Genomic DNA, 57,671 nt, shown 5'->3' with positions numbered 1-57,671 from the left:
ATATTTATGTTTTTATCGGTTTTCCTCTATGCTTTTACAAAGCCCGATATGCTTCTGTTCTGTAAAAACTGGGTTTTGACCGGTTGCCTTTTTGCTATGGCATTGGTTGATCTTGAGATACTTGAAATACCGAATGGTCTTCTTATAACAGCTTTTTTTAACTGGGTATTTTTTTCTCTGCTCGAGGTTGTAACAGGAGACTGGAGCATAAAGGATTTGGGTTTCGGGTTATTGGCAGGAGTTATTGCAGGGGCAGTAATGCTTACACTCAGCCTTATAATGGACAGAATCCTCAAAAGGGATAGTCTTGGAGGCGGGGATATAAAACTATTTGCAATACTGGGATTGTATCTTGGATTTGCAGGAGCTTATGAACTTGTTATTTTGTCCTGTGTATTAGGACTAATGTTTGCAATGGCGAGAAAAATTATAGATCCAAAGGCGACAAAAGAGTTTCCTTTTGGACCTGCTATAGCAACAGCATCATACATATTACTTATAATTGGCAACGATATAACAGACTGGTATTTACGAATGCTATGAGAGGGGAGAACTAATGGCAAATAAGCAGGCTGTTTTAGGAATAAGCGTCACACATGGAAGACTGGCAATGACCTTGATGAGAGGCGGGGTAGTCCGCAAATCATATTGGGAAGAATTGCCGGATAATATAGTTGAGGGTAATAAAATTATTTCTCATCATCTTTTTGCTGAGTTTTTAAAAGAGCAGATAAAAGATAAGGAAATTAAGTGCAAAAATGCAGCTTATGTAATAGCAGACAGCGAAATATTTGTACGTAAGATTACAACCCCCAGGCTTTCTGATGAACAGATCAGATATAACATCCCCTTTGAGTTTAAGGACTTCATTCAGGGGGAATTGAATCAGTATGTTTATGACTATGTAAAGAGAATTGATGAAAAAGGCGGTGAGGAATCAAACAGTATAAGCCTTCTTGCATATGCAGTTCCGCTGGATCTTATTACGGGATTACGTGAGACCTTGAAGCTTGCCGGTTTGAAGCTTGTTAAAGCATTGCCGGAAACTTCCGTGTATGAGGCGCTTCTAAATGCTCTTGGAGTAGAGGAGGAAGTTAAAAAAGAGCGCTGCTTTATGGATATTGGTCGCCGTAATATCCGAATGATGGTTTTTAAAAATGGCGAATTCAAGTTGTCACAGATGCTGGATATAGGAGAGGACAACGTGATAAATGCCATAGCGGATGAGCTGAATGTTGATTCGCATCTGGCTGTAACATATCTCAGAAACAGATATAACGATTGTGACAAGCTTCCTGCTGCAGTAAATGCATACAAAGATATATCAATAGAAATTCTGAAAGGGCTGAATTTCTATGAGACATCAGATATGACAGCAAGGCTGAATGATGTGGTCCTTTGCGGTACGGGTGCGATGACAGAGCCATTGGTAGAAATGCTAAAGACTCGAATTGATAAAAATGTCCAGACAATGGATGAATTATTCCCCAAGTATAGCAAGCAGAAGGAAATAAATGTTACGTATGGTTCAGTCGGAATCATATTGAGCGATGCAGTTGGGGTTGAAACCAATAGTAATCTGGCTTCTGCCGGAGAAAAGGACAAAAAGAATATTTGGGTGATATTGGGAATTGTGGCTGCTTTAGTTGTCGCTTTTCTCATAGTAGGCAAATTTACATTTGTAGACAGAATGCGAGTCCTTGAAAATGAGAGACATAAGGCTGCACTTTTACAGGAACAGATTGATGCACAGTATGAGCAAATCAACAGTGCAGAGACTCTTACGGTAGAATATAGTCATTATACGTGGGATACAATGAATGAAGAAGAACGCACAAGGGTAAGCAGACTTGAAGCCGCAAGTATTGTCGATCTGATAGGCAGTCAGGGAATGAAGGTTACCTACATGGATACGGTAAAGGGGACAATGACAATAGACCTGACGGCGCGCACTTTGGAGGAGGTAAGCAAACTTACTAATTTCTTGAGGGAGCAGGACATTATTGAGAGCTGTTCAGTTGTGTCCGCAAAAACAATTATAGATGATATAACGACAGAAGCCATTGAATCAGGTGTAAATGCTGAGATTAAAGTGTATCTTATAACGAAGTCTTCTGATAAGGAGAAATAAAGTGAATATACTAAATAAGGCTTTTACGAAAAGTGAAAAAATACTGTTGGTAATACTGTTTATCATAATTCTTGGGGCATTATACTATCTTTTGGTATCAACTCCGATAGAGCAGGGAATACAGTCTGCGATACAGGAACAGAATGCTCTCACAACGGAGCTGGAGGTTGTTCAGAACAAGCTTAAAAGAATCAATGATATGTCAGAGGCTTTAAATGGAGATGAAGTTAAGTCACTTAGTTATCTTCCAAGCTACAATGCCGGAAAAGATGAACTGGATTTCCTTCATGCTCTTTTAAGCGATACAATTAATTATTCTGTGAAGTTTACAAAACTGACAAGAAATGGTGATCTCATAAGAAGAGAATTTGAGATGGGATTTACTGTAAAAAATTTTACAGAGGCAGAGGAAATAATTGAGAAGCTGGAATCAAGTGAGATACGCTGCCTTGTTAATAATGTTGTGGCTTCACCGGTTTTGTTCGGCACAAATATAAATGATGATGAAGTAACAGTTAGTCTTACCGGAGATTTTTATGAGACAATGCAGGGCGGAACTCCTGATAAGGAACTGCCGGAGGATGAGTCGGAGAAAAATAACAGCTCAAGTGATAGTGCGATATTTGGGTTTTAACTACGAGATGGGACATGAGAAGAAAAAAGTGTTTTCGGGAGAAATTTAATAATAAGGGAGCGTCTGTAATACTGGCACTTGTCGTATTTTTGATCGTGGCATTTGTGGCTATTGCTATAGTTAATGCAGCAATACTTAACGCAGAGAGGACTGCAGAGGAAAGAAAGGTCGAAATTGCATATTCTGCAACTACGGAAGCAATAAGACTTATTCAGAACTGCATGGAAGATAATGCTTCTTTTGTCTATGATAAAGAATATGAGGGACAGGAAAGTAACAGCGCCGGAACTACTGCGGTAGAAGGCATGAAGGATGAACTTGGAATAAGTGTTAAGGAAATGGCAAAAGCCGGCGGGGGGACAAAGAACATAACCTTTAGTTATTCCGGAACAGAATTGCTAAAAAATGCTGAGCTCAAGGGAAGAATAACCATGAGCAAGGACTATACCATAACAGTAGATGTCTGGATGGAGAATGCAGTAACCGATTATCCCCTTACACTGACTATACCGGGAACAGCGGTGACTGTTAAGGAGGATGACTATTTAAAACCCAAGGATTCAAACGGAAAGTTCCAGAAAAAAGAAGTAACCTACATATCCTGGTCAAAGGATGGTATGTATGTTACCTCAAGAGTAAAAGATAAAAACGGTAATTAAAATCAGAGGAATGAGTAATAATGAGGAGCAATATCAGGGAAAAGATTAGAAATAGTGTTGGGGAAACGCTTATTGAAACGCTTTTTGCTCTATTGATAGCGGCTGTTGCGCTGGTAATGCTACCGGGAGCAATTGTTGCCGCAACAAAAGCAAATAAGCAGTCAAAGGAGAAATCTGTATATTACAGTGCGGAAAATGGGAGTGGTGGCTTTGACAATCATGTTGAGGTGACCGGTTTTACCATCGAATAAAGATTTGGGGAATGAGAATTATAAAGAAATCAGGTAAACAATTACAAAAAAAAATAAGGAATTCAGGCAGTAAAGGCTTTTCCATTATTGAAATGCTTCTTGCTGTCCTGATTTTGTTGCTTGCAACTTTTCTTGTATCACAATCAATGAGACTGGCAGCTGACCAGTATAGAGAGAGTACAAACCGGTCAAAGTCACAGATGATAATGTCTACATTGATGGACTTTGTCAGAGCCGAACTCACTACGGCAAGTGGATTTGATGAGGATGGAAGCACATTTGTAGATGGAAGTGGCCTTATTGGAGGCAGATGTAAGCTTGTAACGGGAGATAATACTATTTATCTTGAAAGCATAGATGGGAATAAACAATATTATCCGATTTTGGGGGATGGATCAGAAAAATATGCTGAAGAATTAAGGGTAAATGCAGTTATTAATTCACCGGAGAAGACAAAGGAAGGTGATAATCCATATTGGAAGTTTAAAGTAGCTATTACGGTGTCTGATAAAAAGGGCAGGGAGTTGACAAAAGGGGAATATGTCATCGATGTGCCCAGAGAACAAAAAGAAGACAATTAATCTTATAGATTCGCTATAGAAATTTATTATGTTTGGGAGAACAGGGGTATGAAAAAAGTAAATAGTGTGAAAAACGTAATGGGCAGCAGAAAGAGAGCTGCACGGGGATTTAGTATTGTAGAACTGCTTGTGGTAGTAGCAATACTGCTTGTTTTGTCTGCAATAGGCTTTATTGTGGGCGATAAACTAATAAAGAATACGCGACAGTCTCACCTTGATAAAAGAGCTGAGGCTGTTTATTATGCTGCTCAAAGCAGGATGATGGAACTGTTTGTTGCACAGGAAAAGAGTGATGAGGTAAATGCCGAAGGACAGACAATAAGTGTAGTTAAGGAATTATACAATGCTAACAAATTCTCCATTGGGGGAAATACGCAGCTGGCTTACCTTACATCGGATGATGGTTCTGAAGCAGCAAGTCTGTTTTTTAAAGATAAGGCATTTAACGATAAATTTTTCAGCGCCGAGCGTGGAGGAACATCCATCGTTATTGAATATGATCCTGTAAGTCTTGATGTATATGCTGCTGTGGTTTGCGATGAGCCGGAAAAGGCAGGAACCAGTATAGCAGCTCTTGCAGGAACAGACCTGGGCTCTCCTCTCAGGGGAACAGCTGCGGACAGAATTGCGGCTTATAATGCATATGTCGGATATTATTCTGAAGGAGCAACCGGACTCCTTGGGGCTAATGTGAAAGGAGGTCTCTCAGCAGGAGCCTGGATAATTAACAGTCGTGATTTATTAGGTGTTGTAAAGATAACAATAGATGAGAATACAAGAAAACAGATTGAAGGCAAAACAAATATTGCATTCAAACTGACAGTAAAGGGAGAAAAGTCTTCGGGTGGAAACAGCTCCGAGGGAATAGATATTTCAGCTAATGAAATAAGATGGCAGAACTATAGCGGGGATACTGATAGTAATTATCTTGAAACAGATGGAACGACAGGAATTGTTTATACCACCGGTTCAGGACAGACAACTATTCCGGTATCAGCGTTTGGAACACAAAGGGATTCATCTGAAAAGTATGGACTTATAGGTTATATTAAGCTTGACTCACTTGATAAGGATATGCAGTTTAATCTGTTAAAAACAAAGAGCGGTGGTAATTTGGGAAGTCAGATTACACCGGGTGATGATATAAGCATTTCCTTTAAGGTATGGGATACGGACAATAGCAGCTCGGAGGTTTCAAAGCTTACACGTGGAGCCACGGCGGTATCAAATGTTGAAAACAGCCTGTATGCAGACTTTGATGTGGATAATGGCATTGGTGTTGCACAAATCATTTATCCCCGTCACTTACAGAATCTTGCAAAAGATTTTTCCAAGGTTGAGAGCAGAATGGCAGCAGGCGGAGAGGCTTCTTCGATGGCGGCAGTGTTACTGGATGATATCGATTGGGCTGAAGATGAGAATAAATATCCCAAAGGTAATGGTCAGGTTAGAAACTTTACTCCCATAACTAATTCCGAACTCAGATCCTTCAATGGCGACAGGACAGAGAACAACACTGTTAATGCAATAACTTCAGTGGCAGATGTTGAAACAGTTAATCCTGAAGAGAAAAATTCAAATTCAGATTACACTCAGAATGATTATCATGTAATAAGACGTCTGAAAGTAGATACTTCTGACAGTTATGCCATATTAGGAACCAATAGAAAAATCGGTTTATTTGGTGATCAGAATAACATAATAATTGCTAATCTTGTTATTACTGAGTTTAAGATAAATAATACGGTTGCAAATAATAGTGCAGGAATGCTTGCGGGAAGACTGACAGGTTCAACCGTTAAGAATGTTTTTGCATATAACAGCAATGAGAATATTCCGGAAGAAACAATTAACGGAAGTGGAAATACAGCCGGAATTATCGGAGAAGCAGACAGCTGTAATATAGACGGAGTTGTAATAAAGAACCTTTGTGTCAAATCATCAGGTGGGGCTGCAGGAGCACTGATTGGTAAGGGCACAGGAAGCAACGAAATAAAGAATGTGCTTGCCTATAATGGAACACTTGCTACTTCCGGCGAAGCAGTAGCAACTACCGTAGATTATCCTGATGAAGGGTTGGAAATCACCGGATCAGCAGGAACCGGGGGACTTATTGGTGAAATAGACGGTGGAAGAGTTACAGGATGCGCAGCAGCATTATATGTCAGATCAACGGGAGGAATGGCCGGTGGTCTGGTTGGTATGGCGTCAAATACATCAATTGATGAGAGCTTTTCAGGTGGACATACCATAACAGAAAATGATAAACCCGGAAAATACGGAAAAGAGACTTCAGAAGGTACAAAAGGAAGAATTAATGTTATAGGAAGCTCATCCGCAGGTGGTTTTGTCGGGACATCAGCAGGAGCAACAATTCAAAATAGTTATTCTACATGCTCTGCATCTGCTTCAACTGTAGGAGGTTTTGCAGGAACAGCCTCTGGTGGAAATATTACCAACTGCTATGCTGTTGGACAGGTATTATTTGAAACGGCTGCATCTACATCGAATACACCGATAAGTGTATCAGGTAAGGGTGGATTTATTGGAAGTGGTGGAGCATCACTTGCAGCAGACAGATATTTTGAATTAATCAATCAGATTGATAATGGCAATTATTTAAAGGGCATAGGCGGAACTGTCAAAGATGAAAATGGAATAAAAGCAATTGATGATTCAGAAATAAGTAATGATGAGGGGTACGAGTATAACAAGTTTATGCTTCCTGCTTCGGAGCTTACTATTTTGCGAGGTGAAAAAACTCACAGATACGATTCAAATCTTCAACCTGCAATTTATGGATTCCCCTTTGTTTCAAAATTAAGAGGAGGATCATTTTCAGAATTATTCTTTGTAGATGCACATTATGGTGATTGGCCGATAGTAGAAACATTTGTTAAGAATCCTGATGGAATAGTAAGAGATACCAGACATGAAATTGACCCGTTTGCGGTTATTAAGGCGGTAGCTTCCGACATTAGGAATTCAGATGTTGTAAGAGCTCTTGCTGAGGCAGTTATTACTGAGCCTATACCGGAAGAGGATTTGAATGATCAGGATGTGACTACAGAGAATCAGGACTCCTCGAATGGAGAGTCTGCTGCGCCTGAAGAGAATACAACTGAGCAGGAAGAACAACAGGAAAATAGCCAGAACGAAGGCTCCGGGGAAGATCAATCCCAAAATGAAGCTTCAGGAGAAAATCAATCTCAGGAGGAAGCTTCAGGAGAAAATCAGCCTCAGGAAGAAGCTACGGGAGAAGGTCAGTCTCAGGAAGAAGCTTCAGGAGAAGGTCAGTCTCAGAATGAAGCTTCAGGAGAAAACCAATCTCAGGAAGAAGCTTCAGGAGAAAGCCAGCCTCAGAATGCGGATAATGCATCGAATGAAGCAGCTTCATCCGAAGAGACAGCGAACAATTCAGGGGAGAGTGCAAATGATGCAAACGGAAGTGAGGCGCAGCAGGAGAATACTGCCACCAATTCTGAAGAAGTAAAAGAAGAGAACGAGAATAAAAAGGAAGAAACTGCAGAGGGAACAACAAATCAATCTACAGGTGAAAATGGGGAGGATACACTAAAAGATATATTATCCGGAAGTTCTAAGAATTCTGTTGAAACAACAGAAAAAGGTAATATAGATGAGAAAGAGTATGCGGAAGAAAAATTATATGAAGGCGTTCTGGAGGATAAGGATAGGGGAATAGCCGTATACTTTGGAACGGACGCAAATATTCCTGAAGGAGCTGAACTTTGTGTTACAGATATAGCTGAGGATAGTGAGGACTATGACTATGGACAGCTTGTTAGTGATGCTACAGAGGCAATGGAAATAGAAGCTGAGGATGTTGCAAGCTATAGGCTTTTTGATCTTTCTATTCAAAAGGATGGTGAGGAAATCCAGCCGGAAGCACCTGTATATGTTGAAATTCAAGCTGATGGTTTATATACGAATAATGAACTGTTTGCAGATGATGAACTGGCTGCAGTTCATATGAAAAATGAGGAACCACAGATAATTGAAGCAGATGTTACCAATGAAGATGAAGAAAACGGAGAAACAGATGACAATCCCGCTGCCAGAACACCTGCCGATAAGGTAAGTTTTGAAACAGATGGCTTTTCGGTATTTGTTCTTGTACAGCCTGTACAACAGAAGACAGTAATTGCGTCAGATGAAAGTGTTTATAGTATAACCGTTGATTATGATAATGCATCCGGCATACCTGCGAATGCAGAACTTACTGTATCTGAAGTGACGGTGGAAAATGAAGAATATGCAGGATATATTGAGGAAAGTGCCAAGGAGCTTGGAACTTATAGCGAATATGTGAGAATGGCCAGAATTTTTGATATATCCTTTGTTGACAAGGAAACGGGAGATATCTATCAACCGACTAAGGATGTAAAGGTATCAGTTCAGCTCATCCAAGATGAGATTGGCAAAGAAGACGAAGAGATCAAGGTTGTTCATTTTGGAGATTCGGTCGAAGCTGTAGAATCTGCTGTCAATGATGGAATAATAGAGTTTGCTGCAAATAGCTTTTCGAATTATACAATAGTTTCACTTCCTAATTTTGATGTCTTTGATACCGCTCTTGACGGTAGCGCATATTACATATCGTATGTTGACGATAGCGAAGAGCCTTCTGTTATCAGATATTTGAGCATAAAGGAGGAAGAAGGAGTAAAAACACTTTCCTCAACGGATGATAGTACAAAGGCAACCGCATGGTCATTTAAAACCGAAGGCGACGGATATCAGATATTTAACGGGACAGATTACTTAACGGTGACTCTGTCGGAAACAGATCCGATAACAATAACCGGATGGCATCCTGATACAGAAGAAAATTCAAGCCGGTTTACTGTAACTGATTGGGACAGCTATCATAGAATATGCCTTGCTAAATCAAATGAAATAAATAAATACCTGGGATATGGTGCTACAACAGATTATGTAAGTAGTCTTAATGTGTCTGCGGAAGGAACAAAGCTTGTTCTTTCGGAGGCAGTAGATTCTACGGATATCGGAGACAGATCACTTAACGGTCAGGATTTATATATTACAGCAGGTGGTCAGTTCTTAAAATATGACAGTACCGGTGCCAGAAATGGCACAACTGTGCCGTTTGAAGCAACTGCATGGACATTCACAGCTAGCAATAACGGATATAGGATTCACAATGGATCGAATTATATAGGATTTGATGCTGATACAGCAACCATGTCTGTCAAGACAAACTGTACACTGGATAGAGCTGCCAGATTCAGAATAATGGATATGGGAGACTATCATGTAATAGAGAGTCTTGATAAGCCGGGGTATTGCCTTGAATGTATTGTATTTAAGGAGTCAGATACTGCAGATAAGTTCAGGATTGTTGAAGAACCGGATATGCTTAATGTTTCAGAAAATTCCAGGATGTTACTGATTCAGGATGTAAATATCAGCGGTGAATACGTTATCTATTCTGCAGATAATAAATATGGAATGAGAAATGATATTATTCCGGTAAACAGAGATGGTGGAATTCAACAATGCATAAAGGGAGAAGTAATTACTGTTGCTAACGGTGAAATTACTTCGGGTAATGATCTTGGTATTTTTGAATTTATAAAGCAGGATGAGAAGTTTGGATATTATATAGTAATCAAAAACGGAGAGTATGCAGGAAAGTATCTGAATATAACTTATGGACATGCAAAGAGAGGAAATGTAAGTTATACAGATAATCCGCAGATGTTCTATATATCAACCAAACTGAACGGAAGAATAAGAATTACTACAAAAGACAGTCAGTATCAGTATTCTTTGAATTATAAGGCTAAAAGTTTCCAGGCACATACTGATGTCGTTAAAAATTATGATGATGACTGGTTTAATCTGGCTGCAGACAGTTCCAGCCAAAAAGTATTGACGATAAATTATGTTTATGGAAAGGCTACGGGAGATAAGGGGCTTAAGAATAATCTGCCTCTTGCAACAACGGAAGAAGTCTCGATTAAACAAAATGAAAGTGCATATGAATATACTTTAAAAGATCCGGTAGCTGACAAATATGTTTCCATGGATTCAGGTAAAAAGTATACTTATGAATTTGTTGGCTGGAAAATAAAAGGATATGCAGGAACTTTGACAGATGGCTCCTATATTCCGGGAGATATTGTTGATTTCGCAGCTGAACAGATGGGAACAACAATAACCATAAAGGCAGTATGGAAATTAGTTAAGGAGGAAGCGCTAAAATTCACAATAGAATATAACATTATTGATAGCGATCCGGGGTATAGCAGTCAAATAGATGGTGGAAGCTTACCTGTAATAGATACTGAATTTGGCGGAACCTATACAAAGATTGGTCAGGATAAATATGAAGAGATACGTGAGGGTGAAGCTGTAACATCATATAAATTCCCTAATGTGGGATATGAGTATAATGGCAGATATGTTTCCTATATGGAAACAGTTGATCCGGATGGATATTTCGGGAATAAATATATTCGTACTTATCAAAAGACTCCGGGCGAATATGGACGCACATATCTGTTTAGGGGATGGAGACTTGAGGATGGCTCAATAATAAGGCCATATGATTTGGAAAATGGAATATATGATCTGACTGATCTTGACAATGATCATGATGAAAAAATCACTCTTGTCTCAAGTTGGGCATGTGATTGGAAAAATACGACATCAGCAGCGAAATCTTCAACAAATCTCTCTATATTGTCAGACGCTGACCAGATAGATAACCCTATCAGTGCCGAAGATTATATTATAGAAACCTCAAGTAAATATGTACATCTGGGACCTGCGGCATTCTATAGTACTGATAATGATACAAACAAAATATTATTTTCTAATGAGATAAATTCACCTTCTAAAGGAAAATATAAATATTTTGTTACCTTTATTCAGGATATGGAAAATTATACTCAGAGAGCCCAGGAAGCTGCTAAGGTTGACAAAAAGATAAGAGAGGAGCTTGCAGGGGAATCCGGATATTTTGATGACGGAGTTATTGACAAGAATGTGCATGATAAGTTCCATGGGGCGCACGATGTTGATCCCTATGAAGAAAATGAGAAGAATAGAACATGGCATATTTCATACTTGCCAAGTGATGAATTTGTCTTCAAAAAGTTACAGGAATCTAACCTGAAGATAAAGTATTATGATGAGAGAACCGGAACCAAGGTGGAAATTCCTAAAGAGGAGCTTACGCCTGAAAATTATCTGATCAGATGGTTTGTTGTTAAATATCAGTCATCGGATGTAAAAGCAGGTTTTCACGTAAACGGTAAGATCACGAAAAAGGTAAGTAGTGTAACAATCACAAAGACATTCAAGGGTGATCCGGTTGCTGTTGAGGCTGCTACGGCAGATATTGATACAATTTCAGATACAGATTCGGAAGCTGATGTACAGGCAAAGATAGCAAAAGCCAAAAACAGATTCAATATCACACTAAAAAATGCTGCTACCGGCAATGGGGATAGCAACGCGAATGATACTACCAGTATCACGGATGATACGATAATGCTGACGATGCTTGACAGGGTTTCGGCAGGATCCTTCTATGCGGTGACAACCAGGGGTAAAGTTGATACCAATATATATGGTTTTATTAAAAAGACTGAGAAGGATGGAAATATAACATATACATGGGTTGTTCCCATTGAAGGAAATCAAAATTACATAGTCAAAGAAAATAATTACACAATACATCTGCAAGATAGTGAGAGCGAGAAGGAGATTGTATACGGAGCAGAAGTGACATTTAACCAGACAAATACAGGAGATCCGGATGATGAAGAGTATAAACCATGGAATCCGGAAAAGAGAGTAAAGACAAATGCAGAGCCTTTGGATGCGGTAGACATGGATGACAATGAGTCTACGAATTTCATCAATACCATGAAGAAGACGACTGTTCTGAATATTAAAAAGGTTACTGACACGAAGGAACCTATAAAGAACGTAGAATTCAGAATATTTAAAGCGGACAAGGCGGATTCGAATGACGATGCATTAAGACTCTATAACCTTCATGATGATGAGGATGGTGAATATTCCCTTTTATACGAGAATAAGGAATATGTTAATGTGGCTAAGACAAATGCCGAGGGACTACTTAAGATCAGTATTCCACAGGCAGAAGCAGAAAAAACAGATACCTATATAATCAAGGAGACAATTCCGGAAGAGTATCAGGGACATAATGATACAGAAAATATTCCGCAGTTCAAGATTACCATCGATGACCAGGGCGATATCAGAGTACAAAAGCAGGACGTGAAGATGAAGACAGCCTATGGCAGTATAAAGCCTTGCAATGATGATCAATTTGTTCCGAAGGAATATGATGAGCAGGGAGTTGCCAAAAGTGAGTATTTCCTTGTTACTAACAGTAATGGTGTGGATATTTCATTTAAAAAGATTGATGGATACGGAGAACCTCTTGCAGGAGCAGAGTTCACTTTCTATGATACGTCGGAGACCGGAGATGCGAATACTTTTGCCGGAGTTCTTGAGAATAATGGAACGCCGTTTAGTGGAGTGATCATAAAGGAAGGTGAAAATGAGGTCACTACAGAAAAGGTAGTATCAACCGCGCCGCAGGATGAAAAGGGAAATAATGTCGTATTTAAGATTCCTGCAGGTATCTATTTCATGAAAGAGACGAAGCTTCCTGATGATGCAAAATATGAGTATGACTATTTTGTAAAAGCCGGAGATGATCCTGATGTGGAGGAAAATCGTAAGCAGTATGTTTATAAGCTTTATGTCGGAGAGGATAATGTAAAGCAGGCTAAGGAGGATGTATCGAATGATACCGGACTCACTATAGATGTTAAATTAGAGTCTGATCTTGACGAAGACCACAAGGATGAAGCTACAAAATTTGTTCTTGTACGCATGGACAAGGACAATGAGAAGATTGATAAGGAATGCATAAAAAAAGGTAAGTCAGTTATAGAAAAGCTTGGAATTATCAATCTGTCAAAAGCAAAATGCAAGGTTGTTCTCAAGAAGACCGGTAGTGGAGACTTGCCGTATAGAGGACCAAAATTTGACATCCTGAGAGCGGATCTTATGAGTATTGCCAAGAACATCGACGGAAGCTGGATTTCAGGAGATGCAGGCGCGTTCTTTATCGGAAAGCTCGGTGTGGGCAAGTATTACCTTGTTGAATCGGCATCCGGTGGAGCAGGAGAAAATACAAAGTTTGAATTCGAGGTAAAAGAAGACTCTGATGGAATTGTAAGAGCAACGGAACCTAAAGCTCCGGATAAAGATCCTTTTACTGCACTAACTGAATAATGACGATATAAAAGCACTTTTCAGTTTTGAGAAGTGCTTTTATAATGGTTAAAGCTATATGAAATATTAGGTATGAGGTAGTCAAAATGATCTTATTACAGCAGATGTTTGTGTTGTTTGTGCTTATGACTGTGGGAATTATCTGCAGGAAAACAAAGCTGATGAATGACAGAATCAGTAAAGGTATGTCGGGTATTGTTGTTAATATTGCAAGTCCGGCCTTTATTATTTCCGCAGGGATAAACAAGGAAGAGGTTGTTTCAAACAAACAGCTCCTGGCCTGTGTCTTTGCTTCCATTATTATGTACCTTGGACTGATACTGATATCACTTTTTATGCCTAACATTCTTAAACTCGACAAGCATTATTTCGGAACCTATAGAGTAATGACGATTTTTTCCAATATCGGATTTATGGGATTTCCTATTGTGTCAGCTACCTACGGAAGTACGGGGCTGTTGTATGCGGCATTTTTTCAGTTTCCTTTTAATCTGCTCATTTATACTTATGGTATACGCGCCATGAGGAGTGGGAAGGATATAGATTTTGACAAGACCTTTTCATGGAAAAATATAATAAATGTCGGAGTAATATCAGTTTTTGTTTCCCTTGCTCTTTATCTTACACATGTACATGTTCCGGAGCCTGTTGAGGACGTGGTGACAAGTCTGAGCGGGCTGACAGTGCCGATGAGTATGATGGTTATAGGATATTCGATGGGTGGAATGAAGCTTAAGGAACTGTTTTCAGATTACAAGCTTATGATATTCTCTGCGCTGAAACTGATTGTTATACCTGTAATCAGTGTGTTTCTGATGAAGATGTTTATCAGGGATACGATTCTTCTCGGAGTGTGCTTTGTAATGATTGCGACTCCCGTAGGAAGTATGACTGCCATGCTTGCGCAGGTTTACGGAGGGGATGAGGAGACTGCCTCAAGGGGAGTTGCACTTACCACCCTTCTTTCTGTAATTACGATACCGCTTGTGGGGGCAATATGCCTTAAATAATAAGCGGTAATTTTATAATTTCTTTATGTTTTCTTGACATCTGCTTCATTGAGTGCCCTAAGGTGCGGTGATAGAATTAATGAGTAAAACTGTGGCATCACGGTGGTTTATGGCAATGCCATAAGGCTTGTGAGGGGATTCAATGAAAAAGCTTAAGAGCTGGCAGAGCTGGGTGTTACTGGCTGTATGCATACTCATTAATCTCATAGGCAGAAGGATAGCAGCTGTTTTTGAACTTCCTTTCTGGTTGGACGCGATAGGTACACTTATTGCGGCTATTCAGCTTGGCCCTTTAGGCGGAGCTATTTCTGGTGCTGCTCTCAATACTTTATTGGGAATATGGAGCCAGAATAGAATAGCTAATCTGACATATATAATAGTATCTGTAGGCATAGGTGTTTCTGTAGGATTTTTCTTTCCAAAAACAGGTTCCCATAGTTTATTCAGAGTGATCTCAACGGCAGTGTTTGCAGGCTTTGTTGCTGTTGTCTTATCTACGCCGCTAAACATATATTTCTATGATGGAAGAACAGGGAATATATGGGGAGACGGTCTTATTGACATGCTTTCAAGGGACATTAACGTACCTGTGGTCTGCTCTTTTTTAGGAGAAGCTTTTGTTGATATTCCTGATAAAGCCCTAAGCGTTATTGTCGCAACAAAGCTTATACAGATTTATTATTATGTGGCAAACAGAAGAAAGAGAGCCATAAGAAAAAGTGCTTTATTATGGTTCCTTTTGCCTGCTGCTTTATGCGCTTTTTCCATAAACTCAAAAGCTGTGGATATGGCTTCTGAATATGCTGTCATTCATTATGATACGGATGACGGTCTTGCTACTATGGAGATTAACGCCATTGCCCAGACGAAAGATGGCTACCTTTGGGTGGGAACTTACGCAGGACTTTATAGGAGCGACGGTCACAGTTTTGTAGCTGCTGAGCTGGATGAGAGAATCAGCAATGTAATGGATATGCATGTTGATCGCAGGGGTAATTTGTGGATAGGCACAAATGACAGCGGTCTGGCATGCTATAACCCTAAGAATAATTCAATCACGTTTTATACTGTAAAAGATGGGTTACCATCGGATTCTATCAGAGCGATATGTGATGATAAATTAGGGAATGTATATATTGGAACAGCTACGCAGCTATGCGTTATTACAAAGGACGGAACAATAAAAACCATCACTGATGGGGATATATATGGAGTCAGAACCCTTACCAGTAATGAGAGGGATGTCGTTGCGGGAGTGACAAATTCAGGGGAGCTTTTCTTTGTCAGATATCATGAGTTTCTGGGTAAGACTGTACTTGATGACGAACATGTGGTATTTACCGCAGTTGCAGCCGGAGAGCATGAAGAATTTCTTGTGGGTTCAAGCTCAAATTACGCTGTTTATGCGACTCTTGAAGACGGGGAAATAGTTTTAGGAAAAAAGTATGTAGTCCAGCAGGCGGAGTATTTTAACAGAATAATTTATTCTGAGCAGAATAATGGCTTCTTTTGTGCATTGGAGGTCGGTAACGGATTTCTCACAAGAGAAGGTAAGTATACAGATATGTCCACCCAGGATTTTCGCAGTTCTGCATGGGATGTAATTGTAGACTATCAGGGAAATATATGGTTTGCCTCCAATAAACAGGGAATTATCAAATATTCCTGGAATCCGTTTATGGATGTGTTTGCGAGAGCGAAGATTGATTCCGAAGTAGTAAATGCAACGATGATAAAAGATGGGATGTTGTATGTAGGAACAAACAACGGACTTTTTACTATTGATCTGAAAACCTATTATTCCGTTCCAATAGATCATCCGGATATTTTAAAAAATGTCAAAATAAAAGATCTGATGGAGGATTCAAAAGGGAATGTCTGGGTATGTACCTATGGAAAGAACGGTCTGATTGAATTAAAGACAGATGGTAGTGTTGACACTTTTAATGAGGTTAATAAGCACACTGAAGGTGGTAGATTCAGGACTGTGATGGAACAGTCTGACGGAACCATAGTTGCGGGCAGTAATACCGGACTTAGCTTTATAAAGGACGGTGTTGTAGTAAATACAATAGGGGAAAAGGATGGCCTGACAACACAGGTGCTTGATATGGTTGAGTACAAACCCGGCGTTATTACCGTAGGTACTGACGGTCAGGGAATTGCTGTTGTTTCGGATGGTAAGATAGCGGGCATATATGGGAAAGAGCAGGGCATGGAGTCTCTCGTTGTTCTCAAGGTTATTCCCTATGATGACGATGGCTCGTGTATTTATGTCACTAGTAATGCACTTTACTATTTTAAGGATGAAAAGGTAACAAAGCTTACAAACTTCCCTTATAACGATAACTATGATGTGTTCTATACAGATGATGGGAATGCCTGGGTGACTTCCGGTGCCGGAATATATATCGTAAATAAGGCAGATATGATAAAAAACGGGGATTACAGTTATTCGCTGTTGAATAAGGCCAGAGGACTTGATACATCCCTTACTGCCAATGCACGGAATACCTTCGATGGAAAATACTTATATTTATGCTGTACAGATGGCGTTAGAAGAATTTCTGTAGGAGATGACAATTTTCTTGACAGGGATTATTCAATCAAGATAAGTAAGCTTGTTGCAAATAATGAAGTGATTGAACCTAATGAAAAGGGTGACTATATAATTCCTGCTACTTCCGGAAGAATAACCTTCAATATTGCGGTTTTGAACTACACGCTTTCAAATCCTATGATGCACATTTTTCTTGAGGGCTCCGGGGATGACGGTATAATCTGCACGCAAAAGGAGATGCAGGCACTTAGCTATATCAATCTTCCTTATGGTAATTATACGCTTCGGGTTCAGGTCTATGATTCTGCCGGCAGGAACGTAATAAGGGAAGAAAAATTCCGTGTAATGAAGGAGTCGCAGATATTTGAGAGGCTTTACTTCAAGATATATCTTTTCGTGGTTTGCGTTCTCTTTGTACTGTTCATAGGGTGGCTCGTTGGAAATATAAGAGCAGGTATTACCAGCATGGAAAGATGGCAGAAGGAAGCCAAGATTGATCCCATGACAAAGTTCTGGAACAAGGGATTTACTGAGCAGTTCCTTCCGGAATTATGCAAAAACCATGAAGGTATTCTGATGATCATTGACCTTGATAATTTCAAGCTGGTTAATGATATATACGGGCATGAGATGGGGGATAAGGTCCTTATAAAATTTGCGGAGCTAATACGTTCATGCCTTAGAGATGATGACTTTATCGGTAGAATCGGAGGTGATGAGTTTATCGCCTTCATAATGGAGACGTCTGAAGAAAGTGCTGTTGCTGAAAAAGAGAGGCTCTTAAATGAAAGGATTATCACCGTCTGCGAGGAGCTGATGGGGAAGGATATGAACATACCTACCGGCGTATCTATAGGAGCGGTTGCTACTGTGGATGAAGGTGGAGATTATGCTGATCTTTTCAGAAAGGCTGATAAAGCTCTGTACAATGTAAAACAGAATGGAAAGCATGGTTATTTCATGTTCAGAACATCAGGCGTTGGGGTGGGTGATGAAGTCAATGTTTCCGGTGTTGCTGGAATAAAGATGATTCTGGAGGAGAGAGGAGGCGTCCATAAAGGAGCCTACCTTGTGGATTTTGAAAAGCTCCAAATGGTATACAGGCTGTTTGTGAGAATAGCTAAAAGAACAATAGTCAATATCTGGATTGTACAGTTCATCCTGAGCCGCGAGGATGGTGGTGAAGTTGAAAAGGAAGTAATGGATAACTTCCTTGAGGTTTTGAGTGTTAATTTAAGGAGTAATGATGTTATGGCTCAAAACGGAAAGAACCAGGTGATACTGATACTCACTGCTATTCAGGCAGATGATGGAAGTACTCCTATCAATAGAATTCTGGAGCAGTGGAACAATATGGAAGGCCATGAAGGATACTTGCTTACCTATGAGACAGAGGGGATGGAATAACAATGTCTCAAGATTTTATAACAAAGTCGCAGTAATTGTGCTAAAATGGTTTTCGGTATTTTACATGCTCATAAGAGCAATATAAATATGTTGCTTTATTTTTTGTTTTAAGGAGATATTAAAAATGCAGTCACGTACACATACATGTGGTGAGCTCAGAGTTGCAAACGTGGGTGATAAGGTTAAGCTTGTCGGCTGGCTTGAGAACCTTCGTGAAGTTGGTGCTGAGCTTGGATTTGTGGTTTTGAGAGATTTTTACGGAACAACTCAGATTGTCATTGAAACAGAAGACATGATGAAGGTTGTTAAGGGGATTAATAAGGAATCAACAATTTCTGTTGAGGGTACTGTCAGAGAGAGAAGCTCTAAGAATCCTAAGCAGGTTACAGGTGATATCGAAGTAGTCCCGGAGAAGATAGAGATTCTTGGCCGTTGCAGATACAACGAGCTTCCTTTTGAGATAAACAGAAGCCGTGAGGCCGATGAGACAGCACGTCTTAAGTATCGTTATCTTGATCTTAGAAATCCTGAAGTTAAGAAGAACATAATTCTTAGAAGCAATGTTATTGCAGCGCTGAGAGCATCTATGATCGAGCATGATTTCATGGAGATTACCACACCTATTCTTACAGTGTCATCTCCTGAAGGTGCAAGAGATTACCTTGTTCCTGCGAGAAAGCATCCCGGAAAGTTTTATGCACTTCCTCAGGCACCTCAGCAGTTCAAGCAGCTGCTTATGACCTCCGGAATTGACCGTTATTTCCAGATTGCACCCTGCTTTAGAGATGAGGATGCAAGAGGAGACAGAAGCCCGGGTGAGTTCTATCAGCTGGATATGGAGATGGCTTTTGCTTCTCAGGAAGATGTATTTGAGATTTGTGAGGATGTTCTTCCTCCGATTTTTGCCAAGTATGGTTTATATGACAGAGCTTCCGGTGCTCCGTTTGCCCGTATTCCTTATCGTGAGGCGATGGAGAAGTACGGTTCCGATAAGCCTGATCTCAGAATCGACCTGACAGTTCAGGATGCTACAGAGGTTCTTAAGGATTGCGGCTTTGGTCCGTTCGCAACAAAGGCTGAAGATGGAAGCGATACAGATGTAAGAATCAAGGCTGTTGTTGTTTCAGACTTTAAGGAGAGCCGCAAGTTTATTGATAAGACTATCGCTGATGTTGAAGTTCAGGCCGGTAACAAGCCTTACTGGTTCAGACTTGATGAGAATGGCGAGATTGTCGGCGGTATCGCTAAGTTTGTTCAGGATAAGAAGGATGAGGTTATTGCAGCTCTCGGACTTAAGAGCGGTGATCTTGTTGTAATAAGTGCAGGTAAGCTTGGACAGGCACAGAAGACTGCAGGTGTTGTTGTTAAGACCTTCGGTGCTGCTGTTCCAGGACATATGGATAAAGAGCAGTATGCTTTCTGCTGGATTGTAGATTTCCCGATGTATGAGATCGGTGAGGAGTCAGGTGAGCTTGAGTTCTGTCATAATCCTTTCTCAATGCCTTCAGGCGGAATGGAAACACTTCTTAAGGCTGAGAGAGGTGAGATTGATCCTCTTGATATCATGGCTGATCAGTATGACCTTGTATGTAACGGTGTTGAGCTTTCATCAGGTGCTGTTCGAAACCATGATCCCGAGATCATGATCAAGGCATTTGAGATGGTTCGCCTTGGTGAAGAGGATGTTAAGGCTAAGTTCCCTGCTATGTACAATGCATTCTGCTATGGTGCACCGCCGCATGCAGGTATTGCACCCGGCGTTGACCGTATGATAATGCTTCTTGCAGGTGAGAATTCTATCAGAGAGATTATTCCGTTCCCTATGAACAAGAATGCTCAGGATATCATGATGGGTGCTCCCGGAGAAGTAACAGAGAAGCAGCTTGAAGAATTACATATTAAGACGGTAGCTGAGGAAAACAGTTAATCATTCCTTGAACAATTAGGAAACGTAAGTTTTTATGCTCCCTGAGAGAGGGGTAATCAGTTCCCGGTCGATTATGCGCTTGCGCAACGAGACCGGAAATGATTATTTCTCTCTCGGGGAGCTTTTTTTAAAAGTGAAATGTTTGTAAAATCGTCCTTTTTCAATTGTTTTTTCTGAAAAATACTTGTATTATTGAAATATATGTTGCGGTATTTTGGACATTTTTAAAAAATATCAGAAATACATCCTTGAAACCGCCATATGATCAATAAAAATTCAATGCTTAGCCTGTATAATACAGACTATTTCTCGGAAAAGGCATAGATGATCAAAAAAACAACAGATTTTTCAAAACTTATGACGCAGTTTGCTATGGTGGGACAGCTTGGGTTGTCGTTGGTAACCCCGCTACTCATCTGTATTTTTGCGTGTTATATGCTGACAACCAGGCTTGGAGTCGGCGGATGGGTGTATATTTTAGGATTCTTCTTTGGACTTGGCGGATCTGCCATGACGGCTTATAAGGTGTATCTGGAAGTGGAAAAGAAGAATCAGACAAAGAAACGCCCTGATAAAGAAGTAAATTTCAATAAACACATTTGATTTTAATTGTCTGCCCTTTTGCGGGAGGAACTGGATAAAAATGTCTTCCCTTTAGTGGGAGGAACTGGATAAAAATGTCTTCCCTTTAGGGGGAGGAACTGGATAAAAATGCCTTCCCTTTAGGGGGAGGAACTGGATAAAAATGCCTTCCCCTTGGGGGGAAGGTGGCACGAAGTGCCGGATGAGGGGAGCGGAGAAAAAAGATATGGTAGTTCAGGATGCAGTGAAAAAGGAAACCACATTTATAGCTGTGGGGACAGCGGTGGCGAGCCTTATCGTTATAGTACTGTTTTTTGTTTTGCATCAAGTGGTACCGAAAGATGCGCCATTTGGCTATAAGGTACCTTTTGATTATACGGTCTTTCTGGGTGCGATAGGTGGAACTGTCGTCGCTGTAGGTAACTTCTTTTGGATGGGACTTACGGTACAGAAGATCACAGGGATGAATGAAGAGGAGATGGACAGAGCAAGAAGTACCATGGCAGTAAGTCTGCGCTATCGTACGATGATGCAGCTTCTGTGGGTTATTCTATCTATCTTCATACCGGCTATAAATCTTGTAACCGGTGTAATTCCTCTTTTTATTCCGAGTATTTTAATAAAAATTCGCGGGATTCTAACTGCGAGGAAAGGAAGGTGATACTAGAGTATGAACTTTGAAGTAACCGGCAGTAAGATCTATTACACAATCCACACCGGCATACCTGTACTTGGTGATTTCAATATCACAGAGACGCTGGTAGTCAGCTGGATTGTAATGGCAATCATAACGCTGCTGTGTATCTTCCTGACGAGAAACCTTCGGGTAGAGAATATTTCAAAGCGCCAGGCGGTTGCAGAGATGATCGTAGAGGCGGCACACAATCTGGTTCGCAGCAATACCGGTGGAACGAAATTCGACTGGCTGATTCCGCTTGTTTCGGCGATTTTCGCCACAAGTATTGTGTCTAACCTGATATGCCTTGTTGGTCTCAGAAGTCCGACAGCTGATCTTTCTACGGAAGCAGCGTGGGCAATTGTGGTCTTCATAATCATCACTGCATGTAAGATTAAAGCGGGAGGGTTCCTGGGTTATCTCAAGAGCTTCACAACGCCGATTGCTGTAATGACACCGTTCAATATCCTATCTGAGCTGGCAACGCCTGTAAGTATGGCTTGCCGTCACTTTGGTAATATTCTTTCGGGTATTGTTATTGACGGACTCATTTATACAGCACTTGCGATTGCTTCTTCCGCAATATTCGGACTTATTCCGGGCGCTGTAGGTGATGTGCTATCTAATATTCCGATCCTGGATGTCGGACTCCCTGCTATTCTTGGCGTATATTTCGACTGGTTTACAGGATGTATGCAGGCGTTTATTTTCTCAATGCTGACAATTATGTATATTGCTAATGCGGCTGAGGGTTAAGAAAAAATAACTCACAGCCTTCCCCTTGGGGGGAAGGTGGCACGAAGTGCCGGATGAGGGGAAAACTTAATAAAGAAAAATCATATAAAAAATCTAGGAGGATTTCAACATGAGTGATTTTCAGATTTTAGCAAAAGGTATTGCACTTGCAGGATGCGGTATCGGTGCAGGATGTGCACTGATCGCCGGTATCGGACCTGGTATTGGTGAAGGAAATGCCGTTTCTAAGGCGCTCGAGGCAATCGGACGTCAGCCCGAGTGTAAGGGTGATGTAACAAGTACCATGCTTCTTGGTTGTGCGATCGCAGAGACAACCGGTATCTATGGTTTCGTTACCGGACTTCTTCTTATTTTCGTTGCACCCGGCACATTCATGGGCTATCTGAACTAAATAATTATTCAGTAGCTTAAGCCCCAAAGTAGAAATAATGGAGGTACACGAATGGGCACACAGGATCTAGTTACAATCGTTCCGTGGACGTTCATAGCACAGATATGCAACCTCTTCATTCAGCTCTGGCTTATTAAGAAGTTCCTTTTCAAGCCTATAAATGAGGTTATTGAAAAGAGAAGACAGCTCACTGAGAATGAGATCAAGGGAGCTCGCGAAGCAAAGCAGAAGGCTGAAGAGATGAAGAAGGAATATGAGACAAGCCTTTCTTCCGCACAGGCACAGGCAGCAGATATTGTTGCATCTGCAACCAAGGAAGCACAGGGCAAGGCTGACACTATCGTCAAGGAAGCTGAGCAGCAAGCTAAGGGTCTCATTGAAAGAGCTGAAGCTGACATTGAACAGGAGAAGAAGAAAGCCATTAACGAGGCTAAGGACACCATTGGCGGACTTGCAATGGATATTGCAGGAAAAGTTGTGGAGAAGGAAATCAACGAGAACGATCATAAGAAACTTATTGATGAATTCATTAACAATGTAGGGGAGGCGTCATGACCAAGGCTGGAGATTTATACGGACAGAGTCTGTATGATCTGGCGCTTTCGGAAAACCTTACGGATGATATCTTAAGTCAGATGGAATCGGTCAAGGAGATATTCAAGGAGAATCCTGATTATGTAACGCTTTTATCGGAGCCCTCGGTTCCTAGGAAAGAGAGATTAAAGCTTGTTGATGAAGCTTTTGACGGACAGCTCCAGCCGTACCTGCTGAACTTTATAAAAATTCTCATTGAGAGAGGAATTTTGAGACAGTTTTCAGCATGTGAAAAGAGGTTCAGAAGCTGCTATAACAAGGATCACGGCATTGCGGAAGCAACAGTGACAAGTGCTATAGCCCTTAATGAGTCGCAGGTCAGCGCTCTTAAGACAAAGCTTGAATCCATCAGCGGTAAGAAGATTCTTCTAACTCAGAAAACCGATGGATCTGTACTCGGAGGTATCCGTGTGGAGATCGAAGGAAAGCTCTATGACGGAACGGTTCAGGGGCGCCTTGATGAACTCCGCAAGAAGGTTGACGAGACAGTCCTATAAGAAAGAATAAAACCCACGGAGGCTTTTAGAATGGAATTAAAACCAGAAAAAATATCCGAGGTGATTCGAAGCCAGATCAAAAACTATCAAAATGCGATCATTCAGAATGAGACCGGTACAGTTCTCACCGTTGGTGACGGTATTTCCAGAGTTAGCGGACTTTTGAACTGTATGTCAGGAGAGCTTCTTGAGTTCGAGAACGGTACATTCGGAATGGCTCAGAACCTCGAAGAGACAGTAGTATCCGCGGTTCTGTTCGGAGAAGATGTTGGTATCAGCGAAGGACAGACCGTTAAGCGTACCGGACGCGTTGTTTCCGTTCCGGTAGGCGATGCAATGATAGGACGTGTTGTAAATGCTATCGGTCAGCCGATCGACGGCGCAGGCCCTATCGAATCAAATGATTACAGACCTGTTGAGATTAAGGCACCGGGTATCATCGAGAGACAGCCCGTTAAAGAGCCTTTGCAGACCGGTATCAAGGCTATCGACTCCATGATCCCGATCGGACGCGGACAGCGTGAGCTTATCATCGGTGACCGTCAGACAGGTAAGACCACAATTGCCATCGATACAATCATCAACCAGAAGGGCAAGGATGTTATCTGTATCTATGTTGCAATTGGTCAGAAGAGATCTACAGTTACATCACTTGTGGCAGAACTGCAGAACGCAGGTGCAATGGAGTATTCCATTGTCGTTGCAGCTACGGCTTCAGAACCCAGCCCGCTGCAGTACATCGCACCTTACACAGGCTGCACCATGGGTGAGTACTTCATGAATAAGGGTAAGCATGTACTGGTTATCTATGATGACCTTTCAAAGCACGCTGTTGCGTATCGTGCACTTTCCCTTCTTATTCGCAGACCTCCGGGACGTGAGGCATATCCCGGCGACGTATTCTACCTGCATTCAAGACTCCTTGAGAGAGCTGCAAAGCTTTCTGATGAAAATGGCGGCGGTTCACTTACCGCTCTTCCTATCATCGAGACTCAGGCCGGTGACGTATCTGCATACATTCCTACAAACGTTATCTCCATCACTGATGGACAGATATTCCTGGAGACCGAGCTTTTCCACTCAGGTATCATGCCTGCGGTTAACCCCGGTATCTCAGTATCCCGAGTAGGTGGTAATGCTCAGATCAAGGCTATGAAAAAGGTTGCAGGTACCCTGAAGCTGATCTATTCACAGTATCGTGAGCTGCAGAGTTTTGCTCAGTTCGGTTCAGACCTTGATGAAGACACCAAGAGTCGTCTTGCACAGGGTGAAAGAATCGTGGAAGTTCTTAAGCAGGATAAGAGTTCACCGGTTGCTGTTGAAAAACAGGTTGCTATCTTGTACGCAGTTATCAACAATGTACTGACAGAGGTTGCTGTTACAGATATTGCAGAGTATGAGGCTGGACTTTTCGAATACCTTGATACCAATCCTGACGGAAGCGATGTTATGAAGACTATTCGCGAGACAGGAAAACTCGAGGCAGAGACAGAAGAGAAGATGAAGTCTGTACTCAAGGCTTATACTGATCAGTTCCTAAGCAAGAAAGCTTAAGAAAAATGTACAGAAATACATTTTCAGTACAGGTTGAATTTGGAGGATAATACATGGCTGCTAATATGAAAGCTGTGAAGCTCCGGATAAAAAGCGTACAGAGTACTATGCAGATTACAAAGGCGATGCAGCTGGTTGCAGCAAGTAAGCTGAGAAAGGCTAAGGAGAAAGCAGATAACTCCAAGCCCTATCTTAATACTTTGCTTACAACTTTGCAGGACATTGCCAATGAAAACCATGATTTCCAGTCGCCTTACACCAAGGCAACCAAGAGTGATAAGTGGTTATATGTTGTAATTGCCGGTGACAGAGGACTTGCGGGAGGATATAACTCCAACCTGTTTAAGTTCATGGAAAGCGAAACAAAGGGCCGTGATATTGAGGTATTTCCGATAGGAAAAAAATCTGTTGAATATTTCAAGCACAGAAATGTTCCGATTTTCACAGAGGAATTTGCAGAGGTTGCAAAGGTAACTGTATCAGAGTGTTTCTCTGTAGCAAAGATTATTTGTGAAGCATATAAAGAAGGAAAATTCGGGCATATTTTCCTGTGTTATACAGATTTCATATCAATGATGTCACAGGTTCCGAAGGCCAGTCCCATCTTACCGCTGTCAGATCTGGCAGCAGAAGGCGGGGCTCATAAAAAAGCTAAATCGCTTATTCTGTATGAGCCGGATAGTGAGACTGTATTTAATGCAATTGTACCGGAGTATTTGGCGGGAGTGCTTTTTACAAGTATAAGTATTTCAGTTGCGAGTGAACTTGCAGCTAGAAGAACTGCAATGGAAGCAGCTACCGACAACGCAGAAGAAATGATTGAAACATTAAGTCTGTACTATAACAGAGCCAGACAGGCAAGCATCACGCAGGAGATCACCGAGATCGTCGCGGGTGCTGAAGAACCATAAAAAAGTTGTCTTCATTATAGATAAAAGTAACTCTTGCCTTCCCTTTGGGGGGAAGGTGGCACGAAGTGCCGGATGAGGGGAAGACAAAGAGAAAAAGGAGTACTCACAATGAGTGAAAAACATGTTGGAAAGGTAATACAGGTAACAGGACCTGTCCTTGACATTCGTTTTGGCGAGGGTGAGCTGCCGGATCTGCATAGCGCTATCGAAATCAAGAATGGTGATACCACTCTTGTAGCAGAGGTTGCGCAGCAGATTGGTGATGATGTAGTTCGTTGTATTGCAATGAGCTCCACGGACGGACTTGTTCGTGGAATCGAGGCAGTTGATACAGCGGCTCCCATTTCAGTTCCGGTTGGTGACGAGTGCCTCGGAAGAATTTTCAATCTTCTGGGTGAGCCCGTTGATAATCAGCCTGCGCCGACAACACAGGAGAGATGGCCTATTCACAGACCGGCTCCTTCGTTCGAAGATCAGGTTCCTGCAACTGAGATTTTTGAAACAGGTATTAAGGTAGTTGACCTTATCTGTCCTTATGCTAAGGGCGGTAAGATTGGTTTGTTCGGTGGTGCGGGAGTTGGTAAAACTGTCCTTATCATGGAACTTATCAATAACGTTGCAAAGGCACATGGTGGTATCTCAGTATTCACCGGTGTTGGAGAACGTACCCGTGAAGGTAATGACCTTTATGGAGAAATGAAAGAAAGCGGAGTTATTAACAAGACCGCACTCGTTTATGGGCAGATGAACGAGCCTCCGGGAGCACGTATGAGAGTTGCTCTTTCAGGTCTTACAATGGCTGAGTATTATCGTGATGTAAAGAATCAGGACGTGCTTCTTTTCATTGATAATATCTTCCGTTTCACACAGGCTGGTTCTGAGGTTTCAGCGCTGCTTGGCCGTATGCCTTCAGCCGTTGGTTATCAGCCTACACTGGCTACAGAGATGGGTGCGCTTCAGGAGCGTATCACATCAACCAAGAAGGGATCAATCACTTCTGTTCAGGCCGTATACGTGCCTGCCGATGACTTGACTGACCCTGCACCCGCAACGACATTCACACACCTGGATGCAACCACCGTTCTTTCCCGTGACATTGCATCAAAGGGTATTTATCCGGCAGTTGATCCTCTGGATTCCACCAGCCGTATCCTTTCACCTGACGTAGTTGGTAAGGAACACTACGAAGTAGCGAAGGGTGTTCAGCAGGTTCTTCAGAGATATCGTGAACTCCAGGATATCATCGCTATCATGGGTATGGATGAGCTTTCCGATGAAGATAAGCAGACCGTATTCAGAGCACGTAAGGTTCAGAACTTCCTGTCACAGAGCTTCTCGGTAGCTGAGCAGTTCACAGGACTTCCGGGCAAATATGTTCCTCTGAAGGAAACCATCCGCGGATTTAAGATGATCCTTAACGGCGAGTGTGATGACCTTCCGGAGTCTGCATTCCTGCTTGTCGGAACAATTGATGAAGTGTTCGAAAAAGCTAAGAAAAATTGATGAGGTTGATATATGGCTACTTATCATTTACAGGTCGTGTCCATTGATGGATTGGAATATGAGGGCGAAGTTGAGAAGGTGCTGCTTCGTACTATAGACGGTGATGTTGAGATTCTTGCCCGACACACCAACTACTGTACAGGCATCGGCATGGGAACTGCTCATGTAACCTTCGCAGATGGCAAGGAGAGAAAGGCAGCCTGCATAGGAGGCATGCTCTCTGTTATGGAAGGCGAAGTCCGAATTCTTCCTACAAACTGGCTTTGGAGCGACGAAATAGATGTGGAACGTGCGCGTTCAGCAAAGGCCAGGGCAGAGGAAGCGCTTAAAGATGCTAAGCTCACCAAAGAGGCAAGAATCCGCGCCGAAGCCAAGCTTTATCGTGCACTTGTAAGAATTGGTTCTGCAGACTGATTGATGTCTTGTAATCAGACTGATTGATGATCTTTAAGCAGGCTAATTGATGGGCTTTGAGTAGACTGATGGGTATTTTAGGCAGACTGATAGAGAGTTTGCCAAAATATTAGACAGTGTACAGACATGCTGTGTATTTATAAGTATTGCAGTTTTGTTTTTATAAGCCTACAATAAGATTATAAGGCGCTGTGGCTTGCCGATATGGCTTGCTGCGGCGCTTTTGTAAATTTGAGGCTGTGGCGTCTTTTTACACGAGGTCTTAAGCAGAGACTTTTGTGCTTTTGTTTCAGTCTTGAGAAAGAGGACGCTTTTGAGTGCTTTTCTGTGTGAAAGGAAATATTGGGGAACTTTTTGCTGTTTGGTATCCTTTTTGGTGAGTTTTAGAGGGTGATATTTCAAATAAAGGAAATATCTCGATAAAAATATCAATTTGGTACCCATAATACTTTGAAATAGGGGTACCAAATTAAGAAAAATCGACTCACAGCGAAAATAGCACTTAAAACAAGCCTGGTTATAGTTGAAAAGGGATACCAAAACAAGATTTTTATGTGTTTTTTTCAAAGAAAAAACTATAGGTCAAATAAAGCTGCTGATAGCATAAAAGTTGCGCATGGGTATATCAGGATTTGGACTATATTATGTCTCTTCCAAAATGCAAATCAATTAACCCTTGAACGTAGCTGATATCAAGAGGATAGTCAGCGGTTTCGTAGGTGAGAATTAGATTGTCTCCCGGAACATATCCGGCATTTATATAGCTTCTAATCTTGTTACACATAGTATTTTGATACTTGGCTTGATCAGCAAGACCAAAGTGCTCCCAAATATATAATTTGTTGGTAACAGGATGTTGAATTGTGAAATCAGGATAAATGGTGTAATCGCCCAGCAAAAGTGCACGCTCATATGTATAAGTAAGCTGATGATCAAACAAAGCGTAGGCGATAATAGCTTCTGACTTTGATCTGACAAATTGTCCCTTAGGTGCTTTTATTATCAAGGCTTCGGGGTGATTGGGGTTGGATTCGTAATCCTGATCACTTAGCCATTGATATTGATCTGACAGAAGGGATAGATAAGGAGAATCTGCATTTAATATTTTATCGAGCTTGCATTGCTTTCTGACTCGTAAATAAGCATTGATTGCACTGATCTCATTTTCAATATCGCGAATAAAGTTGTTTAACAGAGCCTTTTTAGCAAGCTGTGATGCATATTCAGTTTTACTCTTGGATATATAAGTCCTTTTGAATTTGCCGGATTTATCTTTTTCCTGAAGATACCACTTTGCTCCATTTTGATATATTACAAGAGTTCCTTCAGGTAAAGTGTTTACTTCAGATTTATATTTGTGAAGCAGCTGTGTTAGCTGCTGTTTTCTGGTTGAAAAATAATTAGACATACTTTTTTATATATTGCCATCGTTGAGGCAATATAAATAATACTCCTTACAAATTACTACTCCTCAAAAGAAAAATGCTTCAAAAATCAAAATAGGAAAATGCTTCAAAAACTAAAATAGGAAAATGCGGATGAATATCCTTTAAACGAATTAGATGATAACATGTTTGAATTATAATGTAAATATAGTATAAAAATGTTATTGTGAAAGTAATGAAAGAGATAATAGGGAGAAACAATATGCAGAAAAATGTCCTGGCTGAACAGAAAAAAGTGGCAATCCTGTTAATCATATATAGAATTCCTGAGTTTGTTACATCGCTTATAGCTGCGGCTGCAAGTGGTTCTATGGTGGTGTGGCTGGAGTTTATCGAGAATGCGAGTATTCTGATACCGGGAATTATTATTGTTATTCTCTCGGGCAAGCTTAGTCAGAACCTGAAGTTTACTTTTAACTATGGAACTGGAAAAGTTGAAGCAATATCAGCGCTAAGCTGTGAGATGTTTGATCTTGCGGGAATTTTTTGCGTTGTTTTCTTTGCAATAAGGAAGATAATAATGCCGGACATAGAGGAAGATTTCCTTGCGTTTGCACTGGTTGTAAGTATTATTGGATTATTAATTGATATATTTATTTATTATAAGGAAAAGAGCTTTGTCGAAAAGGAACACAGCAGGATGATTCACTCTGCATTTGTTGCAGCCAGAAACGAATTCGTGTTTGATGCAATTTCTATTGTAACTCTGATAATTGGAATTATATTTGAAAAAAAGAGTTGGATAAGATATTTTTCACCGATAGTATGTGTAGTTGTGTCGTTGCCATTAGCATATATTGTGGTTCACCATCTAACGGATGCTATTCGAGAACTTAGTGATCTGACATTAGATGAGGAATCACAACTGAAAATTCTCAAGGCTTTAAATGAGTTTTATGAATACTATGATGAACTTGGAGAGATTAAAAGCCGTATAAGCGGAAATGATCAATATGTTGATATTGAACTTTGCTTTAAGCAGGACATGCCTTTTCGTGAAGTCAGCAAGGTATCGGAAGACATAAGAAAAAGAGTATCTGATGAAATCGGTGGTGGGATAGTAAATGTAGTAATACTCTAAATGCAGGAACTGTAGTGGAATTGTGAACGTAGTAATACTCTAAATTCAGGAACTGTGGTGGGATCGTGAACGTAGTAATACTCTAAATGCAGGAACTGTGGTGGGATCGTGAACGTAGGAATGCTCTACATGCAGAAACATCTGCGATTGCAAACGTCGAAAATACGATGTAAGAAGCACTGCATAAGAGTTATTCAAGATCCTGGCTTCACGATTTCCAATACCTGTTTACGTGTGTCGTACCAATTGTGAAAAGAGATCTCAAAAGAATTTACAGTCATAGTTCCCAAAATATGAGGTTCTTCTATGTAATGCATAAGCTTATCAGCATTTTTGTATTTTTCATGGAGTCTTGAAATAGTAATATGAGATGAAACTGTCTTATACCGTTCTTCAAGTAACAGACCATTTGATGCAAGTGAAGCCCTTAGAGCTTCTCTGAATTGCTGAAGCTGTTCATCGTAATAACCCTTTACCATGATTGCATTATCACTTGCAGTAAGTCCGTCAAACATAATATTGAAGGGCGATATTTCCATGCTGCATTTTTTTATACATCTAATGTAATCATCAAGATTATCCGGGATTCGTCTACCCTCTTCTCCCCTTAGAATATCCATAACTGTTATATGAAAATCTTTTTCGGGGTAAAAGTACAGACCGGGCTCTATTTCCCTCAAACTTTGTATACATTCACTTATTTTTGCTGAAATATCTGGGGCAATTCGTATCAGGACGACCAGCGCCATTCTATTATCGTTTTCTGCATTTTTTAACAAAATATCCCCGTTACCACCATTCAGAAAACAATCTCTATTGTTTCTTAGTATTTTTTCATAATGTTCATTTAAAAATTTTTTATCCATAGTCTTATCCTAAAGCAACCTAATCAGATTAGGTATGTGTAATTGTGTAAGAAATAAAGGCGGGAAATTTGTTTAAATCTGATAATTGAAGAAGAAAGTCATATAATCTATAATGTGTGTACGTTAACGGATTTTGCGTAAAGACGAGAAATTCAGAAAAAGTGGGGTAGGAAAAATGACAATCAAAAGTGTAACAGACAAAGAATTTAAAGAGTATGGCAGAGTTGTTGAGGGATACAGTGTTGCAGAAATTCTTAAGACTCTTGAGAATGACACACCTTGTCCGGAGGGTGTTGTTTATGTAGCTGAGGAGCCAAAGCTCATGGCTACTGCAGATACTAAGGATCTTGGAACAAGCCTTTTCGGCGGAATGCCTTTCCAGTTCGGTTACTGCAACGGACATAACACAAAGATGAACTGCATGGAGTATCACAGAGACAGCGAATTTAACCTTGGCACAGAGGACTTCATTCTTCTTCTTGCAAAGCTCAGCGACATTGAAGACGGTAAGCTTGATTCTTCAAAGGTAGTAGCATTCAAGTGCCCTAAGGGCGTACTTGTTGAGGTTTATGCATCAACACTTCACTATGCTCCCTGCCATGCAGATGCATCAAAGGGCTTTAAGGTCCTCATCGCACTTCCCAAGGGAACAAACGTAGGAACAACAGAGACAGCAGGCAAGAACCTTGATGACAGAACACTTTTTGCGACTAACAAGTGGCTTCTTGCACACAAGGATGCATCTGAGATCGCTGATGGTGCATACGAAGGTATTACAGGCGAGAATATTGATATAGCAAATCTCATCTAATAGAAAAATATTGCTATTACAAGATGGTGAAGCATAATACTATTGCCTTCCCCTTGGGGGGAGGTGTCAGCGAAGCTGACGGATGAGGGGATCATGGCAACAATAACAGAAATAGCGAAGGTGGCCGGAGTTTCAATAGGCACTGTTGACCGTGTCTTGCATAACAGAGGCTATGTGAAGGCTGAGACAAGGGAACGGGTGGAAAAAGCCTGTGAAGAGCTTCATTATGAACCAAATCGTGTGGCACAGGGACTTGCTGTCAGGAAAAAGAAATTGAAATTCCTTTTCCTGATTCCCAAGACTCAGTACAGTCCGTTTTTTATTCCGGTGAGGGAGAGTGCGGAAAAGAAGGCAAAATCTCTTGAAGCATATGCGGCGACTACAGATATTATAGAATATCCCGATAATGAAGCTGACGAGAAGGCACTATTAAAATCGCTACATAAAACTATAGGTGAATATGACGGTGTGTGTATAACAGGCACTGTTTCACCTATTAATGATTTGATAATCGAAGAGCAGAAAAAGCGTGATCTTCCGCTTGTTTTCTACAACAGCAGGCTGGATGGAGTAGAGCATCTTGCGTATGTGGGATGTGACTATATTGCATCAGGAAGGCTGGCAGCAGGACTTACTGCAATGGCTGGCGGAGAAGACGCTAAGATTTGTTTTTTCACGGAATATGACAGTATCAAGGAAAGTGCAACAGAGCGTATTAGGGGCTTTTCAAACGAGATGAATTCCCGCTATCCGGATATGGAGCTTCTGGGAAAATGGAGTATTGCGCTGGACCGTGAAGAAAATAGGCGTTCTGTAAGAGAAATGTTTATTAAGTATCCCGAGACTAATGTGGTGTATGTGATAAATCCCAGAGATTATGACATATGCAGACTGATAGCGATGGAGGATACGCAGCACAAGATACGTATCATAACGAATGACCTTGTTGCAGTGCAGTATGAGATGTTCCATAAGGGAATGATTACTGCGACCATATGTCAGGAGCCTGAAAAACAGGGAAAACTTTCATTGGAGATACTATTTAATTATCTGGCTTATGGGACAGTGCCCAAGAAGGTGAATTATACCGAGCTTAGTATTCATATTGAGCAGAATTTATAGAGGGCATTTACACAAAATTTTCCCATTATTTCTGTGAAATATGTCAAATTGACAACAGGCACCATAAAACTTATGATTTAGTAGATGTGTTAACGTACACACAAAATGATGGGATGCATTACAGATACCTGTAAATGCATGAAAATCAAGTGGCTTTTCGCGGTTTTGGAAAGAAAATCGCATTTTAAAAAAGAAAATTATTTATAAGGGTAGGAGGAAAAAAGAATGAATAACATTCCCCAGGTTAAAATCGGTCTGGTAGCAGTCAGCCGTGACTGTTTCCCGGCATCACTTGCAATCAATCGTAGAAAGGCTTTAGTAGAGAGCTACAAGAAGCTTTACAACGACGTAGACGTTTATGAGTGCCCTGTTTGTATCATCGAGAGCGAGACTCAGACACTTGAGGCTCTTGAGGATGTTAAGAAGGCAGGATGTAATGCACTTTGTGTATATCTTGGTAACTTCGGTCCTGAGATTTCAGAGACACTTCTTGCAGAGAAGTTTGGTGGTCCTGTAATGTTCTGCGCAGCAGCAGAGGAGTCACAGGGTGACCTTATCGATGGCAGAGGAGATGCATACTGCGGTATGCTTAACGCAAGCTACAACCTTCACCTTCGCAATGTAAAGGCATATATTCCTGAGTATCCTGTTGGAACAGCAGATGAGTGCGCTAAGATGATCAACGAGTTCGTTCCGATCGCAAGAGCACTTTACGGACTGTCAGAGCTCAAGGTTATCAGCTTTGGCCCTCGTCCGATGAACTTCCTTGCTTGTAACGCACCTATTCAGCAGATTTACAACCTTGGTGCTGAGATTGAAGAGAACTCAGAGCTTGATCTTTTCGAGAGCTTCAACAAGCATGCCGGTGATGCAAGAATCGCTGATGTCGTTGCAGATATGGAGAAGGATCTTGGCGCTGGTAACAAGAAGCCTGAAATCCTTGCAAAGCTTGCTCAGTATGAGCTTACACTTCTTGACTGGATCGAGGAGCACAGAGGCGGTAAGAAGTTTGTATGTATCGCTGGTAAGTGCTGGCCTGCATTCCAGACACAGTTTGGTTTTGTTCCCTGCTATGTAAACAGCCGTCTTACAGGCCGCGGAATTCCGGTATCCTGCGAAGTAGATATCTACGGTGCAATCAGTGAGTTCATCGGAACATGCATCTCTAATGACGCTGTTACACTTCTTGATATCAACAACTCTGTACCTGCTGATATGTACGAGCAGTCCATCAAGGGCAAGTTCGATTACAAGCACACAGATACATTCATGGGCTTCCACTGCGGAAATACATGCACAAGCAAGCTTTCAAGCTGCGAGATGAAGTTCCAGAGAATTATGGCCAGAAACCTTCCTGAGGAAGTTACACAGGGAACACTTGAAGGTGACATCGTGCCTGGTGATATCACATTCTACAGACTGCAGAGCACATCTGATAACCACCTTCGCGCATATGTTGCACAGGGTGAGGTTCTTCCTGTTGCTACTCAGTCCTTCGGCGGTATCGGTGTATTCGCTATCCCGGAGATGGGAAGATTCTACAGACATGTTCTCATCCAGGGCAACTTCCCTCATCACGGTGCAGTTGCATTTGGTCACTTCGGAAAGGCTCTTTACGAGGTATTCAAGTATGTAGGTGCTGAGACAATCGGCTACAACCAGCCTGCATCACTTCCTTATCCTACAGAGAATCCTTTCGCATAATTAGTGATAATTGTTTTATACAATAGCTAGGTTATAGAAATAAGAATAAGAGCGCCTTTCGAGAATTGTTTTTTCGAAGGGCGCTTTTTTATTTCCGGTTGGAAAGTTAAAAATACAGGTCTTCTTAAAAAAACAGACCTTAATTCCTGATTTTGTAAGTGAGATATTTATAAACACATATTAGGTTAACAGGAGAGGTATTTTCCTGAATTGGTACCCGTTTTAGGGTAGAAAATATATAAAATAAAGGTAAGCGGTGCAACAAGCGCGTACACGGGCTTTTGAAACCAGAAACGATTATATTGTTTCTGGTTTTTTATAATTTGCTATTATTAAAATGCAGTTATTAGCCGATATCGTAAATGAGATACTATTTGTTATCAAAGTTGTACATGGAGGTCGACTATGATTATAAAAGATCCGGGTTTTTTACGATATGATCCAGGTTTAAAGGATCAAGTTCCTAAGATTGACATTCCTAAAAAGGCTGAACCAGTATTTATAAAAGAAAAATTAGAGCAAATATTAGCTGAAGACCCAGATAATCCGCTTAAAGAAAAGCTGTCAAGTGCTGTTTCTGTTGAGATTTCTGAAGAAGGAAAGAAACTATCAGAATCTGTTTCAAACTCAACCGAGAATTATAAAGAAGCAGGTGTAACCAGTCAACGAGAGCCCTGGGAATCTTGCAGTAAAGAATTTATAGGTTATGACAGGAAAGACTGGTTAGGCAACGACAGTATGCTATATGCATTCAGAGTAGAAGATCCGGATGGCTATGCTGATTATATCAAGCTCCTGGATGAGGCCATAAATAGTCGAATAAAAAAACACGATGGGGTAACTGAAATCTTTGATTGGAATGAAGATAGTTTAAAGCTTTTATATAAAGCATACAGTAGATTTAGTGATTTCCGTGATCTTAAATATCAGAATGATCCACAAATGAATAGAAATTCTGTACGGAGATCAACTATCGATATTCTTGAGAAGACCTATTCTGATTCAAAACATGACTTAAGCATCAATACGCATTTTACAGGTGAGGATCTCAAACCAAAGAATATATTTTCCGGAGCAAGTCTTTGGAGATATAGTACTAAGTTCAATATGCTCATGTCTACGGATTTGCTTGAGAAACTGACATACGGCAGCGATGACGATAAGCGTAATATACTCAAAGTAATTGATAAGTCAGTTAATGAAATGAAAGATATAGAAAAAGCCTATTCCGGTAATAAAGAATTCCTTAGATTTGGTGTTACACTTGACGATAATGGAAAAGTCTCATATCACGCCAACTATAAGGACTGTTCAAATCCTTACGGAATCGAAGCCAACAGTGCAGATGATCTCTTAAAAAAGCTTATGTCCGACAATTGAAAATGTGAAACCATACCAGGCAGTTCTCAACCCGAGAGCTGCCTTTTTTATGAGATCAATCAGCTATCATTCAAAACTTTTGCAATTTTTACAAGTTTTGAAAGACAAGCATACGAACTGCCCTGCAGACCATGTGTCCGCAGGGTTTTTTTTTGTGATTTTTGATCAGGCTGTATCTGCCACAGGATTATCGGAAGCTTCTGCGGTCTTCCGTGGCGGCTTTGGAATTACAGGTGCAGGGAACATGCCTGAATACATCTGATTCCTGTTTTCAGCGCATTCCTCTTCGTAAGTGTGGAATGCATCTGACCACGGGACCATGTCCTTAAGGCATTCACGGTCAGTGATATTTCCGTATTCATCCAGATGTTCCGGCATCTTTTCTATGAGATATTTGATATATGTATAAGGATTGACGTTGTTTGCTTTTGCAGTCTCCACAATGGAATACATGGCAGCATTTACCTCTGCTCCGGTAACGGTATCAGCAAAAAGCCAGTTGGCTCTGCCCACGCTGTAACCACGGATATGGCGTTCGCTGCTTCCATTGTCGCATGGGATGTTTCCATCTTCAAGGAACCTTCGAAGGTATACTTCCTGGTTTATGGCATAGTCAATGGCTTTTGCAAGCTTCTCGGAGAATATCATTTCTGACTCGGCCAGTTCATGGATATATTCAAACAGGGAACCCATCTTCGGGGCAACAAACTCTTTCCTTGCAAGGAGTCTGTCATCAGCTGTCATGTTCTTAAGCCTGTTTTCTTCCTCGTAGACTTCCCTTATCAGCATGAGGGCCTTTACCTCGGGCATCTCAAGTATCTGCTCATCCGTAAGTCCTTTCAGGTCATTGACAAAAAGTGCAATGGCAAAATACCTGCGGCAGTGCATCAGGCATCCTGTAGCCAGGATCCTTCCTTCACTTTCTTCCTCCATAACATGATAGGATATATATGCATCACAGGTGATATAACCATGGAATTCAAGAAGGAGTTTCCTTAAGTGGTCAGTGCCTCGTGTTGCTTCATAAAAGAACAGTATTATAGGATTGCAGGAAGCCAGCTCACTGGTACTGTGAACCCAGAGAAAACCCTTTGTTCCTGCGGCTCTTCCGTCTCTGTTTACGAGAAGATATGTTTCATCACACTGATGATACCTGCACTGCAGCATGAGCTCTGTAAGGTACTCTATGACCGGGCGAGTTATCACAGGAACGAGTTCGTTTACCCACCTTATGATGACCTGTCTTGAAAGGGCAAGCCCCCAGTTGTTGTAGTCATCGGACTGCCTGTAGAAGGGCAGCGCAAGCACAAACTTCCTGTACAGTATGTCTGCAAGGAGTGATGCTGAAAGATATGATCTGTCTTTTATGGGATTTTTATAGGGAACGGTCGACATCCTGTGTTCAAGACCTGACGATATCACAGGAGTAAATATCCTTTTTACATAGATGGGGCACTCTATCTTTTCGATAGTGAAATGTTCGTGCCAACTGGCTATTCGCCAGTTGCCCTCACCGTATTCTTCATTGAGCTTGTCTATATCAAGGTCATAAAGCAGCTGCATAGGAAGGTTCATTATGGATTCATACAGGTTAGCTGTACGTGTACCTTTTTTAGAACCGTTGTCCTTTGTTACATGGCTGCCATTATTGCCGGAATTGTTCTGCCCGTCTTTACCGGGATCTTCAGAACGTGACTTTTTGAGATCCTCAAAACTTATGAGGCTTCCTTTCTTTTTTCCACGTTCATCGGAATCTTCAACCTGGCTTTCATCCTCAAACTCTTCAGGAGGGTTCTGCGCATTCTCAAGGGAATCAATGAATTTCTCTGTATGACGTCCGAATATCATCCTAGTCTTAAGGGAGAGCTGTTCATTAAGCTTAGCAATGACTTTTTTGCAGTCTCCAAGCTCCTTTTTTGTGTCTTCGAGCTCTTTCTGCATGGCACGGAATGCGAGGGCACTTTCCGTGTTTATCCTGTCACTTGCATTTTCCCTGAGCGTTTTTTCCTCGATCATGTCATACATGGACATGCAGAGCTCTCGCAGATAGTACTCCCCCAGACCATTTATGGTTTTTTCAAAGTTTTTCCTATCTGCTTTCATCCCTGCATCCTCCCTCAGTGTTTCATGACCATTTCTTTAACAGTACGTCAAGTGCCTCGATCATTTCCTGCTTTTCCTTTAAAAGGCGTCTGTTCTCTGCCTTTAATGAGCTGATGATCTCATCCTTCTCAGCAAGAAGTCTTACATGGTCAGTGATAGCTTCGGGAGTCTTTGTCTGCTCCGGGGTAACGGCTGCCTCTGATTTCTTTTTCCCACTCTTTCCAGTCGGTATCACCTCACCGGTCTCTTCGTCGATCTTTCCGATGAGGGTACGCTTGGAGCGTGGCTGCTTCTTTTCCTTATCCCAGTAGGACTCGGACTCATATACATAGGTAACTCCGGAACGTTTGTCGGTGTGCTTTACAATAGACATCTTCTTGTCCTCCATAGTGATAATTTACCACATACCTATGCTAGTGTCAATAAGCTAGTGGTAATTATTTCATGAATTATCACTATGTTTTTTAGTGTCTGCGTTCAATCCGTACAGGGTCAGGCACACGTTTTTTACCGACTGAAGGGTCAATGGAGAATCCATCCATCAGACGCATGAATTCTTCTCCGGAGAGATTCCGTGCTTCCTCCTCAGAACGAGGCCACTGGAAGGAACCTTCCACAAGACGTATGTAAAGAAGTATGAACCTGTCTCCGGTCCACAGGATTCCCTTGAGCCGGTCTTTACGTGTGCCACAGAATAAAAACAGCGTGTCCTTTTCTAATGGATCACGGTTATATCTGAGTCTTACAAGCGCGGAGAGTCCATCAATACCCTTGCGAAGATCACAGCGCCCAACCAGAATAACGACCTTTGAAAAAGTAAGCCCGTTAGCATTAAGCATGCTTCACCGCCCTTAGTACAGAAGAGAGTGCGGCTTCATCGACTGATCCATCCAGTTTTATAGAGACTCCGTGAAATGAGAGTGTCATGGAAGATGGTTTCTGCGGGGCAATAACTTCCGGCGAACAACTTGGCTGTTGTACAGACTGAACCATAGGCAGCTCTACAAAGGCACCCTGCCCATTGTCTTCTGAAGTATCGAACAGTGATTGCATGTCAGCACCGTCTTTGAGCATCTTTTTCCTGACATTGCGCTGCCATCTATAAAAAGAGTTCTCGGGAATGCCATGTTTTTCACAGAATTCCCTTTTGTTGAGTCCACTTTCAGCCTGCGCCTTAAGCACAGGTATCCAGCTCTGAAGTCTTACATCCATTACTTCTGAATCCATAAAAAATCCTCCTGTATTGGTAGTATTCTCTAAGAGAATACTACCAATACAGGAGGGTGGTTCCTAGACGCGCTTGTTGCACCGCTTACAGTTTTTTCAATTTGGTACCCATGTTTTTCAAAATATGGGATACCAAATTAAGAAAATATGCACTATATTTCCAAACAGAGGAAATTAAAAAAGGCCCGGACAAGACCGAGCCACGAAAAGCGGAGTATTTCTAAAAAAAACGTCTTATGTTAAAATACCCGCAATTTTTTCTACTATCATCCGATAATCCTCCATGAATGAAGCATGATTAGTCATGACATAATCAAGATCATCCTCTTTTGAGGCCTTCTCAAGACCAAGAGCTTTTTCAGCAAGCTCAGGCATGCCCATGGTCTTTAGGTTGGATTTTAATGCATGTATGCGAACAGAGTAATCCTCCCAGTCTTCATTCTCGAAGCAGGAGTTGATGTTTGCGCTTTTTGTAGCATATTCCTCAGTGAAGAAGGACAGCACTTCCAGGTAAGTATCATGATCCTTACAATAGTCAATGCCATTGTCTGTATCGATACCGGCTTCCTGCAATTTCTTTATAACAGGATCTTCTTCTGTGGTGTTTTCATTAGAGGCATTTGCGTCATCTGTAGTATCGATAGTATCGTCCTCAGGATCAAAATACGAAGGATTAGCAGGCCTATCCTCAGTATAAGCGCTGTCAGGAAGGTACTCTTTCAGGAGACTTACCATCTCTTTTATTTCCATTGGTTTGGACAAATAATTGTCGAAGCCTTCATTTAAATAGTTCTCCTTGGCACCCATAATTGCATTTGCGGTAAGGGCTACCATCTTTGTCCCAGGAGGAATCAGATTCTGTTTTTTCAACTCATGCAAGGTTTCGATACCATCCATTTTGGGCATCATGTGATCCAAAAATACTATGTCATAGGTGTTCTCAGACATTTTTTGTATGGTTTCTGCTCCTGAGGATACTTCATCCGGAGCGATGTTGCACAGCTTAAGAAGACTTGTTGCAACCATAAGGTTAAGCTCGTTATCGTCAACAACAAGTATACGTGCACCGGGCGCATTGATAAGATCAGTGTTGGAGCGATCAGTGCGCCTGTTCTCAGTATTATCTGCAAAATCGCCAATAGGAGTTTCATCAACAATTCCTTGCTCTATAGTGAAATAGAAGTTGGAACCCTCACCGTAGGTGCTATCTACGCAGATTTTACTTCCCATAAGAGATAACAGATTAGAGACGATTGACATGCCAAGACCTGTTCCCTCAATGTTACGATTCTTCTTTTCATCAAGTCTCTGGAAGGAGAGGGTAAGCTTGTCAACATCCTCAGGGTGAATGCCGATACCGGTATCCTTTACTGATACATAGAGCTGAAGCTTATCGCCTATTTTTCCGGCACTTTTTACAGTAAATCTGACAGAACCGCTCTCTGTGTACTTAACTGCGTTTGTAAGCAGATTCATAATAATCTGTTTCAGACGTACATCATCACCATAGAGCGTGCGTGGAAGGGTTTCATCTATATCGGGAATGAATTCCAGACCTTTGGCTTCTGCTCTTTGAACTATGGAATTTACCAGATCATTGATGAAGGATGCTGTATCATAGTTGGCAGGGATAATATCCATTTTGCCGTCCTCTATCTTCGAGAAGTCAAGAATTGTATTTATCAGTGCGAGTAGAGTATTACCTGCAGAATCAATATTCCTTGAATATTCCAGTGTTTGTTCGTCCTTTGTAGTACGCAGAATCATTTCATTCATACCAAGGACTGCGTTTATGGGCGTACGGATTTCATGTGACATCTGTGCAAGAAACTGGCTTTTTGCCTTATTTGCTTCAGTAGCTGATGCCTCTTTTTGTTTTAATATCCTGGCTTCGTAAACGCGACGCATATCGGTAGAGCGCATTTCTTCCATCTTTTTTGCATTCAGCTGTTCGTTCTTATAACCCATGTAATAGAATAAGGAGATAAGCAGGAAAATAACCAGTGAGACAATGATGTTCACTGCAAGCTGACTATATGTTTCTGAAAAAAGCTCCTTGTCACTTATGGCGATAACCACATACCACTGATCAATGACATTGTCTACAAACAGGGTGTAGTTTTCACCATCAAGAGTGGCATCTATTGCAGAGCTGTTCCCGGTAGTGATAAGATCCATGAAATTTTCGCCATAAACCTTATTAACATTTTTTCCATTTAGAGCATGATCATGATGGGTAATGATCATCCCATCCTGACTTACGATGAATCCATAGCCTTTTCCGGCAATTGAAATTTCATCTGTAATATCGGTTACGTGATTGGCAACGAGATCGAGAGCTACAACTTCACGTTCTTTGTAATCTCCTTCAATACCTCCATCATTAAGGAGCTTACATATAGTGATAACTGCAGATCCTGTCTGTGCATCGATGTAGGGTGAGACAATTATTGTTTTACCTTTTGCATCGACAGCTTCCTTATACCAGTCACGGTTCTCAACTCTGTAATCTGCGGGCGGTTCCCATCCTGAGCCGTCCATGTATTCGCCATTAATATAGGCATATATTCCTGTAAAGTTTTCATCAAACTGCACAGCCTGATTGGAGGTCTGGGCATAGATATACCTTATTATGCTATCCTGCGATTCACCATTGTGAAGCATGATATCAACCGTATCTGCGGTTACCAAAAGTATGGATCTTGCTACAGCCAGGTAGTTCTCCAGTTCTTCAGTGGTTGAATAAACTTTTGATTTTCCGTCTTCCAGGGCTCCTTCCACAGATACCTGATAGAACAATCTGGATGTATAGATAACTGAGGCTATCATCAAACTGAATGTGATGATGAGGGTTAGGATGAAATTGTAACGTCCGCGCTTAATTGCAGCCTCTTCCGGAAGATCATGCTCTGTGGATTTATACCGCAGGGCTGTCATCAGAATGATCATAATAATGAATACAACTAAAATGATAGATATCACAAAAAGCGTTATGGCTATATTCTTATAAGTGCCGGGATTATTTGAATTAAGCGGGATAGAACTCTTCATCAGAAAACCGACATAATAACCTCCGACTCCTCCGAAAAAGATAATAACAGCTACTGTTATCTGGAGAAGAATAGCAAAACGGGTCTCCTGATTGCTTTTTTCCTGTTTTGATACATTCATCTGCTCATATTCTTTGTTTGTGACATAACCAAGAAGCAGCAGTGTAACACACTCAAGAAAAGCAGAAATATAGTATGGATTTACAGGTGCCCAGCTCCAATCGTAGCAGGAGGAGGTCCACATGCCATATTCAAAGACTATGAAAAAGAAAATTACTGTATGAAGAAAAGGGAATGACTTGCATGTAGCTCTGTTTTTTAAATAATACAATATAACCTGCAGGCTGAAGCAAGCTACGCTTGTTGCGAGAACGCCTTCCCATATGTTGTTGAAGATTCCGCCATACTGAATATAGATGAAAAACTGCCATATGTTTAGCGGAATAGGGATAAGTATGAGAGGATGAAAAAATCTTTTTGCTTCAGGAGGACGCATGTTTAATGTGAGAAAAAGCATGAACAAATAGCCGATGTTCCACCCAAAGTATGCCATAAATGCAGATACATCGGGATCCTCACCCATGACCAGTGTATATATAGTCCAATAGTAATCACTGAGGAGATGCATCAGAAAAAAGACGGAAAGGAATATCCATCCGCGTTTTGGAGTTTTTATATACTTGAAAAGTGCATATAGTGATCCGATGGTCACCGATAGCAGCATGCATACATTTTCGACGGTATCAATACCCATGGCAAAAACCTCTCATAAATTATATCATTCCGCTAAGTTGTAAATAGTTAACTATAACGGAAAAAAGTATAAAAACTTTTTGATGGACATTTGTTGGACACACCGGATTATCATGTTGAGTATAGATATTAAATATACTTTTTATTTAGTTTGTGAGGGAGGTATAAAAACAATGCAACAAATGTCATATGAAGAGAAGAAGTTCTACTTTACAATAAACGTTATAAGTGCTATAGCGCTGGCAATTGGCGGCGTTTTATACTTATTCGAGGATGGACTTTCAAGCAGTGATACAATAGCGGCTATGGTTTTGTGTATGCCATACGCTTTCATGGCACTTAGATTATATGTGAAATACAAAATCAGGAGAGTTAAAACTCATAGATAATAAGAACTCCGCAGGACGCTGAAAAATGCAACCTGCGGAGATTTTTTTATTTTCGTTTTATTTAGGTTGACATGCAACTGATACAGGTGTATATATAACACATATACAGTACAGCACACCTGTTACATAATGCTGAAAAACAAACTGTATTTTTGTGAGGTTGCCATGATAATATCGCAGAGTTCAGGAGTACCGATTTATCAGCAGATATCAGACAGTTTCAGAAATGATATTCTGGAGGGTAAATATGAAGAAGGTGCATATCTTCCCTCGATAAGAGGACTCGCAAAGGAGCTGAAGATCAGTGTTATAACAACCATCAAAGCGTATGAACAGCTTGAGAGCGAAGGCCTTGTAACTGCAGTGCAGGGTAAGGGCTACTATGTGAATGCGCAGGATGGAGAGATGCTGAGGGAACAACATCAGAGAAAGGTTGAGGGAGCGCTCCTCGAGGCTATCAAATATGCAAAGATAGCCGGGATGAGTGACAGCGAACTGACAGACACATTAAACACATTACTTAAATTCGCGGAGGAATGATATGGAAACAAGTGCAGTAATTTCATGTAGAAACATCGAAAAGAAATACAAGAATTTTGAGCTTAAGGTTGATGAACTGGATTTTCCCAAGGGCTTTGCGACAGCGCTTATCGGGGAAAACGGTGCAGGTAAGACCACACTTCTCGAGATTATGGCAGGCATAAGGCTTGATCATAAGGGGGAGGTAACCTATTTTGATAAGTTTTCAGAGAAGGACAGAGAGAATAATCCGGAAGTAAAGAACAGCATCGGATATACAGGAACCGGTACTTACTTCCTTCCCAACTGGGATATGAAGCAGGCGAAGGAGGTTCAGGAGATTCTTTTTGATAGCTTTGATGGTGAAAAATATGAAAAGATATTGAAGGACCTTGCAGTTGTTAACGGATCTGCTTTTGAAAAGAACAAGAAGGTTAATAATCTTTCAGATGGAACAAGAACAAAGGTCATGCTTGCAGGCGTACTTGCCAGAGATACAAAGCTGTTACTTATGGATGAGCCTGCATCCCCGCTTGATCCGTTGATGAGAGATAAGCTCTGTTCCATTATCAGAGATTATCTTGCTGAGAATGAGGGTGAAAAGTCTGTGATTTTCTCAACACATAATGTGGCTGATATGGAGAATGTTACTGATTATGTGGCTATTGTTGAGAATGGAAGAGTAGTAGAGAAGGGCTTTGTAGAGGATCTTAAGGAAAAATATGTATACGTAAAGGGAAATAAGGCTGATGAAGAAAAGGCTGGAAAATACATGTTTGACATGACCTCCGGTAGCTATGGATTTGAGGGCCTCTGCCTTTCGGAAAATGCTGATAAGCTTTCGGGACTTGATCTTGTATTTGAATCACCGACACTTATGCAGATCACAATCGGAGTTATGAGAGCCAATACTAAGCTCTCAGGCTTTTAATGCGGAGGTCTGACATTATGAAAAGATTGATGATTGGATACCGCTGTTTTACAGGATGTATATACAGTCTGGTTGTGCTGCTTATTATTCCATTATTATTTATTGCATTACAGGCTCTGATGGTTAGAGGGGCAGGAACTTTGAGTTTAACTCTCATAAGTATTTACTATATGTATATTGATGGAATGGCTGATTATTTTTCCTTTAACGGAGTGACTTCAAGGGGATATTCCTTTGGGCTTTTACAGTGTTCCAAACGTGGAAGAGAACTTGTGAAAAACGGTATTATTGCAGATCAGCTGAGACGACTTTTCTGTAATCTGGCTATTATGGAAATATGCGCATATATAGCAATTATCCTGATGCCAAATGAAATTAAAGGTGACTATCTTCTTGTCGCAGCGTTGCATGCTCTTTTTTCCTATTCGTATGTTACATTTGCGCTGATCCTGATGAGAAATATTACTACGTGGATGTATTACGGACTGCTGATGGGGGTGGTGCTACTTTTTGGAATCCTGGGCAACGTCTTTATGTACCTGGGATATCAGGATGGTAATATGCACCTGATGGTATGGCTTTTTGTTTTTGCATTTGCTACAGTCCTTTCAACATTTACTATGATAAGAACAGTTTTGAAAAATTACGACAGATCATTTCATGAGGAGATTGCAGGATGAAAAAAGATTTAAAGCTCATTTTTAAACTATTAAAATATGGTCCCAACGGTAAAAAACAGTTTTTGTTCATGGGGGTATTTACTGTATTTGGAATCGTTATGAATTTAACTGCAGAAGCGGAGTCAGTGGTATGGGGGCTTTATCTTCTGCTTCCATGCTCCTATGTGGTGCAGATGATTTATCCATTATGTTATTCAAGTCTGTATCAGTCCTCTCCGCTTAAAAAGAAGACGCAGACTTACCTTCCGTATCTGGTGATGATTCCTCTTGCACTGATACTGTTTACACTTATGGTTGTAATACATGTTGTTGCTGCAAAGCACGGAGCAGCGGGCTATACCATGGAAGAGTACACTGCGATGCAGAGCAGATACATACTTATCACAGGAATCATGGCATTTTGCATGTATACATACATAGGCATCTGCTATAAATATTTTGTCGGTGGAATGATAGGATTATTTGTGATAGTGATTCCTTTGGTATTTTTATCTCAGTTTTCAAAAAATGATCCTATATATAATTTCGCTGCACAGAGCCTTACAAGATCGGTAGTAATCGGTTACGTGCTCATTATCCTGGGATGCATTATGTCCGTTGTGCTGGCTAATCTTCTATATAAAAAGGAATTGTCCCGCCTTGGTTACAGAAGCGTGATGATGGCAGCTAAGAGAGCATAAATTCTAAAATACTAATACATAGATATTTTATACTCAGTTAATAGTGTTTTTGTCAGTCCTCATTGTAAAATCGTATATGTGGTAATTATAGAATTAAATTTTTAAAGATTTATTATTTATTCACTATGAGCATTTTACTTTAAGGAGGAACTAAGCATGGAAATTACTACTTTTAACCCAATGATTCTTTCAAAAGACGCTGACAATATCATTAAGCTTTTTGAAGAGATGGGATTTGAGAAGAGACATCAGGTCGACAACATTGATAATAAGGATATTTCCAGTGTTCGCATGAAAGATGCAAATGGATTTCATTTGGACGTAGCACATGTTGAGTCCATGGAAAAGGATATGACAACCATGCGTATGAATGTACGTGACTTTGATGAAGCTTATGAATTTTTTAAGGCTCATGGTTTTAAGAATGCAAGAGGGGATGACCATTTAGTAGATTCCAAGTCTGCACGGTCATGCCTTTTGATTTCACCTTCAGGATTCTCAATCCAGCTTACGCAGCATATCCGTGAAGAAGATAAGTAATAAAAGATAAAGAAAAATTGTAATACATTGAGTCGGATGGGATGGTATTCCTGTCTGGCTCTTTTTGCGTCAATAGAGTTTTGGGATCATTTCAGGTATGAAAAAGGTCGTTTCGTGATGAGATCATAGTTTTTCTTATGTATTTATGATACGAATAACTTGGAGGATTATTGCCTTATGAATATTATCATAGATAAGTGTAAAGGAGATTCAGCACGCTTTGTGGGCGCTTTCTGTGCATAGCCAGGGGCAAATATCCTAAAATCGCAAGCTGAGTGATAAAAAATATAGAATTATCACTTATATTTAATAATTCCTACAGACATTATTTATATGTTGTAAACTATTGTATTTTATACTAAATAGTAGCGTTGCACATATTGACTGATAGGAGGTTATTTGATCATGAGTAGCACCGATAAAACCGGGAAAAAAGAAAAAGTAAAGGCCATAAGCGTCAGGTTGTCCATTCTGTTTGTGGGGCTTCTTGTGCTGAGCATTCTGGTAAGCGAAACCATCGTGATTACCATGGGCTACGGGCTTGTCAAGAATCTTATCGACTCCACTTTGACTAATAAGGTTTCAAGTGATGCCGGTGAGATAAACAAAGAGCTTAATGCAACATTCTATTACCTAAATGGTGTTGCCGATGCTGTTGAGCAGAATCAATATAACAGCAACGATGAGCTTATGCAATATATGATAGGAACTGTAGGCAGATATAAAATGCTTCCCACAGGAGCTTATATTGCGCTAAACGATGAAACCTTCATCTATCCAAGCCAGCCTGATTTTCAGATGGAAGGCATCACTGAAAAGCCCTGGTATACACAGTCTTTAGGCTATGACAACAGTTGGTTCTACTTTTATGACGTCCCATATTTTGACACAGTAACAGGTGATCTGTGTGCGACAGTTATCAGACACATTCATTTAAAGGACGGGCGTGAGGGATGCTTTGCAGCGGATCTTTTCCTGTCAGGCTCTCAGGAAAGTCTTAACCAGATTAAACTCTATGAAACCGGTGGTGCGATGTTGCTTACACCTCAGGGACTCATTCTTTCATACAGAGATGATCCTTCATTAAACGGAAAAAATGTTTCCGAACTTTCAAACAATGCATTTATTTCCAATATAGGTGCAATTGTTAGTGATGATGCCGCAAATAGTGAAAGTGACACAGGTCCTGTTCACTCATTTAAGGCAGATGGACAGACCTTCTATTCAGTAACATCCAAGGTTAGCGGTACTGACTGGAGAGTTGTTATATATGCAAAACAGAACGAAGTTCTGGCAGTATTAAATCAACTCATTCTGGCTCTTGTCATTGTATCCTTAGTATCGATTGTTGTGGTTATTATCATAATCTCTCAGGTACTTCAGAGGATGATCAAGAAACCTGTCACAGCCCTTACCGAAAACATTGAAAAGATTTCGAGCGGTGACTTTACAGTTGATATCACCACTAAGGGTGATGACGAAATTGCTTACATGAACAGAGCTATGGGAGAGTTCATAACAGGTATGCGCTCATCGCTTACAGAGATAAAAGATGTATCCGGAAAGCTTATGGGTGATGCACAGAATTCCAAGGATACAGCAGAGAATCTGGAAGAGGCCGCTAACAATCAGTCCGCAAGCATGACTCAGATCAAAGAAAACATTGAAAATATGGCCAGCGCCGTAAATGAAGTTGCTGAAAATGCAACCGTTCTGGCTCAGACCGTATCCAATGTTACAGATCAGGAAGCCCAGATTGAAGCTTCTATGAATGAACTTGTTAAAAAGGCTGAAAGCGGTCAGCATGATATGTCTAACGTAGCAAACGGAATGTCCGACATCGTTGACTCCATGAAGGATATGGCAGATGCCGTTAAAAACGTTGACGAAGCTGCCGATAAGATCAATCAGATCATTGACCTTATCAACTCTATTTCCTCCCAGACCAATCTCCTTTCACTCAACGCTTCCATCGAGGCAGCAAGAGCAGGTGAAGCAGGAAAAGGATTTGCGGTTGTTGCTTCCGAGATTGGAACACTTGCTCAGAATTCAGCAGATGCTACTAACCAGATCGGTGAAATTATAAAGGATATGTCCCAGAAGGTGCAGATGCTTTCTGAAAAATCCGAGACCAATACTACTCTTATCAATAACAGTGCTGAGACCGTAAATGTTGCAGCTACAACCTTTAAAGAGATCACTCAGGAATTGTCCGATGCCAATGATATCCTTGTAGAAATGGCCGAGCAGATGAACAAGGTCAATGACGTTGCTACCAACATGGCTTCAGTATCTGAAGAGCAGTCCGCATCCACACAGGAAATTGCAGACAACGTTGAAAGAGTAACAGCTGCAGCTCAGGGCGTTGCTTCATCATCTGAAAATGTATCCTCCGCTGCAACCTCTGTTTCTGACGCGGTTGATACCATCAATAATAACCTTGAAAGATTCACAATAAGCTGACTTATGTAAATGAGTTTTTGAAGAAGTCCGTAAAGATCTTCTAAATACCATTAAAATTTAAACATCCCATACCCTTAAAAGTATATAAGAGTGTGGGATGTTTTTTCATAAAAGCAGGCAGATTATGCCGATATCGGCATATGGCGTATAGAGACCGCTTGGCACGAAGTCATTTTTCATTATTTTTGAACATGCTGCAGTGATGTGGCGAGGTCTTTTTGCATAAAACAGCGAAGTTCCCCAAAGCTAACAACTTTTACATTTCAGTGTGACTTTCAAAACAGCTTTAGTTTTATTTTAAGTTCATATTTTATATTAAACACAGCAAGAGGAGCCCCAAACCTCTTGTACTCACAGAAACACTTTTCTTCATTTAACCCGCCGGATTCTTATGAGTCCGGCATCCCTCATTAATCCCCAATCACAACTCATCTGTGATATCATCAGATATAGTTTCTAACAAGAAACATCCGAAAAATCACTATTTATAATAAATGCATCTACATGAAGGCAGCAATTTTGATATAGGTTGGTGCCCTCAGAGAATTCTTTACTTATGGAGTAATAGAAAGCTGATATGGAAAACGGTAAAAAAATAGTTATAGAAGTAAATAAGAGACACCTTATTATTTTAATAATAGCAATATTTCTGCTTCTTTTAGTCAGCTTCCTTTTTGATGATTATCCATATTGGAAATCTTCATTTGGATTTGATGAAAGCGATAAGTATACAACTAAAACCATAGAAACCTGGAATAAGTATGGCTGCTGCTATTTTTACAAAAATGACAAAAAAAAGGCATTGGATAATTATGAGGCCATTTTGGAAGATGAAAAATTGGTTGGATATGTAAAAAGCAACACAGCCATTTGGGGAATCATAAATCTGTATAGTGATAAGCAAATAAGTAATGCATTTAATGCACTCGTATATGGATGCTATAACAGCAATCATGAAACTGGGAAGTACAAATCTGTTGCAGATATACCTGAAAGATTGTTCAGAAACTGCTATATACAATTGATGATGCCCAATAATATGAATAAAAGCATTAAAGAAGTATATGAACAATATCTGCGTGAACAGAAAGAGTTACTACAATGAGCGTTTATCAGGACACAGTTCCCTATATTGAAGAATTTACAAATATGCTTTTACAGTAATAAGAAATGTGTTTTTACAAGAGAAATCGATTAACATGGAATTACTTTAATATTCCAGCAAATCCCCGTGTTTTTCCAACAAAAGCTCTCTATGACGTTTATATTTTGGCAGACCATCGGAGATATTCTTGCAACTGCATATTAGTGAAAAGTCTGGAAGAGGAGTTCCTACCATTATTGACACATATGGCAAGGATGCCATTACCTTTAGAGAAAATTCAATTGTGGTTACGATTCCGTTTAACAGGCTTAATGAAGTTGGTAAAAAGGTTGGTAAAAAAGTTGGTAATTCCGATGTGGATAGACCCATTTTAAATCCCAGAAGGCAGACAATCCTGTTGGAAATCAAGCAGAATCCATATGTAACAAAACACGAGCTTTCAGAAATAATAGGTATAAGTACTACAGCCATTGATAATAATATTGCTTATTTGAGAAATAATGGTTTTATTGAGAGGGTTGGTAAAACTAAAGGTGGATATTGGGAGGTTATTGAGTGATTAAACCAGATTAGAAATTAAAAAATATTAAATGGTAAGGAAAGTGGAAAAAGGAGTGCTATTATGACAGAACAATTCAAATGGGTAGATTATTACGAGGAGTTTGCATCAAAGCTTCTTGAGTATAGAAACAACAGAAAAGAACTTATAGATAAGGAAGATGATTCTTTTGAACTTGATGCTGAGGCTGTAGATGAATTCTATGACAATATGGATGTGTTACTATCCAGAAATGCAAGAGAGAATAAGAGAATCAAGGAATTGGAAAAGGAACTTTCCGAAATTAGAAATGCGTATTACAGGCAGAAGAAAACCCTGGATCGTTATTTGAAGGCCTTTTTCATATATCTCCATATAAAACATTAAATTTATTCAAAACCGCATAAATACTTCATTTGCGGAAATCCCAACTCTGATATAACTTGATAAAGATTCATATATTTTATAAAAAAATGGCACTCGTGTGGCACTTGGTGGCACTCGATATGGCACTCGATGGCACTCGTTTTTGGGTAGTCCTATGAGGGAATACTTCATGCCATTTTTGGTAACTTTCTAGTTTAAAAGTCCCAAATTAGCATTTAACAAATCAATTTTGAAAAAATGGTATTTCTATCTGACCGGAAATATTGAATAATCTATGTTGCTTGGTTTAAATATTGTATGATAGTTACAACAAATATGGTAAAAAAATACATAAACTTAACTTGACAAGGCAACTCTATGATGATAAGTTAAAAATATGTATAGAAATGACATATAATAGAGTAAAATCAGACAAATAATTAACATTACGGAGCGAGTATATGAACTTATATTATGAACTGTTACAATACCCCATTTTTTCCATGAAAGAGGTTAATGGTCTGTATTCAAGTGAACGGACAGCAAGGATGGCATTAGGAAAGCTTCTGAAGGAAAATATGGTGCTGAAAATTCGAAATGGGTTATATACGTGTCTTAGCGGTGAAAATGGTGGACCAGTGGCTAACAGATTTCAAATTGCCAGTGCTATCACTCCATCTTCATATGTATCACATCATACAGCATTTGAATATTATGGAACTGCCGATCAGGTTTTCTATGAGGTTTATGTTGGTTCAGAGACACGTTTTCACGACTTTGAATTTGATGGGTACACTTATCATTATGTAAAAGAACAGCTGAAGGAAGGTATAGTTTTTCCGGAATTTGGCGGCTGCGTGAGGATTACGGATAAGGAGCGGACGATAACAGACTCCATAAAGGATATGAATCTCATTGCCGGGCTGGAAGAGGTGCTTTCATGTGTCGTGTCCGTGAACAGTATTGATGAAACAAAAATGTTAAAGTATCTGGCCTTATATGACAATGCCTTTTTATATCAGAAGACAGGTTTTATCTATAGTGAATATCAGAGGGAACTTGGTATAAGCGATGATTTTATAAAGATATGTAAGGATAGGAGCGGAGATTCAAAACGATATCTGACAACCGGTATAAATGAGCCTGCTTATTCCGGTGAATGGAAGTTGGTCTATCCAAAGAATATTAAGAGAATGAAAAACGGAGGGCTAGAAGATGCCGCAATTTAATAGAAGAGAGCTTGATGTAAGAGCTCGGGAATATGGCTTTAATCGCGATACCTTTGAGAAGGTTCTTCGATTGAGGACAATTCTTGATTTTCTAAATACGCATGAATATATGCGTGAACATTTGTTGCTTAAGGGCGGAACGGCAATAAATCTGACTGTTTTTAACCTTCCAAGATTGTCGGTTGATATAGATTTGGATTTTGTTCCAAATCTGACAAGAGAAGAAACGGTGAATGAAAGAGAACGACTTACGGAGATCCTGAAGGGATTTATGTCGGAGCAAGGATATTCTCTCTCTGAGGCATCGAGATTCAGTCACAGCCTGGACGCATTTCATTATAATTATGTGAATGCAGCTGGCAATAGAGATATGATCAAGATAGAGATCAACTATTCACTGAGAACTCACATGTTATTACCAGAGGACAGGGCATTAGTTACGGATGCTTTTGGAGAACCGATAAAAGTCAGGACGGTTGCTGCAATGGAAATCTTTGCGGCAAAAACCAATGCTCTTATAAGTAGAGCGGCTGCAAGAGATCTGTATGACTTCTGTAATATGGCTGATATTAAGATGTTTGCAGGAGAGGAAGACTTGTTTAGAAAATGCATTATTTTCTATGCAACAATTTCGGCAAAAGAAGTGAACAAAACCTTTGATACATCTGCTATAGACAGTCTTGTCTTTTCAAAAATAAAATCAGATTTGTTCCCGGTTCTGGCTGTGAAGGATAAATTTGACCTGGAAGGAAAGAAGCAACAGGCAAAGGAGTATATAGCTTCGCTTATGAAGCCGACAGCTCAGGAAATGGAATATATGGAAAGATTTATAGCAAAGGAATATAAGCCGGAGCTGCTTTTTGAAGATGCAGAGATTGTAGAGCGCATACAGAACCATCCGATGGCACTATGGAAATGTAAATAATATGAGAAGGATCGAGTGATTATCATCTGTAATGGAGTAATAGAAAGCTGATATGGAAAACGGTAAAAAAATAGTTATAGAAGTAAATAAGAGACACCTTATTATTTTAATAATAGCAATATTTCTGTTTCTTTTAGTCAGCTTCCTTTTTGATGATTATCCATATTGGAAATCTTCATTTGGATTTGATGAAAGCGATAAGTATACAACTAAAACCATAGAGACCTGGAATAAGTATGGCTGCTGCTATTTTTACAAAAATGACAAAAAAAAGGCATTGGATAATTATGATGCCATTTTGGAAGATGAAAAATTGGTTGGATATGTAAAAAGCAACACAGCCATTTGGGGAATCATAAATCTGTATAGTGATAAGCAAATAAGTAATGCATTTAATGCACTTGTATATGGATGCTATAACAGCAATCATGAAACTGGGAAGTACAAATCTGTTGCAGATATACCTGAAAGATTGTTCAGAAACTGCTATATACAATTGATGATGCCCAATAATATGAATAAAAGCATTAAAGAAGTATATGAACAATATCTGCGTGAACAGAAAGAGTTACTACAATGAGCATTTATCAGGACACAGTTCCCTATATAGAAGAATTCACAAATATGCTTTTGCAGTAATAAGAAATGTGTTTTACAAAGAAATCGATTAACATGGAATTACTTTAATATTCCAGCAAATCCCTGTGTTTTCCAACAAAAGCTCTCTATGACGTTTATAGTTTGGCAGACCATCAGCGTAGGTGGTCTGCTTTTCCTTTAATCCACAAAAAATGGAAAATATGGATATATTATTTACTATACTCGATATGTAACATAATCACCTTTTTTCTTACAATATGACCATAAAGATGAAACAGTAGTTGTTGGTACATATAGAAGGATGGTGATGATCATGTTACTGACAATGCTTTTTATAGTTTGTTTGTTAGGTTTTGTTGGAAAGCTCATAGGATTTGCTTTTAAGTTCTCCTGGGGCATTATCAAGGTAGCATTTTACCTTGTGTTCCTGCCGTTTATTTTAATAGCAATGGTAGTAGGTGGACTACTTTACATAGCATTCCCGATACTTATTGTTGCAATGATAATTGGTCTTTTGACTAAGGAAGCATAAGGAGGAAAATATTATGAAAATCACACTTGAATGGTAAAGAATAGAATAATTACATTATAGAAAACTGAAAAATATCATTACATAGACCAGCAAAGGTCGGAGACGTCCGATACTTACTGGTCTATTTTTTTGTCCAAAATCAGGTGCACATGGAAAAGGGCATAACGAAACTATCAACCATATTTTTATTTTAAGAAAGCTTCCTGTATGATTTAAACAGGGATTGACCTAAAAAGAATACCTCAAGTAAAGTTGGATTGTTACTGACCTGGCAGTTGGTAATAATCCAAGAATACAAGAGGTATCTAACATGAATGCTAAGACAACAAGAAACAAAAATCAAGTCACCAATAGTTTTTCGGTAATAAACACTCTATCAGCCGAAGAAAGACAGTCAAGAATCGATGAACTTCTTAAGACAATGCAGGCTAAGACCTGGCATGATCTTGAAACAACGGGGAAGTTTGATAAGAATGCCAAGCTTTCTTTTATATCGGAGGACATGCTTATAGTAGGATGCGATATAGGCAGTGAAACTCATTATCTGAGAGCTATAGATATACGAGGCAGAGAACTCAGCAAAAAACCATTTTCATTCACGAATAATGAAGAAGGATTTGAAGCTGCAAAGGCATGGATGGTTGAGCTTGCTGCAGTAAATGGCAAAAAGCAGATAGTATTAGGACTTGAGCCTACAGGTCATTACTGGTTCTGTATAGCGACATGGCTTATAAGCAATGGTATCAGTGTTGTACAGGTAAATCCATATGCAGTCAAGCAGACAAAGGAGGTTGAAGACAACAGCCAGTTAAAGGATGACAGAAAAGATCCCAAAGTAATAGCAAATCTGGTAATGAACGGAAACTATGGTATGCCATATCTTCCAGAGGGCATATACGCAGATCTGCGTAGTCTCTCGCTTCTAAGGAGTCAGCTTACCGAGAACAGGATCCGTTGTGCAAACAGGATGCACAGGCTAATGAAAATACACTTTCCTGAATATAAGGACGCATTTGGAAGAGTGGATGGAAGTTTTGCTTTAGAAGTATTAAAGATTGCACCATTTCCAAAGGACATAGTTGCATTGGGTGAAGATGGCATAAGAGAGATTTGGCACAATGCTAAGCTAAGAGGACGCGGCTATAGCAGGGCAGCTGAACTATTCAGATATGCCAGTACAAGCGTGGGAAGAAATGAAGGCGCAGAATACGACAGAGAAGCTGTCAGATGGTTTGTGGAAGAAATGATCTCTCTAGATGAAAAACTGACCACAATAGAGGCAGCTATAAATGCGAAGTGTATGGAAATACCACACGCTGAAAACATTCTTGAAATATCTGGTCTGGGTCAGAACATAGTTGCAGGGATCATATCTTCAATGGGGGATATTGATAGATTTGACGATGTTAAGGAAATACAGAAACTAAGTGGATTAAACCTTGTTGCATGCAGTTCGGGCAAGCATAATGGCGAAACAAAGATAAGCCACAGAGGACGCAAAGAACTGCGAACCTGGCTGTTCCAAGGAGCTAAATCAGTTGTGGCTCATGCTGAAGAATTCCAGTTGATACATGAGTACTACACTACACGGCCCAAGAATCCGCTAAAGAAGATGCAGTCGCTGATAGTCATAGCGTGTAAGCTTCTGAGGATTATATATGCAATCCTCAAGAAAGGCGTTACTTATGACCCTCAAAAGATGCTTGATGATATCAAGAGATTTGAGAATGCTGAGATAGTAGCTGCATAAGTAAGAATCACATTTCCGGAATCCTGCCGAGCTGTTGAATACAGTTCGATAGCTGAGCAGGGTTCCGGATGGTAACCCATTAACAGTAGGGGGAATCTCCTACAAAAACTACCAACATATGTCTTTGATGGATTGCGTCCACCGTTTGCCGGTACCATTCAAGACATAATAGGTCAGTTAGTAAGTACCAAAGACAAACAAGAGCTGTAGCTGGCGGGAGTTCTCTCCATAGGGCATAGACCCTGTTTGAAAGCTTTGCTGGCACTTGGTGTATGAATAGGTGGGACGAAGGAAGTTGGGACACGATCCCTTTAGACACGGAAGGTTCACCATCATAGTTGATCAAAGGGAAAATAGCCTTTATAGAGCAAACAAAGGGATGCTTTATTAGTGCTACCTTCAATCAGCTATTCAGTATATGATATATGACTATTCATCACCTCTGGCTCCTGTTAAAGAGGTATATCAACAAACAAAAAGCTCATAAATACTGAAATTTGAGCTTGAAATTATAGGAAGG

47 protein-coding genes (1 of these 47 running past the window's edge) are annotated in these 57,671 nt (G+C 40.3%); 40 read left to right on the top strand and 7 right to left on the bottom strand.

The window, feature by feature from the left end:
* The 20 genes from G602_RS0105000 to atpC all read left to right on the top strand — a co-directional run.
* Positions 1–543: the 3' portion of a prepilin peptidase gene (locus G602_RS0105000; protein ID WP_026657976.1), read on the top strand. Its footprint begins 249 nt before the window's first position; the window shows 543 of its 792 coding nt (coding positions 250–792); its start codon lies beyond the left edge, outside the window; its stop codon occupies positions 541–543.
* A gap of 13 nt (positions 544–556) precedes the next feature.
* A complete protein-coding gene (gene pilM / locus G602_RS0104995) occupies positions 557–2,131 on the top strand; it encodes a pilus assembly protein PilM (RefSeq protein WP_026657975.1) in 1,575 nt (524 codons plus the stop codon).
* A gap of 1 nt (position 2,132) precedes the next feature.
* Positions 2,133–2,765: a type II secretion system protein M gene (locus G602_RS0104990; protein ID WP_026657974.1), complete on the top strand. Its 633-nt coding sequence runs from the start codon at positions 2,133–2,135 to the stop codon at positions 2,763–2,765.
* 14 nt (positions 2,766–2,779) lie between these two features.
* Entirely contained in the window at positions 2,780–3,424 is a 645-nt protein-coding gene (locus G602_RS0104985) for a hypothetical protein (protein WP_026657973.1), read from the top strand.
* Positions 3,425–3,444: 20 nt separating this feature from the next.
* Positions 3,445–3,675 carry a type IV pilus modification PilV family protein gene (locus tag G602_RS0104980; RefSeq protein WP_026657971.1) on the top strand — a complete coding sequence of 77 codons (231 nt, stop codon included), beginning with the start codon at positions 3,445–3,447 and terminating at the stop codon, positions 3,673–3,675.
* 11 nt (positions 3,676–3,686) lie between these two features.
* Entirely contained in the window at positions 3,687–4,256 is a 570-nt protein-coding gene (locus G602_RS0104975) for a hypothetical protein (protein WP_026657970.1), read from the top strand.
* A gap of 48 nt (positions 4,257–4,304) precedes the next feature.
* Complete coding sequence (locus G602_RS0104970; RefSeq protein ID WP_026657969.1) at positions 4,305–13,580, top strand: SpaA isopeptide-forming pilin-related protein; 9,276 nt, start codon at positions 4,305–4,307, stop codon at positions 13,578–13,580.
* 86 nt (positions 13,581–13,666) lie between these two features.
* Complete coding sequence (locus G602_RS0104965; RefSeq protein ID WP_026657968.1) at positions 13,667–14,590, top strand: AEC family transporter; 924 nt, start codon at positions 13,667–13,669, stop codon at positions 14,588–14,590.
* Positions 14,591–14,732: 142 nt separating this feature from the next.
* On the top strand, positions 14,733–18,557 hold the full coding sequence (locus G602_RS0104960) for a diguanylate cyclase domain-containing protein (RefSeq protein ID WP_026657967.1): 3,825 nt from the start codon (positions 14,733–14,735) through the stop codon (positions 18,555–18,557).
* A 124-nt stretch (positions 18,558–18,681) separates the two neighbouring features.
* Positions 18,682–20,484 carry an aspartate--tRNA ligase gene (gene aspS, locus G602_RS0104955; protein WP_026657966.1) on the top strand — a complete coding sequence of 601 codons (1,803 nt, stop codon included), beginning with the start codon at positions 18,682–18,684 and terminating at the stop codon, positions 20,482–20,484.
* A gap of 324 nt (positions 20,485–20,808) precedes the next feature.
* Positions 20,809–21,087 (top strand): AtpZ/AtpI family protein, encoded by a 279-nt coding sequence (locus G602_RS0104950; protein ID WP_026657964.1) that lies wholly within the window; start codon positions 20,809–20,811, stop codon positions 21,085–21,087.
* Positions 21,088–21,292: 205 nt separating this feature from the next.
* Positions 21,293–21,727 (top strand): hypothetical protein, encoded by a 435-nt coding sequence (locus G602_RS0104945; RefSeq protein WP_026657963.1) that lies wholly within the window; start codon positions 21,293–21,295, stop codon positions 21,725–21,727.
* 9 nt (positions 21,728–21,736) lie between these two features.
* A complete protein-coding gene (locus tag G602_RS0104940) occupies positions 21,737–22,498 on the top strand; it encodes a F0F1 ATP synthase subunit A (RefSeq protein ID WP_026657962.1) in 762 nt (253 codons plus the stop codon).
* Positions 22,499–22,607: 109 nt separating this feature from the next.
* Positions 22,608–22,889: an ATP synthase F0 subunit C gene (atpE, locus tag G602_RS0104935; RefSeq protein ID WP_022761136.1), complete on the top strand. Its 282-nt coding sequence runs from the start codon at positions 22,608–22,610 to the stop codon at positions 22,887–22,889.
* A gap of 51 nt (positions 22,890–22,940) precedes the next feature.
* Positions 22,941–23,444 carry a F0F1 ATP synthase subunit B gene (atpF, locus tag G602_RS0104930; RefSeq protein ID WP_026657961.1) on the top strand — a complete coding sequence of 168 codons (504 nt, stop codon included), beginning with the start codon at positions 22,941–22,943 and terminating at the stop codon, positions 23,442–23,444.
* A complete protein-coding gene (atpH, locus tag G602_RS0104925; protein WP_026657960.1) occupies positions 23,441–23,980 on the top strand; it encodes an ATP synthase F1 subunit delta in 540 nt (179 codons plus the stop codon). Before atpF ends, atpH begins: the two co-directional genes overlap by 4 nt.
* A gap of 30 nt (positions 23,981–24,010) precedes the next feature.
* Complete coding sequence (gene atpA / locus G602_RS0104920; RefSeq protein ID WP_026657959.1) at positions 24,011–25,534, top strand: F0F1 ATP synthase subunit alpha; 1,524 nt, start codon at positions 24,011–24,013, stop codon at positions 25,532–25,534.
* Between the two features lie 53 nt (positions 25,535–25,587).
* The gene (gene atpG / locus G602_RS0104915; protein ID WP_026657957.1) at positions 25,588–26,445 is read left to right on the top strand and encodes an ATP synthase F1 subunit gamma; all 858 of its coding nucleotides are present in this window, start codon (positions 25,588–25,590) and stop codon (positions 26,443–26,445) included.
* Between the two features lie 108 nt (positions 26,446–26,553).
* A complete protein-coding gene (gene atpD, locus G602_RS0104910; RefSeq protein ID WP_026657956.1) occupies positions 26,554–27,948 on the top strand; it encodes a F0F1 ATP synthase subunit beta in 1,395 nt (464 codons plus the stop codon).
* Between the two features lie 12 nt (positions 27,949–27,960).
* Positions 27,961–28,362: an ATP synthase F1 subunit epsilon gene (atpC, locus tag G602_RS0104905; protein ID WP_026657955.1), complete on the top strand. Its 402-nt coding sequence runs from the start codon at positions 27,961–27,963 to the stop codon at positions 28,360–28,362.
* Between the two features lie 637 nt (positions 28,363–28,999).
* Here atpC and G602_RS28590 read toward each other — a convergent pair.
* The gene (locus tag G602_RS28590) at positions 29,000–29,770 is read right to left on the bottom strand and encodes a hypothetical protein (RefSeq protein ID WP_049945063.1); all 771 of its coding nucleotides are present in this window, start codon (positions 29,768–29,770) and stop codon (positions 29,000–29,002) included.
* Between the two features lie 239 nt (positions 29,771–30,009).
* Between G602_RS28590 and G602_RS0104895 the strand changes: the two genes are divergently transcribed.
* Positions 30,010–30,888, top strand: a complete 879-nt coding sequence (locus G602_RS0104895; RefSeq protein WP_026657954.1) for a cation diffusion facilitator family transporter — start codon at positions 30,010–30,012, stop codon at positions 30,886–30,888.
* A gap of 194 nt (positions 30,889–31,082) precedes the next feature.
* Here the strand turns inward: G602_RS0104895 and G602_RS0104890 are convergent, their stop codons facing one another.
* Positions 31,083–31,754, bottom strand: coding sequence for a 2'-5' RNA ligase family protein (locus G602_RS0104890; protein ID WP_026657953.1), 672 nt, complete (start codon positions 31,752–31,754; stop codon positions 31,083–31,085).
* A 175-nt stretch (positions 31,755–31,929) separates the two neighbouring features.
* Between G602_RS0104890 and G602_RS0104885 the strand changes: the two genes are divergently transcribed.
* From G602_RS0104885 to G602_RS0104870, 4 genes are all read left to right on the top strand, one after another.
* Positions 31,930–32,565: a DUF4867 family protein gene (locus G602_RS0104885; protein WP_026657952.1), complete on the top strand. Its 636-nt coding sequence runs from the start codon at positions 31,930–31,932 to the stop codon at positions 32,563–32,565.
* A gap of 93 nt (positions 32,566–32,658) precedes the next feature.
* Positions 32,659–33,687, top strand: coding sequence for a LacI family DNA-binding transcriptional regulator (locus G602_RS0104880; protein WP_026657951.1), 1,029 nt, complete (start codon positions 32,659–32,661; stop codon positions 33,685–33,687).
* A gap of 225 nt (positions 33,688–33,912) precedes the next feature.
* Entirely contained in the window at positions 33,913–35,391 is a 1,479-nt protein-coding gene (locus tag G602_RS0104875; protein WP_026657949.1) for an L-fucose/L-arabinose isomerase family protein, read from the top strand.
* A 405-nt stretch (positions 35,392–35,796) separates the two neighbouring features.
* Positions 35,797–36,771 carry a DUF6033 family protein gene (locus G602_RS0104870; protein ID WP_026657527.1) on the top strand — a complete coding sequence of 325 codons (975 nt, stop codon included), beginning with the start codon at positions 35,797–35,799 and terminating at the stop codon, positions 36,769–36,771.
* A 165-nt stretch (positions 36,772–36,936) separates the two neighbouring features.
* Here the strand turns inward: G602_RS0104870 and tnpC are convergent, their stop codons facing one another.
* From tnpC to G602_RS28585, 5 genes are all read right to left on the bottom strand, one after another.
* Positions 36,937–38,874 (bottom strand): IS66 family transposase, encoded by a 1,938-nt coding sequence (gene tnpC / locus G602_RS0104865; RefSeq protein WP_026657526.1) that lies wholly within the window; start codon positions 38,872–38,874, stop codon positions 36,937–36,939.
* A gap of 22 nt (positions 38,875–38,896) precedes the next feature.
* Entirely contained in the window at positions 38,897–39,247 is a 351-nt protein-coding gene (locus tag G602_RS0104860; RefSeq protein WP_026657525.1) for a hypothetical protein, read from the bottom strand.
* Between the two features lie 91 nt (positions 39,248–39,338).
* Positions 39,339–39,713 carry an IS66 family insertion sequence element accessory protein TnpB gene (tnpB, locus tag G602_RS0104855; protein WP_026657524.1) on the bottom strand — a complete coding sequence of 125 codons (375 nt, stop codon included), beginning with the start codon at positions 39,711–39,713 and terminating at the stop codon, positions 39,339–39,341.
* A complete protein-coding gene (tnpA, locus tag G602_RS0104850; protein WP_026657523.1) occupies positions 39,706–40,101 on the bottom strand; it encodes an IS66 family insertion sequence element accessory protein TnpA in 396 nt (131 codons plus the stop codon). The genes tnpB and tnpA overlap by 8 nt, the downstream gene beginning before the upstream one ends.
* Positions 40,102–40,335: 234 nt before the next feature.
* Entirely contained in the window at positions 40,336–43,905 is a 3,570-nt protein-coding gene (locus tag G602_RS28585; RefSeq protein WP_049945062.1) for a hybrid sensor histidine kinase/response regulator, read from the bottom strand.
* A gap of 172 nt (positions 43,906–44,077) precedes the next feature.
* On the opposite strand from G602_RS28585, the gene G602_RS0104840 reads away from it, so the two are divergent.
* From G602_RS0104840 to G602_RS0104770, 15 genes are all read left to right on the top strand, one after another.
* Positions 44,078–44,293, top strand: a complete 216-nt coding sequence (locus tag G602_RS0104840; RefSeq protein ID WP_026657948.1) for a hypothetical protein — start codon at positions 44,078–44,080, stop codon at positions 44,291–44,293.
* Positions 44,294–44,458: 165 nt separating this feature from the next.
* The gene (locus G602_RS0104835) at positions 44,459–44,833 is read left to right on the top strand and encodes a GntR family transcriptional regulator (protein WP_026657947.1); all 375 of its coding nucleotides are present in this window, start codon (positions 44,459–44,461) and stop codon (positions 44,831–44,833) included.
* Position 44,834: 1 nt separating this feature from the next.
* Positions 44,835–45,743, top strand: coding sequence for an ATP-binding cassette domain-containing protein (locus G602_RS0104830; protein WP_026657946.1), 909 nt, complete (start codon positions 44,835–44,837; stop codon positions 45,741–45,743).
* Positions 45,744–45,760: 17 nt separating this feature from the next.
* On the top strand, positions 45,761–46,423 hold the full coding sequence (locus G602_RS0104825; protein ID WP_026657945.1) for a hypothetical protein: 663 nt from the start codon (positions 45,761–45,763) through the stop codon (positions 46,421–46,423).
* Positions 46,420–47,103 carry a hypothetical protein gene (locus G602_RS0104820; RefSeq protein WP_026657944.1) on the top strand — a complete coding sequence of 228 codons (684 nt, stop codon included), beginning with the start codon at positions 46,420–46,422 and terminating at the stop codon, positions 47,101–47,103. The genes G602_RS0104825 and G602_RS0104820 overlap by 4 nt, the downstream gene beginning before the upstream one ends.
* Before the next feature lie 156 nt (positions 47,104–47,259).
* On the top strand, positions 47,260–47,643 hold the full coding sequence (locus G602_RS0104815) for a VOC family protein (protein ID WP_026657943.1): 384 nt from the start codon (positions 47,260–47,262) through the stop codon (positions 47,641–47,643).
* 405 nt (positions 47,644–48,048) lie between these two features.
* Entirely contained in the window at positions 48,049–50,106 is a 2,058-nt protein-coding gene (locus G602_RS0104810; protein WP_026657941.1) for a methyl-accepting chemotaxis protein, read from the top strand.
* 577 nt (positions 50,107–50,683) lie between these two features.
* A complete protein-coding gene (locus G602_RS0104805; RefSeq protein ID WP_026657940.1) occupies positions 50,684–51,211 on the top strand; it encodes a hypothetical protein in 528 nt (175 codons plus the stop codon).
* A 187-nt stretch (positions 51,212–51,398) separates the two neighbouring features.
* The gene (locus G602_RS25240) at positions 51,399–51,770 is read left to right on the top strand and encodes a MarR family transcriptional regulator (protein WP_049945061.1); all 372 of its coding nucleotides are present in this window, start codon (positions 51,399–51,401) and stop codon (positions 51,768–51,770) included.
* A 63-nt stretch (positions 51,771–51,833) separates the two neighbouring features.
* Entirely contained in the window at positions 51,834–52,136 is a 303-nt protein-coding gene (locus tag G602_RS0104795) for a hypothetical protein (protein ID WP_026657939.1), read from the top strand.
* A 440-nt stretch (positions 52,137–52,576) separates the two neighbouring features.
* Positions 52,577–53,344 carry a type IV toxin-antitoxin system AbiEi family antitoxin domain-containing protein gene (locus G602_RS0104790; protein ID WP_026657938.1) on the top strand — a complete coding sequence of 256 codons (768 nt, stop codon included), beginning with the start codon at positions 52,577–52,579 and terminating at the stop codon, positions 53,342–53,344.
* Positions 53,331–54,269: a nucleotidyl transferase AbiEii/AbiGii toxin family protein gene (locus G602_RS0104785; protein WP_026657937.1), complete on the top strand. Its 939-nt coding sequence runs from the start codon at positions 53,331–53,333 to the stop codon at positions 54,267–54,269. The genes G602_RS0104790 and G602_RS0104785 overlap by 14 nt, the downstream gene beginning before the upstream one ends.
* Positions 54,270–54,321: 52 nt before the next feature.
* Positions 54,322–54,849, top strand: a complete 528-nt coding sequence (locus G602_RS0104780) for a hypothetical protein (protein ID WP_026657936.1) — start codon at positions 54,322–54,324, stop codon at positions 54,847–54,849.
* A 327-nt stretch (positions 54,850–55,176) separates the two neighbouring features.
* Positions 55,177–55,401, top strand: a complete 225-nt coding sequence (locus G602_RS0104775) for a hypothetical protein (RefSeq protein ID WP_242835488.1) — start codon at positions 55,177–55,179, stop codon at positions 55,399–55,401.
* A gap of 310 nt (positions 55,402–55,711) precedes the next feature.
* Positions 55,712–57,151, top strand: a complete 1,440-nt coding sequence (locus G602_RS0104770) for an IS110 family transposase (RefSeq protein WP_026657843.1) — start codon at positions 55,712–55,714, stop codon at positions 57,149–57,151.
* Positions 57,152–57,671: the final 520 nt, after the last annotated feature.

Source organism: Butyrivibrio sp. AC2005 (genome assembly GCF_000424145.1).
Lineage (GTDB): Bacteria > Bacillota > Clostridia > Lachnospirales > Lachnospiraceae > Butyrivibrio.
This window is presented reverse-complemented; position numbering and strand designations above follow the sequence as displayed.

Bases quoted from the DNA above. Each gene is read 5' to 3' on its own strand.
- G602_RS0104885 (WP_026657952.1), top strand. From the start codon at position 31,930: ATGACAATCAAAAGTGTAACAGACAAAGAATTTAAAGAGTATGGCAGA.
- atpH (WP_026657960.1), top strand. From the start codon at position 23,441: ATGACCAAGGCTGGAGATTTATACGGACAGAGTCTGTATGATCTGGCG.
- tnpC (WP_026657526.1), bottom strand. From the start codon at position 38,874: ATGAAAGCAGATAGGAAAAACTTTGAAAAAACCATAAATGGTCTGGGG.
- G602_RS0104785 (WP_026657937.1), top strand. From the start codon at position 53,331: ATGCCGCAATTTAATAGAAGAGAGCTTGATGTAAGAGCTCGGGAATAT.
- G602_RS0104775 (WP_242835488.1), top strand. From the start codon at position 55,177: ATGATCATGTTACTGACAATGCTTTTTATAGTTTGTTTGTTAGGTTTT.
- pilM (WP_026657975.1), top strand. From the start codon at position 557: ATGGCAAATAAGCAGGCTGTTTTAGGAATAAGCGTCACACATGGAAGA.
- G602_RS0104815 (WP_026657943.1), top strand. From the start codon at position 47,260: ATGGAAATTACTACTTTTAACCCAATGATTCTTTCAAAAGACGCTGAC.
- G602_RS0104975 (WP_026657970.1), top strand. From the start codon at position 3,687: ATGAGAATTATAAAGAAATCAGGTAAACAATTACAAAAAAAAATAAGG.
- G602_RS0104875 (WP_026657949.1), top strand. From the start codon at position 33,913: ATGAATAACATTCCCCAGGTTAAAATCGGTCTGGTAGCAGTCAGCCGT.
- G602_RS0104835 (WP_026657947.1), top strand. From the start codon at position 44,459: ATGATAATATCGCAGAGTTCAGGAGTACCGATTTATCAGCAGATATCA.
- G602_RS0104825 (WP_026657945.1), top strand. From the start codon at position 45,761: ATGAAAAGATTGATGATTGGATACCGCTGTTTTACAGGATGTATATAC.
- G602_RS0104795 (WP_026657939.1), top strand. From the start codon at position 51,834: ATGACAGAACAATTCAAATGGGTAGATTATTACGAGGAGTTTGCATCA.
- G602_RS0104780 (WP_026657936.1), top strand. From the start codon at position 54,322: ATGGAAAACGGTAAAAAAATAGTTATAGAAGTAAATAAGAGACACCTT.
- atpG (WP_026657957.1), top strand. From the start codon at position 25,588: ATGGCTGCTAATATGAAAGCTGTGAAGCTCCGGATAAAAAGCGTACAG.
- G602_RS0104820 (WP_026657944.1), top strand. From the start codon at position 46,420: ATGAAAAAAGATTTAAAGCTCATTTTTAAACTATTAAAATATGGTCCC.
- G602_RS28585 (WP_049945062.1), bottom strand. From the start codon at position 43,905: ATGGGTATTGATACCGTCGAAAATGTATGCATGCTGCTATCGGTGACC.
- G602_RS0104870 (WP_026657527.1), top strand. From the start codon at position 35,797: ATGATTATAAAAGATCCGGGTTTTTTACGATATGATCCAGGTTTAAAG.
- G602_RS28590 (WP_049945063.1), bottom strand. From the start codon at position 29,770: ATGTCTAATTATTTTTCAACCAGAAAACAGCAGCTAACACAGCTGCTT.
- atpD (WP_026657956.1), top strand. From the start codon at position 26,554: ATGAGTGAAAAACATGTTGGAAAGGTAATACAGGTAACAGGACCTGTC.
- atpA (WP_026657959.1), top strand. From the start codon at position 24,011: ATGGAATTAAAACCAGAAAAAATATCCGAGGTGATTCGAAGCCAGATC.
- G602_RS0104940 (WP_026657962.1), top strand. From the start codon at position 21,737: ATGAACTTTGAAGTAACCGGCAGTAAGATCTATTACACAATCCACACC.
- G602_RS0104960 (WP_026657967.1), top strand. From the start codon at position 14,733: ATGAAAAAGCTTAAGAGCTGGCAGAGCTGGGTGTTACTGGCTGTATGC.
- G602_RS0104980 (WP_026657971.1), top strand. From the start codon at position 3,445: ATGAGGAGCAATATCAGGGAAAAGATTAGAAATAGTGTTGGGGAAACG.
- aspS (WP_026657966.1), top strand. From the start codon at position 18,682: ATGCAGTCACGTACACATACATGTGGTGAGCTCAGAGTTGCAAACGTG.
- G602_RS0104830 (WP_026657946.1), top strand. From the start codon at position 44,835: ATGGAAACAAGTGCAGTAATTTCATGTAGAAACATCGAAAAGAAATAC.
- atpE (WP_022761136.1), top strand. From the start codon at position 22,608: ATGAGTGATTTTCAGATTTTAGCAAAAGGTATTGCACTTGCAGGATGC.
- G602_RS0104970 (WP_026657969.1), top strand. From the start codon at position 4,305: ATGAAAAAAGTAAATAGTGTGAAAAACGTAATGGGCAGCAGAAAGAGA.
- G602_RS0104895 (WP_026657954.1), top strand. From the start codon at position 30,010: ATGCAGAAAAATGTCCTGGCTGAACAGAAAAAAGTGGCAATCCTGTTA.
- G602_RS0104890 (WP_026657953.1), bottom strand. From the start codon at position 31,754: ATGGATAAAAAATTTTTAAATGAACATTATGAAAAAATACTAAGAAAC.
- G602_RS0104945 (WP_026657963.1), top strand. From the start codon at position 21,293: ATGGTAGTTCAGGATGCAGTGAAAAAGGAAACCACATTTATAGCTGTG.
- tnpB (WP_026657524.1), bottom strand. From the start codon at position 39,713: ATGCTTAATGCTAACGGGCTTACTTTTTCAAAGGTCGTTATTCTGGTT.
- G602_RS0104880 (WP_026657951.1), top strand. From the start codon at position 32,659: ATGGCAACAATAACAGAAATAGCGAAGGTGGCCGGAGTTTCAATAGGC.
- G602_RS0104965 (WP_026657968.1), top strand. From the start codon at position 13,667: ATGATCTTATTACAGCAGATGTTTGTGTTGTTTGTGCTTATGACTGTG.
- G602_RS0104770 (WP_026657843.1), top strand. From the start codon at position 55,712: ATGAATGCTAAGACAACAAGAAACAAAAATCAAGTCACCAATAGTTTT.
- atpF (WP_026657961.1), top strand. From the start codon at position 22,941: ATGGGCACACAGGATCTAGTTACAATCGTTCCGTGGACGTTCATAGCA.
- G602_RS0104860 (WP_026657525.1), bottom strand. From the start codon at position 39,247: ATGTCTATTGTAAAGCACACCGACAAACGTTCCGGAGTTACCTATGTA.
- G602_RS0104840 (WP_026657948.1), top strand. From the start codon at position 44,078: ATGCAACAAATGTCATATGAAGAGAAGAAGTTCTACTTTACAATAAAC.
- atpC (WP_026657955.1), top strand. From the start codon at position 27,961: ATGGCTACTTATCATTTACAGGTCGTGTCCATTGATGGATTGGAATAT.
- G602_RS0104805 (WP_026657940.1), top strand. From the start codon at position 50,684: ATGGAAAACGGTAAAAAAATAGTTATAGAAGTAAATAAGAGACACCTT.
- G602_RS0104950 (WP_026657964.1), top strand. From the start codon at position 20,809: ATGATCAAAAAAACAACAGATTTTTCAAAACTTATGACGCAGTTTGCT.
- tnpA (WP_026657523.1), bottom strand. From the start codon at position 40,101: ATGGATTCAGAAGTAATGGATGTAAGACTTCAGAGCTGGATACCTGTG.
- G602_RS0104810 (WP_026657941.1), top strand. From the start codon at position 48,049: ATGAGTAGCACCGATAAAACCGGGAAAAAAGAAAAAGTAAAGGCCATA.
- G602_RS0104985 (WP_026657973.1), top strand. From the start codon at position 2,780: ATGAGAAGAAAAAAGTGTTTTCGGGAGAAATTTAATAATAAGGGAGCG.
- G602_RS0104790 (WP_026657938.1), top strand. From the start codon at position 52,577: ATGAACTTATATTATGAACTGTTACAATACCCCATTTTTTCCATGAAA.